We start from the raw sequence: 57,671 nt of genomic DNA on the forward strand, positions 1-57,671 counted from the left end.
AAAGCGAAGATCGTCAAGAACAAGGTCGCACCCCCTTTCCGCATCGCCGAATTCGACATGATGCACAACAACGGGATCAGTTTCGAGGGTGACCTGCTGGACTTGGGAACGACTCACAAGGTCGTCAATCGTGCGGGTGCATGGTTCAAGTACGGTGAAACGTACTTGGGGCAAGGCAAGGAAAAGGCACGTAACTTCCTGATCGAAAACGTCGATATCCGCGACGAGATCAAACACAAAGTTTTGGCCGCAGGCGGTTACGCCGAACCGTTGGAACATGACGCATCCGAAGCGGATGCCGATGCCGATGGAGAGAGCGAAGAAAATAGCGAAGCCGAATTGAGCAACAGCTAGTCGGCCAGCGGAAACAAACCGGTTCTTGGAAGGATCACGGATGTTCGAGGGGTGGGTGTTTGAAAAAACATCTGCCCCTTTTTTATGCGCTCGCGCCGCACCCGTAGCGAAACTCGCCAAGAGTTTCGGCCACCCCCCCCCACTGCACCAAGCGTCCTGGCGGCATTCGCCACCAGGAAAAACAGCTTTCTGTCAGGACGCTGGGCTAATTGGTTTTGCCCTTCGCTTCCATTTTGCCCCAGGTATCACGCAGGGTCACAATGCGATTGAAGACACGTTTTTCGGGGGTGCTGTCGATATCCACGATGAAATACCCCAAGCGTTCGAATTGCACCCGGTCGCCGATCTCGGCATTGGCGAGTTCGGGTTCGACGTATCCGGTGATGACTTTCAGCGAGTCCGGATTCAGGTGGTCAACGAACGTTTGTCCCTCGGCGCACACGCTGGGGTCTTCGACGGCAAACAGGCGGTCGTAAAGTCGCACTTCGACTTCCTTGGCGTGATCGGCACTAACCCAGTGGATGGTGCCTTTGACCTTTCGCCCGGATGTGTCTTCGCCACTTTTGGTTTCCGGATCGTAGGTGCAAAGAACTTCGATCACGTTGCCATCGTCGTCTTTGACCACGTCGTGGCAGTCGATGATGTAGCCCGCCCGCAGTCGGACCGAACCACCTTTTTTAAGCCGAAAGAACTTGCGTGGGGCTTCTTCGCGGAAATCGTCCTGTTCGATCCATAGCGAACCCGAGAACGCCATTTCGCGGCTGCCGGATTCGGGATCACCGGGGTTGTTGACCGCTTCGGTCGTCTCGACATGGCCGGCGGGCCAGTTCGTGATCGTCAGTTTCAGCGGATCCAGGACCGCCATTCGACGCGGCGCGAGTCGATTGAGGTGTTCGCGGATCGAGTTTTCCAAACGAACGATATCGATCGTGCCAGGGAACTTGGCAACACCGATCTCGCTGCAGAAATTGCGGATGGATTCGGGCGTGTAGCCACGTCGGCGGTAGCCGCGGATCGTGGGCATGCGAGGATCGTCCCAACCGTCGACGAGTCCCTCTTTGACCATCCGCAGCATGTGCCGTTTTCCGATCAGCAATGTGCTGAGTTTCAGTTTGGCAAATTCGATTTGGCGAGGATGGTGGATGCCTAGCTTTTCGCAGTACCAATCGTAAAGCGGTCGATGGTTTTCGAATTCCAAGGTGCAATTCGAAAACGTGATGCCTTCGATGGAATCGCTTTGCCCGTGCGTCCAGTCGTACATCGGATAGATGCACCACTTGTCACCGGTACGGTGATGATGGGCACGCATGATTCGGTACATCACCGGGTCACGCAGATTGATATTCGGCGACGCCATGTCGATCTTGGCGCGAAGCGTTTTCGCACCATCGGGGAATTCACCGTCACGCATGGCGTGGAACAGTTTCAGGTTTTCCTCGGGCGACCGATCACGATGGGGGCTGTTGCGTCCCGGTTCGGTCAGTGTGCCACGATACTGGCGAGTTTCGTCGGCGTTTAGATCACAGACATAGGCGTGGCCTTCGCGAATCAGCTTTTCGGCCCATTGAAACAATTGGTCGAAATAGTCGCTGGCGTAATGCAGGTTGTCCCATTGGAACCCCAGCCAACGGATGTCGTCCATGATCGAATCGACGTACTCAACATCCTCTTTCGCCGGATTGGTATCGTCGAACCGCAGGTTGCAGGTGCCGCCATATTTCTTGGCCAAGCCAAAGTTCAGGCAGATGCTTTTCGCGTGCCCGATGTGGAGGTATCCATTGGGTTCCGGTGGGAACCGAGTGAAGACACCATCGAAACGGCCAGACGCCAGATCGGATTCGATGGCTTGTTCAATGAAGTTCTTGGACTCGCGTGGTTCTTGCGACTCGGTCATCTATTTCGCATTCCTATGCAAACGTGGATCCGCGATTCCGCTCGCGGAAGGTGAACCGCGGTGCGGTTCGGTGTTGTGATTGGGGGTGTCCCAAGCCGCTACATGGCGGCCGATTCGGGCGTTTGCAACGAACGGATGAAGTTGATGATGTTCCAAACATCGTCAGCTTCGAACTCACCATCGACGAAGGTTGCTGCGGGCATCGGGGTGCCGTCGATTCCTTGAGTGATTCGGCGGTACAGATCTTCGGAAGACGAACCGCCCCGGAAGATTCCTTCGGCAAAGTTTCGTGGCAGAGCGTTGCGGGGTTCAAAGGCGCCGCGTGCCATCATCGGGACCAACGAATCGCGATCTTCCGGTTTCAGGCCGACCCGTGACGTCCAGTCCTTGGTCCAGTCGTCGAAGTCGGTCGTCTGACCGTTGCCCAATCCTTTTTCGCCGTGGCATTTGCTGCAGGATGCGACCTTGCCGACGAACAATTCTTGGCCACGCTTTACCGACGCTGCGAAGGCATCGGCTTGATCACTTTGTTGAAACTTTGTGACGTCAGCGAAATTTTCGGCCAGTGGAAAATCGGATGGTGGTTCAGGAACTTCCAACACATCTTCGTCGGCTTCCAACCACGACTCGCCGATTTCGGCGGCGTAGTCTTCGGCATATTCCCAGTCTTCCTGGTAACGTTCGAAGAGTTCCAGTTTGGTTTTCATTTCTTCGCTTAGCGATTCTTCATCCGCGTCGGCGGCAGCTTCGAGCGCTTCGAGAGCCGCAGGGTCGGATCGCATCTGTTCGGCGAACTGAGTGTTGATGATTCGTTCACCGTCTTCGATGATTCCATCGAACATCGCGCCATCGACGGCTTGCCGTTCTAGTTCGCCACGCCATGAAAGGTAGATCACATAGTCCACCAACGCGTTTACGTCGTCATCGGTCAGGTCGGGAATCTTGACCATAGCGGTGCCGCCGATGCCATTATGGATCAGCTTGGCGATGTCATCCTTGGTCGGTTTGACGCCGCGCGGTGTCGACTTGAACTTGAAAATGCCCAAGCGGTAGTCACGGGGGTACGGCATTTGGATCGCGGCCGTCGGGCCACGCCCATCGCCGGATACCCCGTGGCACACGACACAGTGTTTCTGGAACAGGCCTCGCCCTTCGGCATCGGCCGGCCCGGAAGCCCGTGTTAGGTTTTCCATCGAAACGATCGACGCCAAATCTTCGTCTTCGGTCACGACAGCGGGAAGCTTCGGTTCCAGCGGAGTTCCGAACATGGTTTCAGCCAACCAGAACGAATCTTTGGACGCTTGGTCCATCGAAACGTCTTTTTGGATCTGGTACTTCATCGTGTGCACCAAGTTCGGTTCGAACGCCAGCGGTTGCGGGCTGCGATCGCGACAGCCTGCCAATCCCAGGGCGATGACGGCGGTCGTGGCGAACGTGATGAGTCGGTGATCAGAAGAAATGTTCATGTTTCTGTCGTGGCATTCAGTAGTTTGGATACGTCGATCCTTGATTTTATACTTTTTGGGGGTACTAAGTCGCGGCACAGATTGTCGCGGCTTCGGTCAAAGCTCGGTCAATCCGCTCGACAACCTTGGTCGATCCCAAGATGGCCAGCGTTTCGAACATCCCAAAACCGGCCGGTGTTCCGGTCGCGGCGACCCGCAAAGCGTGAATGATATCTTTCAGTTCGACGCCCGCTGATTCGCAGAACGCCAGGATCGATTTCTCGGCTTCTTCGGCCGACGCCCAGTCCGCACCGTCGGCGATCGCGGTGCGAAGTTTGCCGAGCAGTTCGCGAGCGTTCTCGGGCTTGCAGATTCGCTTGTTGAATGCTTTTTCGTCGTACGAGAAATCGTCTTGAAAGCAATAGTCGAAATTCAGGATGTCGCCCGCCATGCGAAGCCGGTCACCGGCACCATCGACAATCAGACGCAGTTTTTCGTCCGCGTTTTCGCCACCAAGCAAGCCAGCGGCCTCGGCGAACGGGCGGACTCGGGCCAGACGTGTTTCCAGCGGCAGAGCGGCAAAGTATTCGGCTTGGAACGAAGTCAGTTTTCGCGGGTCGAAGGACGCAGGCGCCTTGTTGACTCGATCAAGCGTGAAATGTTGGATCATTTCCTTGACGGTGAACTTTTCGGTCTCGCCATCGAGCGACCAGCCCAGCAGCAGCAGGTAGTTCAAAATGGCTTCGGCATCAAAGCCGATTTCGCGATAGAAGTCGACAATCACTGGGTTGAATGTGTCGGCATCGGTGGCGATTTTGCAGCGGCTGGCGATTTCCTGGCCGTGTTTCAGCAGTTGGGCAAAGTCCTTGTTCTTTTCGTACTTGGCCAGTTTCCGCTTGCTCAATTTCGCGGAACCACCCGGTTCGGCCACGTAGGGCAGGTGAGCGTATTGGGGGCGTTGGTAGCCGAGCGATTCGAGGATGAAGATCTGGCGGGGCGTATTGGGCAGGTGTTCTTCGGCGCGAACGACGTGAGTGATGCCGAATTCGTGATCGTCCACGGCGGTTGCCAGGTGATACAGACAGCTTCCATCGGCGCGCTGGATCACGTGATCTTGTTCGGTCGCCCATTGGACGACGACTTCGCCGCGGACCAAGTCTTCGATCACGCACTGGCCTTCGCGCGGCATCTTCAATCGGACGGTCGCGGTTCGCCCTTCGGCTTCGAAGGCTTCGGCGGCGGCATCGTCTTCGGCCATCCAACGTCGGTCATAGAAAAAACGGCTGCCCTTCTTTTCCGCTTCTTCCCGCAAAGCCTGAAGTTCTTCGGGCCGCGAATAGTCGCGGTAGGCGTGTCCGGAGGCGAGCAATTTTTGGGCGGCTGCCTGATGCCGGTCGCTGCGTTGGGATTGGTAATACGGTTCGTTGGGACCGCCGACTTCCGGGCCTTCGTCCCAGTCCATTCCCAGCCACTTGAACCCGTCCAGGATCGGTTGCAATGCCTCTTGAACGTTCCGGCCGGCGTCCGTGTCGTCAATTCGCAAAATGAATTGTCCGCCGGATTGTCGGGCCAACAGCCAGTTGAACAGGGCGCTGCGGACGCCCCCGATGTGCAGGTATCCGGTTGGGCTGGGGGCAAAGCGAGTGCGAATCATGGAATGTCGGGTTTGCTAACAGGGCGTTAAAGAATCGGGCGACGGGAATCGATCCGGAATTTAGGCGGATCCCACGACGGACAACCGCCACGTTGTACTCCTGACGCCTGTCGGCTGAAACCAGTTGCCCATGGGGGACGCTCGGTGGCGGGGCCTATTGCAGTTGTTCTCGCAGCGTTTTCATGCCGCGGTGCATCAGTCCGGCGATCGCACCAGTCGTTTTGCCCATCTGCTGTGCGACCTCCGCCAGCTTCATGCCTTCGAGGTAATGCAAGCGGATTGCTTCGGCCTGGGCCTCTGGCAATCGTTCCACCGCGTCGGATAGTTGCAGCACGTATTCGCCAATCATGACGTTTTGGCTTGGTGTGGGTGAATCACCAGCCAGCAGTCCTTCGAGCCGAAGCGAGCTTTGGGCCAGTTTCTGCTCCATCGACTGTTCCCGACGCACATCGCGTTTGTCGCGGTGCATATCGCGATCGAGATGGCAGAGGTGGTGGGCCAGGATTTGGCGCAGCCAGCCACGGAACTCGGCTTCCGTCCCGCCGCGAAACCCGTCCAATCCCTGGACCGCCTGCATCATCACCTGTTGGACCATGTCGGACGCACCAATTTTCGCCTGATACGCCCTCCGCGCTTGCGTGCGGGCCAGCATCCGTAGGTACGGTTCGTACTTGGCAATGATCGCCGGATCACTGAATTCGATTGGCTCGGGTCCGTTCATGAGATTTGTATTCCGTCTGAACTTAACGCTGGGGCAAAAGGCGTAGCGGAAGTCGTCAAGACTTTCGTGAATCACTAGCGGCTTGGTGAACTGCATTGGAGTGCTTCCGGCGCAGTCTTGGTCACCGGCAGTGAACAGCGGATGGAATCGATGATCGCATCGGCCAGGATGTCCAGTTCATCGTCGGTCGCGACCAGCGGAGGCATGGCGACGATGACATCGGAAAGTGGCCGGATCCAAACGCCACGCTGGACCGCCGCTTGGCAGATTTTGCGGCCAACTTGATCGGCGGAATCGAAAGTCGCTTTGGTCGTTTTGTCGGCAACAATCTCGATTCCCACCATCAGCCCACGTCCGCGGATATCGCCGACGTTGGGGTGGACACCCAGCACGCTTAGACGGTCTCGCAAATGTTTGGCTTTCCGGTCGACGGTCGATATCAAATCGGTTTCCTCGATCAGGTCGATCGAAGCAATCGCGGCAGCGGCCGCCAACGGATTTCCACCGAAAGTGTGCCCGTGATAAAACTGACGTGACTCGGTGGCCGGTGCCAGGAAGGCGTCAAAGACGTGGGGGCGAGCGATCGTGGCTGCCATCGGCAGGTAGCCGCCCGTCAGCCCCTTGCCGACGCACAGGATGTCTGGAGTCACGTTTTCATGTTCGCATGCAAACAGTTTGCCGGTGCGTCCAAAACCGGTCGCGACCTCGTCGACGATCATCAACACGTTGTATTGGTCGCACAGTCGGCGGATGTTGGCCAACAGCCCGACTGGATGGGTGATCATGCCGGCGGCACCCTGCACCAGCGGTTCCATCACAACGGCCGCGATCGTCGAGTGGTGCTGGCGAAGGATTGCATCGAATTGCTGAGTGTAAAAATCGCAGGCCGATTCGCTGCTGACTTCGGCGGGCAATCGGTACGTGCACGGCACCGGGCCACGCAGGGGGGAAAACAGGATGGGTGCGAACAGTTGGTGAAAGTACTTGATCCCGCCTAGCGAAACCGCGCCGGTCGTATCGCCGTGATAGGCCGACCCCAACGCCAGATACTGTGTTTTTTCGGGCTGTGGTTCCGAACACTGACGCCAATATTGGAACGCCATCTTCAGCGCCGCTTCGACCGCCGATGACCCGTCGGAACTGAAGAAAGTGTGGGCCAAGTCGCCGGGGGTGATCTGAGCCAGTCGCTGGGCCAAGATTTCAGTGGTTTCGCCTGACATCCCCAGCGTTGTCACGTGGGCAACACGACCAAGCTGTTCGATCACTGCAGCATCGATTTTGGGATGGCGGTGGCCGTGGACGTTGCACCACAGGCTGGATATGCCGTCCAGCAATCGATGTCCGTCCGTCGTGGTCAGCCAGCATCCCTGGCCTTCGCGGACGACCAGTTCGTCGAAGTCCGCCATCGGGGTAAAGCCGCGCCAATGGGGGGCCGAGTGGGAAGCACTGGGGAAATTCATAGCGATTGAGGTTCGCGAAAGCAGGAGGAACAGGTAAATTTTAAATGTCTGCGACTCCGATCGCAGCTTTCGAACTGCGGTACAGTTCGCCTATCTTGTCTTGATATGGAACTGCTGGGCAGTTCGATTTCCGCGAACGGAGTCGCGGACCCACGTTTAGGGAGTGACCATGGCACGCGAAGCAGTTTACCAACAATCGGATCCCGAGACTTCGGCAGCCGAAGAGGTTCCGCACGAACCCGATACCTCCCTTCGCCCGCGACGCATGGACGAAATGGTTGGCCAGCGGGACGTGATGGAACGACTGAAAATCGCCATCGATGCCGCTCAAAGCCGCGGCGAACCACTCGGGCACATCCTGTTTGACGGTCCACCCGGGCTGGGCAAGACAACCTTTGCGACCGTGATCCCAGCGGAAATGGGGACCGTTGTCCAAATGGCCAACGGCGCGGGGCTGAAGGCGCCCAAGGATCTGTTGCCGTACCTGACGAATCTGTCCGAAGGCAGCGTGCTGTTCATCGACGAAATCCACCGCGTGCCCAGAGCCGTCGAAGAATACCTGTACACCGCGATGGAAGATTTTCGCATCGATATCGTGTTGGGCGAAGGCGTCAGTGCCCGAACGCTGAACTACGAACTGCGCCCGTTTACCTTGATCGGTGCGACGACCCGGGCCGGCATGCTGAGCGCACCGCTGCGTGACCGGTTTCAGATTCGCGAACACCTCGGTTGGTATGCGGATTCGGAATTGTGCGAAATCGTTCGCCGTAACTCGATCAAGTTAAAACTGCCGGTTGATGATGAATCGGCGGCGGTCATCGCGGCGCGAAGCCGGCGGACACCCCGGTTGGCCAACAACCGTCTGCTGTGGGTGCGTGATTACGCGCAAAGCAAGGCCAATGGCCAGGTTAGCGGCAAGATCGCGACCGCCGCGCTGGACATGATCGGCATCGACAAAATGGGCCTCGATAAACAGGATCGCGGATACCTGGAAACGTTGATGCGGGTCTTCGGCGGTGGACCGGCGGGCCTGGAGGCGATCGCCCATACGATGAACGTCAGCAGCGATACGCTGGAAGACGAAGTTGAACCGTTCCTGTTGCGCAGCGAACTGATCGTCCGCAGTCGTCGCGGTCGGATGATGACCGCGCTAGGCTACCAGCACATGAAGCAGCTGCCGCCCGGCAAGCTCTAGTATTCCATGTCAGCTAGACGTTCGCCGCAAACGTCGTAGCGGAAGTCGTCAAGACTTTCGTAACTGATGGCGAGGCCGAAACTCTTGACGAGTTCCGCTACCCGAAAACCAAGGTGCAGCGAAGTACTAGGCCAGTGCTGGACGTTCTTCGTAACCGGACGCTGTACTTAGCTGGTTTTTCGTTCGTAGTACCGCCTTTCGGCGGCATTTTCGCCGCAAACGTCGTAGCGGAAGTCGTCAAGACTTTCGTAACTGATGGTGAGGCCGAAACTCTTGACGAGTTCCGCTACCCGAAAACCAGGGTGCAGCGAAATGCTAGGCCGGTGCTGGACGTTCTTCGTAACCGGGCGTTGTACTTGGCTGGTTTTTCGTTCGTAGTTCCGCCTTTAGGCGGCCTTTTCGCCGCAAACGTCGTAGCGGAAGTCGTCAAGACTTTCGTAACTGATGGCGAGGCCGAAACTCTTGACGAGTTCCGCTACCCGAAAACCAAGGTGCAGCGAAATGCTAGGCCGGTGCTGGACGTTCTTCGTAACCGGACGCTGTACTTGGCTGGTTTTTCGTTCGTAGTACCGCCATGAGGCGGCATTTTCGCCGCGAATCCTGCGGACTTGTCCAGGGGAATCCGGCTGAAGCCGGTACTACGAACGGAAACGAGGGCTTGGGTTTTAGGCGCCTGGATCTTTGCCGTCGATCCACGGTCCGGCCAGCTTCATGTAGTCGGGTTCTTCCAGCGTGCTGCCGGTGTCGCCCGCTTTCCAGCCGGCGATGTGTTTGGCCGGTTTTCGTTGTTTCGAATGGGCTTCCCAGCGATCTGCCCAGGACGAATCCGCTTCGGCGACCGACAGGTCCGCAGGATCGATCATGTACGCTTTGCCTTCGCGATAGCTTTGGGCACCCAAGATCACCGTGGCGATCGCAGCGGCACCCAGTTCAGGGTCGTTGTTGCACATGCTGGGGTCATCGGCGACCATCGCATCGATCCAGTTGCCGAAGTGCGCGTACGTGGTGTCGCCTACTTTTTCGACTTCGATGTGTTCGCGTTGCAGCTTGCTGTTTCGGGTGACCTGCGACCGTTCAGGAATGAACTCGAACCCGTCAAACTGTTCGCCATTGCCGAATTCGAACGATCCAAAGTGGCCGCGGATCATCTGTTTGATGGGAGTTTCCTCGCACGCCATCGTGGCCGTGACTAGCCCCTGCACGCCTTCGGGGAAATCGGCGACCACCGTGGCGACGTCCGGAACTTGGCGTCCGTCGTATTCCAAATAGATGCCGCCGGCGCCAACCACTCGGCCGGGAAAACGCAAACCAGTGGCTTTCAGCATCGTGGTCGTGCGGTGCACGAACAGGTCGGTGAACATGCCCGAACCGAAGGGCCAGAACCGACGCCATTGTCGATACACTTCACGGTCAAAGGGTTGGTCGGCGGCGAGCCCTTCGTCCACGCCCAACCACATATTCCAGTTGATGTTGGTGGGGGTCATGCCGGGTTCTAGTTTGTAATAACGCCACTGCCCCTGAGCCGAGTTGCGGAAGTATTCGGTTTGGTACATCAGCACTTTGCCAAGTTTTCCACCGGTCAGCAAATCGTTCACTTGGTTCCAAACTGGCAGGCTGGTCGACTGCACGCCGACTTGCATCACCTTGCCAGATTTCTTCCAGGTATTCATGACATCGATCGCTTCGGCGACCGTCTTGGTCATCGGTTTTTCGCAGTAGACGTGAAGGCCGGCGTCCAACGAATCCTTGGCTTGTTTGGCATGCCAGTGGTCGGGGGTGCCGATACAGACCGCGTCCAAGTCTTCCTTGGCGATCATGTCGCGGTAGTCTTCGTACTTGGCCGGCGCCGTGCCGGTGGTCTTTTCAATGTGCTTGGCTGCCCGGTCCCGGTGTTCGTTGTAGACGTCGCAAACGGCGACCAGTTCGATCGGCCGGCCCTCGACCTGGTGTTTGCAAAGTTTCTTGACGTGCGCCCCGAAACCTCGACCGCCGGGGCCGATGAATCCGATCCGGATCTTGCTGCTGGCGTCGGACGCCTGTGCCGACGATTGCTGCGAGGGCATGATCGCACCGGCTGCCGCAGCGGCGGCAGTGGACTGAATGAAATGGCGGCGTGACGGACGCGTGTCATGCGGTTGCGGCATCGGTTGGAACCCATCGGGTGCGCGGAACTGGAAAGCAGACAAGGGAGACTGGAAGGTATCTTAAACCAACACCAAGTCCATTTCACAGTGTGATTGGATTACATTATCCGTCGTCGGCATGCTTGTCCTGGCTGCCGCATTTCACTTCCCACCGAACGGTTTTTCACCATGAAACGTTTCTTGCCGCTGCTTGCGTTGTGGCTGTTCAGCTCGGTCGCCGTTGCCGACCAACGTCCCAACATTCTGTGGTTGACCAGTGAAGACAACGGTCAAGAAATCGGCTGCTATGGCGACGAATACGCCGACACCCCCAACATTGACGCGTTGGCGGCCAAGTCGCTTCGGTACCACACCTGTTGGTCCAACGCACCGGTTTGCGCCCCGGCCAGGACGACGATCATCAGCGGGATGTACGCCACGTCGCTGGGCGGACAGCACATGCGAAGCGGCGTCAAATTGCCGGCCGGTATGAAACTGTATCCCCAGGTTCTGCACGAATCGGGTTACTACTGCACCAATCACACCAAGACCGACTACAACTTCGACGGTGCGGATGCCGGGTGGGACGACAGTGGCAAAAAGGCTCACTGGCGCGGTCGACCCAGCGAAGATACGCCGTTCTTTTCGATCTTTAATTTCACGGTCAGCCACGAAAGCAAAATTCGCGTTCGACCACATGAATTGAAACATGATCCGGCCAAGGCACAGCTGCCCTCGTATCACCCCGATACGCCGGAAGTTCGCCACGATTGGGCTCAGTATTACGACAAAATCACGGAGATGGACGATGACTTTGGACGCGTTCTGAATCAGCTAAAACAGGACGGTTTGGATGATTCGACCATCGTCTTTTACTATGGCGACCACGGCAGCGGCATGCCGCGCAGCAAGCGTTGGCCCTTCGATTCAGGGTTGCGAGTGCCATTGGTGGTCCATGTTCCGGAAAAGTTCCGCCATCTAGCGCCTCAGGATTACATGCCCGGTGGGGTGTCCCAGCGGTTGGTGTCGTTTGTCGATTTGGCGCCCACGGTGATCGGATTGGCCGGCGCCGATGTCCCCGCCAACATGCAGGGGGTCGCGTTCATGGGCCCCGCCGAAGGCCCGGCCAAAGAGTACTTGTTTGGCTATCGCGGCCGGATGGACGAACGGATCGACATGGTCCGGTCGTGCACCGACGGGCGCTACGTCTACATGCGACATTTCTATCCGGAACGTCCTTACCTGAAACACGTTTCCTACATGTTCGAAACGCCGACCACTCAGGTTTGGAAACGCATGTTTGACGCCGGGGAATTGACCGAGGCGCAGGCAAAGTTCTGGCAATCCAAGCCGGTCGAAGAACTGTTTGATCTGCAGTCCGATCCCGATGAAACCGTCAATGTCGCTGGGTTGCCCGAAAATGCACAGCGACTAGCCAAGATGCGTACCGCGATCAAGCAATGGATGGTGTCGACGGCCGATTTGGGGCTGTTGCCCGAAGCCGAAATGCATCGCTTGGCGGGCGATCAGGCGCCGCGGACTTGGGCCTTGGAACACGTCAACTTCCAAAAACTGACGCGATTGGCGTTTGCCGCCTTGGACACCAACAGCGGGGTCAGCAACGAACGTTTGGCGGCTCTGTCCAACGACCCCGATTCGTTGGTGCGTTGGTGGGCGGTGCGTGGTTTGGCGATTCGGCCTAGCGATGCCGGACGTGACCAAGCCCTGGTGGCTCGGTTGCAGGATGAATCCCCCAGCGTGGCGATCGTGGCTGCGGACGGTTTGCTAAATTCGTCGGACGACCTTCGCGAACAGGCGACCGAGCGTCTGATTGAATTGGCCGACGTCAACCGAGTTGGGCACTTCGCTGCCGTAGCGGCCCTGAATGTGTTGGACATGAACGCCAATCTGGATGCCGGCGGCAAAAGACGCGTCGCGAAACTGCCTCGTCAGGTCAAAAATCCGCCCACTCGCGTCGGTGGCTATGTCGGGCGTTTGCTAGACGGCTTGCAGTAACCGTCGGTGACTTCATAGTGGGATAGGCTTGCGGCGCGTCACCATCGACAATGGTGCCGATTCCTAGCCTGTCCCCCTTCCCGTTTTGTCCGGATCATTGACCGATGGAAATTCTTGGCGGCCCCTTTTTCTCTGTCGCTGGTGCCGGGGAATCGCATGGACCGGCGGTGACCACCATCGTGATGGGGTGTCCGGCCGGGCAATACATCCGCCGCGCGGACGTGCAAGCGTTTTTGGATCGTCGGCGACCGGGCGGCAACAAACACGGCACGCCTCGCAACGAAAAAGACAAAGTCGTTTTCCTATCGGGGCTGTATCAAGACGACCACACCCGATTGCTAGGTGGGTCGGATCTTTCTGTCACCGTCGATGGAGCCGAATTTCAGACCGAGGGGTACGAAGAGGGGTACACCACCGGCGAACCGATCGCGGCCATCGTGTTGTCGACCAGCAAAAAGTCGGGCGACTACACCCAGTTCAGCGGGCCGATGGGCGAGGTTCGCCCGGGGCATACCGATTTGGTCAAATTCCATCAGTCCGGTGGTCACGTCGATGTGCGTGGTGGCGGCCGGTCCAGCTATCGAGTGACGATTTCCGACGTGATCGGCGGTTCGATCGCGCGGATTCTGTTGGAGGAAAAGTTTGGCACGGTGATCCTTTCCTCGATTTCTCAGGTGGGGCCGCTGAAGGCACAGCACAGCCTGGCCGACCGGTTTGGCGGCGACGGGAAACCTCGCGTTGCACGTGAAGTGATCGATGCGGTCGTCGCGCAGATCGCTGGGAACGAGATCGCGTCGATCGATGCAGACTTCGCCACCGAGGCCGCTGAACTGATCAAACAGACTCGCAAGCGTGGCGATTCGATCGGTGCCGCCGTCGATGTGGTGGCCGTCAACGTTCCGCCACTGCTAGGCGACCCGCTGTATCAGAGCCTAAAACTTCGCTTGATGGGTGCCTTGGGAGGACTGAACGCGGCCGAATCCGTCGAGGTCGGCGCGGGGGCCAGCGTGATCGAGCGGCTGGGCAGCGAAAACAATGATCCGATCCGATCCACCGGGTATGCCGCCAATTCCCACGGCGGGCTGCTGGGCGGGATCACCACGGGAATGCCGTTGGTGTTGCGCGTCGGTTTCAAGCCAACGTCGACGATCAATCTGCCGCAGCAGTCGGTTCGAAAGAACCTCGAAGAGATCCCGTTCGAGCTGGAAAAAGGACGTCACGACCCGTGCGTCGGGGTGCGAGCCGGCGTGACGTTGGAATCCCGCGTCGCGATCGAACTGCTGAACGCCGCGATGAGCCACGCATCTAAAAAGATCGATGCGAACCTGTCGAAACTGTTCTAGGATTTTGCTGCGACTTGGTTTTCAGGTGGCGGAATCCGATGGCGGTTTGTCGATTCAGTGAGCCGTTTGGGCGCTAGCGGCCTGCGGATTAAGTCGTTTTCCTGAACTGAACGTGCAAATCATAACCCGAAGCGTGAGCGAGGGATCACGTCGAATCCCTCGCTCACGCAGCGGGTTACTAAATCAAGAGCCCGCTAGCGGCCGGCTGGTTTCGTAACGCGACGCGTAAACGAGCGATCCGACTTCCGTGAATCGCTCACGCAGCGGGTTTTGATTCCAACGCTACTTTCTCGACAACGACTAAATCAGCAGGCCGGTAGCCCCGGTTCTTGGGTGACGCAACCGAGGCTATCGCCCAACGGATCATGGAATCGACCGACCGGCGACGACTGCTGTTACGCCATTGGCCCGGTCGCCTGAGTTGCGACGCGATACCGGTGCCAGCGGCGTGTTCTGGTCAGGTGGCGGATCCTACAGCGATTTCAGGCCCAAGCGTTCGATTTCTAGCACTTTGTCCAATCGACGTTGGTGCCGTTCTTGGGGCTCGTACCTGGCCCCCAAGAAGCTGTCGATGATGGCGAATGCCAGTTCCGATCCGATGATCCGGCCGCCGATGCACAACACATTCATGTCGTCGTGTTCAACGCCCTGGTGTGCCGAATAGGTGTCGTGGCAGATAGCTGCTCGGATGCCCGGGATCTTGTTCGCTGCCACGCTGACGCCGACGCCGCTGCCGCAGATCACGATGCCGCGATCCGCTCGTCCCTGGATGATTTCGCGAGCAACCGCGATGGCAAAATCAGGGTAATCGCAGGACTGGTCGCTGTTGGTGCCGCAGTCCAGGACCTCGGTCACGAGCGCCTGCATGTCGGGGGATCCCAATCGCTGGGCCACGACTTGTTTGAGCGGAAAACCGGCATGGTCGCCGCCCAAGGCGACGCGGAGCGGGGAAGATGGGGGCATCGAAGATCTTTATCCAATGGAGCCACGGAATGTTCGCGGCCGCCATCTTTTCACACCCGAGTCGGTCGGTCTACGGGCCGCCCGCCGACAACCGGAAGCCCCATGCTTGCCGACTCGCGGTTATTTCAGGGGGAACCCAAGCGTGCGTTGCCAGGATCGCATCACCGATGTCTCCGCCGAGCGAGGCAGGCGGATTCGCCGATTGCGTGTGTTGCTTTGTCGCGGGTGCCTTGGACTGGATTGGGCAGAGGGTTGGCGTCGCTACAGAGTTTGGCTTCGTTGGATGCGGGGTTTGCGGAGTCGCGGATCTGTCCGATTTGCCGAGAACCGCAGTGGCAATGTCTGAATGGACGCCCTCAGCCAACAAATGCGGTGAAACTGATAGGTTAGCTGTTGTGACGCTTTTTCGGCTTTGATAACTTACCCGGCTAGGCGCCGGCGCTAGTGCCGGACGACGACCCGTTTTGTTTCGCTCTCTAACCCCCCCCTTTGAGCCTTTTTGGCGGCTGTTGGTCGTCCGCCCATACCAAATCAGCTCAAACGCACTGGAACACGAACAGAATATGGTCAACCGCAACCTCATCCGAAACCTTGACGACGACGACATCACCAACGAGTTGGCGATCCTCGCACCAGAAGAAGAGGCCGAGGATTGGCTGCTGGAATATCTCCAGCAAGACCAACAAGACTACGCTCAAGGCGAAATCGTTGACGGAAAAATCGTCGAGATCAACGATGAATGGGTTCTGATCGATGTCGGCTTCAAGAGCGAAGGCACCGTAGGCCTCAGCGAATGGGGGCCTGAAGAAGAGGCTCCGAAGGTCGGCGACACGGTCAAAGTCCTGATCGAAGAGATGGAGGACGAGCTCGGTGCGGCCGACGACCCCTATGGCATGATCTCGCTCAGCAAGAATAAAGCTGAGAAGATCATCGAGTGGGAAAAGATCATCGGCGAGATCAGCGAAGGCCAGGTCGTTACCGGTACGGTCATTCGCAAAATCAAGGGCGGATTGCTGGTCGATATCGGCGTCAACGTCTTCTTGCCCGGTTCGCAGGTCGACATCCGTCGTCCCGGCGATATCGGCGATTTCATCGGCCGCGTGATCCAAGCCGAAGTGCTGAAGATCGACGATACCCGACGAAACATCGTCATCAGCCGACGTTCGCTGATCGAACGTCAGCGCGAAGAAGATCGCGCTTACCTGATGAAAGAATTGGAAGTCGGCCAGATCCGCAAGGGGATCGTCAAGAACATCGCCGACTTCGGTGCGTTCGTCGACCTGGGCGGCATCGATGGTCTGCTGCACATCACCGACATGGCTTGGGAACGTATCGGTCACCCGACCGAAATGGTCTCGATCGATCAAGAGATCGAAGTCAAGGTGCTGCATATCGACCGCGAAAAGCAAAAAATTGCTTTGGGGCTGAAGCAAAAAGACCGCAACCCTTGGGAAAACATCGAAACCAAGTACCCGGTCAATGCCGACTTCAAGGGCGAAGTTGTCAACGTCATGTCCTACGGTGCCTTCGTCAAACTGGAACCGGGCATCGAAGGTCTGGTTCACATCAGCGAGATGTCGTGGACCAAACGGGTCAATCACCCCAGCGAATTGGTCAACATCGGCGACAAGATCGAAGTCCGAATCCTGGGTGTCGATCCGGAAGGCCAGCAACTGTCGCTGGGCATGAAGCAAACCCAAAAGAACCCGTGGGACGAAGTCATCTCGCGCTACCCCGAAGGCCAAGATGTCGTCGGCAAGGTGCGCAACCTGACCAACTACGGAGCCTTCATCGAACTCGAAGAAGGCATCGATGGACTGCTTCACGTCTCGGACATGTCCTGGACCCGCAAGATCGGTCACCCCAGCGAAATGCTGGAAAAAGGCCAGGAAATCAACTGCCGCGTGCTCAGCGTCGACGAACAACGTCGCCGTATCGCTCTGGGGCTGAAGCAGCTTGATAACGATCCTTGGGATGGCGACATTCCAGACAACTACCAGCCCGGCCAATTGGTGAAGGGTACCGTCACCAAGATCACCAACTTTGGTGTCTTCATCGGCCTCGAAGACGGCTTGGAAGGCTTGCTGCACATCAGCGAGCTGGCCGAGCACAAGGTCGAAGACCCCGAAGAAGTGGTCAAGGTTGGCGATTCGATCGAAGTCAAGGTGTTGCGAGTGGACACCGATGAACGCAAGATCGGCCTGTCTCTGAAACGCGTCGAATGGGGCGAAGAACAAGAGAAGGCAGCAGCCGAAGCGGAAGCCGCTGGCTTGCCAAGCATCGAATCAGGTGACCTGAAGGGTGGTCTGGGTAGCGGCGAAGGCCCACTGATCCCAACCAGCGAATGATCCATTCGGTGATTTCAGTCTGATAAATAACGAGGCCGTCCATGATTTCCATGGGCGGCCTTTTTTTGTGGGATGTTGGCGAACCGCCCTCCCCTATCCGTTATCCGTCTAGACGCTCGATTCGGTTCGGTCACCCGGCAGCCAGGGCCTGCCGCCCAAGCGTTTCGGTCGACCTGCGTCGGTCGGTCGTTTCGTGTCCGTGTCGTGATCGGGGGCGTGCATGCCGGATCCGCGTCGCTGCGCTCCTTGGTCCGGCCTACTTCACTGCTTCACTTGGAGGGTGGCCCGCGGGGGCTGCTCGCCAACGAAAAAAGCCGTCCGTGATGATCACGGACGGCTCTTTCGAGATGCTTTTCTTCGCTGTTGGGCCTAATCGCTGGCGTGCCAGTGGTCGATAGGGCCGCTTCAAACGCTCTAGACCAGGTTCTTGCGAACTGCCCAGACGGCGGCTTGCGTACGGTCGCTGACGCCGATTTTACGCAAGATGTGCTGAACGTGTTCTTTCACGGTTTCGTAGCTGATGCCCAGCATCTTGGCGATTTCTTTGTTCGTCAGGCCAAGAGCCATTTGACGAAGCACTTCGCTCTCGCGCTGTGTCAACGGAACTTCAATGTCTTGGCTCAATCGTGGCGTCGCCAAGGCACCTGTCACGCGTCGCAGTTCTTCGCGAGTCCAAGCCGATTCGCCCGCAACAGCGGTGTTCAGGGCGTCGATCAGGCGTTCGCGAGCGGCCGACTTCAACACATAGCCCGAGGCGCCTAGAGCGACTGCACGAGCGATGTAGGTTGGGTTGTCGTATGCCGAAAACAACACGATTGGCAGATCGGGATGATCCAATTTCAGACGTCCCAGGGCGTTCAGCCCGTCGCCGCCTTCCATTCGGATGTCCATCAGGACAGCGTCTGGGGTCGAGTTTTCGACGGCAGCCAGGGCTTCCGCCGCAGTAGTCGCTTCACCGACGATCTCCAGATCGGTTCCCTCTAGCATCAACCGAAGGCCGAGTCGGATGATTTCGTGGTCGTCCACGATCAATAGTTTCTTGCTCATAAGTTCTCCAATCGAATGAAAAGCATCTCTCTGCGCATCGCGTGTGCACTGAGGTCGACAGAGTCGTCGGTGCGCGAATTGCTGCGTCAGCTGTAGGCGTTTTTGAAAATGTACTTCGATTTACTGCTAGGTTGCTACCAATGTGGTGGCTTTCTTGCAGGAATCGTGCAAATGGTTGGTGGTTTCGCACCACCTGGGTTGAAATGGAGTTTCACTGCGGTGAGACGCCAGTTCGTACTCGTTAAGTTCTAAATTTTACGAGCAATTTCTGAAAATGCGCGACGGGTGTCTGAATTCCGCCAAGACTTACCATCGTCATAGTCGTTGGCGATAGTCCTGCGGAGGGTTTTGTTTTTGGCCCGCAAGGTGGTCCCCAATGTGGTTTTTTCCGTTTCGGCGAATCGCCGGGCCGGGCCGAGCACGCTATGTCTCTATTGTAGTGCGGTGGTGGTCTTGTCACCCCCATTTAGTGTCCGAAAGCGGCAAGTCGCATAAAAGGTGACGGGATCTCGCACCGAACTTCGGAATGACGTAACCTTTTTCGCGGTTTTTACTAGCCGAGGCCATGCTGGGGATGGTTTTTGCAAGCCCCCCGAACGATCCGGTGTGGTATTGCTTTGGTGGTGGTGTCGCGCCGCCAATGACGGTACCGGTGCGACATTATGCCGCCGCTAAATCGGATGGGTTCCTGGTCGCAAAACATCCGATTTGCGATCCTTTGTCCAGCGATTTCTGCATTCTGACGATCCAGACGAGACCTGGGTGAACCCCAGGTGTTGATCGCGTCCAAGCATGATGAAGTATTGACGGTCCGCGGTTGCCCGCAGGAAGTTTAGGTTGCCGCGGTGTTGGAGTTTGCCATCCGCTTTGCCGCGACCATATCGCGAAACTGGACCCGCAGATTCTTCAGCCAGAAGATCAGGTACACATTCGCCACGAACGACATCAGCAATAGGCCGTTGAACAATGGTTGTTGAGTGCCGACTTCGCGACCGGAGTCGAGTGAGTTTCGGTTGGTTTCAGGGGTACTTGGCGATGAGCTTGGTGGAGCCGCCGAACCGGGCTGTTCGCGGCCTGATTGGAAATCGGAAGCGCGGTCGCGCATGCTAGGGGGTTCACGGGCTGCATCATTCGTCGCGGTGCTCCAGCGAGGGTCCAGAGTGCTGTTGGCACCCGCGGCTGCGGCCAGTCTGGGGTCTTCGGCAAACCGACCACTGTTTGTCAATGACGGTGCACCCGCACCTGCGAGGCTCGTTCGGGACGAGTCGCGATCGAGACCGCTTCCAAAGCGGGGATCTTGCGTCGATGGGTATCGAGGTTCCTGAGCGGATGCGTAGCGGGGATCCTGAGCGGATGCGTAGCGGGGGTCCTGAGCGGATGCGTAGCGGGGGTCCTGCGCGGACGGGTAGCGAGGATCCTGCGCGGATGCGTAGCGAGGATCCTGCGCGGACGGATAGCGAGGATCCTGAGTGGGGGCGGAACGTGGATCCTGCGTGGATGCATATCGGGGATCTTGCAAGCCGTCGTTCGTCTGGGATCCCAGCCCTGTGTTTCGGATGGTGTTTGACTGCGCTGCCGAGTAGTCCGGTACGCTGGCCCCACCACGCACCAATCGTGGGTCCGTTGGCGGATAGCGATCGGAAGTGTTCCCGCCTGCATATTGCGAGTTGCTGGGGTTGGAATCGTTCGGTGGTGGGACCAATGATTCGGTTAACATGATTTTGCCGTTCTGGTCCCAAATCCGGTTGCTTTGGTCCACGGACCAGGCACCAGCTTGCAGCTGTCGTTGGGAAAGGCGGCTGTCGGGCCTGGTGGTTGTGGCTTCGAGGAATGACCCCGCACCCGACGTGGTCGCGGTCTGGGTTTGCTGATCGCGGATCTGTTGAGCTCGCCTTTGTGCGTCAAGCTGCGATTGTTCGTACTGCGTCATCGCCGATGACGCCGAATTGGTGCTGGTGGGCGAGGTGGCACCAAAACTGGTCGGTGTTGCCAGGCCGGCCGGCGGTCGTCCAAAGGCGTCCGTCGTGCGAAGTCCGGTCGCAGGCCTGGGGTCGTTGGCTGCGTTTCCAGCCGTCGAAGCTGATCGGGGATCGCCGAACCCCGTCGAACTTGATGGCGCGGTCGACGGGCCTGTTCCGGCAGCCGTACTGCCTGCGAAATCTCGCCATGAATTGTCGCGATCGCTAGGATTCGTGGACGGATCAGATCCCCAGTTGGACCCGGAAGCCGGTGGCCCCGTAAAGGGCGGCGGAGCGAATCCGCCGTTTCCAGCAGAGTTCGTTGCGGTTTGGTTCGGTTGGGTGCGAGTCGACGGAGGTGGGACCAGCCCGGTGCCACTAGGGGCGGACGCTGCACCTGGGTTTTGCGTAGCGGCGCCAAACGTATTGCGTACCTGCTCGGTTCGGTTGTTGATCTCCCGACCCGCTTGATCGATCGTGCTTTGAAGGTTCGCAGCGGCGTTCTGCAAAGATGGCGGGATCGGCGAGGTGGGGAAATTGTATCCGGTTCCACTGTTCTGCCCGGCTTGCGGATCAGGCTTCATCAGCTTGACTTGCCCGTCGTCGGCAGATGCCAAATCACGTTTCCCAGCCGGTTTGCTGGCCACCGATAAATCGGCCGCCGTAGGAGCCGCAGCGCTGTGGGGGTCACCGATCTGGGGAATTGCAACAGGAGCTAGGTCCCGCTGATCGTTGGATATTTGGTCCGTGGATTTTTGGCCAGCGGAATTCTGGACATACAGATCCTGGATCGGCGGCAGTCCGGGCGGCATGCGTCGGGGCAAAGGGCCCGTTCCCACGCGAATCACCACTCGCGTGACATGACCGCGCACACGCGGGTCCACCGCGCTGCTGACCTCACCAATCCGTTGAAGCCGATCGATATCAGCGGGCGGAACCTGTACTAAGTACTCGATTCCGTCGTTATTCGCATCAGGTTGCCAACCGTACGTGATCCCCATGCCCATGGCGGCGATCATCAATAGCACCGGGACTCCGCCCATCGCTGTATCCTTCAGTGACGTCTAGGAACTCAGGGAAACTCGTTCTGCCATCCGCGCAGCGCTTTCCCGAGGCTTCGTCCGAATCCTAACCCCCACCGCCCAATCGGGTAAAGAGAGATTCTGTGGGTAATTGGCACCGTGGAACGGGCCTTTGGTGGACGAGGCAGTATGGGCGAACTGCGGGTTCCCTGATTGCCCCTTTGTCACTAGTGAACACGAACCCCCGGTCGTGAATCTTGGGCTGGGGATTTTAGGCTGGGGATTTTAGGGGCAAGAATTTCGTGATCAAAGAGACGGACGAACCCGAGACGGGTGAGCGCCCATTCGAGATGTTGAAACCGCGATTGCGGGGCGCCGTCATCGGGCCAGTCGAATCAACCGCTTAAACGCAGCCAACAGCACTTCGCCTGATCGCTGGATGTCCTGATCCGTATTGAATCGACCGATCCCAAAGCGAACGCTACGTCGGGCCGCTGATTCGTCCAGTCCCAATGCCATCAACACATGACTGGGGGCTGGGTCGACATTGCTGCATGCCGAACCAGTACTGAACGCGACGTCGGTGGCCGCTGCCATCAACGTCTCGCCTTCGACGCCCGGCAGGGTGACGTTCAAGTTTCCCAGCAACCGATGGGGGGATCGCAGCGGGGGGCCGTTGATCTGCAATCCGTCGATCCCGGACTCTAGGATCTGCCATAGTTGGTCGCGAAGTTTGCCGATCGTTTCACGCTCGGTCGCCCCGCCGTCTTGGCAAAGTTGCATCGCGGTATCGATGCCGACGATGTTGGCCGGGCTGAGTGTGCCGCTGCGAATGCCCCGCTGCTGGCCGCCACCGACGATCTGAGGCAACAGCCGAACGCGGCGGTTCCCGTTGCCGACAATTAGAAATCCCGCGCCTTTGGGCCCATAGAACTTATGGGCCGATGCGCTGATCAGGTCGACATCCGATGCCACCACATCCAGCGGCAACCGGCCAATCGCCTGAGTCGCATCGCTATGCAGCAAGGCACCGCGGGCGTGCGTCAATTCGGCGATCGGGGCCAGTGGCGTCAGGCTGCCAATTTCGTTGTTGGCGGCCATTACCGAAACGATCGCTGTATCGTCGGTGATCGCGTCGGCCAACTGGTCCAAGTCGACGCTTCCCGCCTGCTCGGTTCCATTGGGATGCACTGGCACGACGGTGACCGTGAACCCCTGACGCTTGATGTCGTGCGCGACATCCAGGACCGCCGGGTGCTCGGTCGCAACCGTGACGATGTGGCGACGTTTCTGGCGAGGGTGAAGACAGACACCCCGAATCGCCAAATTGTTGCTCTCGGTGGCTCCGCTGGTGTAAACCACATTCTCGGCTTTGACCCCCAGACGGCCAGCGATCCGATCGGTCGCCAAAGCGATCGCATCGGCGGCGACCACACCGCCGGCGTGGGAACTGTGCGGATTCCCGAAATGCTCGCTCAGCCAAGGCAGCATCGCCGCAACGACCCGCTGGTCGCACCGCGTCGTCGAATGGTTGTCCAGATAGATCATGCGAAGTGATCGGGGAGTGAGATCGAAAGAGGAAGAACGAACGGTTGGAGGATTCGTTTCGGTTTGCTCGTTGGGGGGAAGTTCGAGTTCGAGTTCAAGTTCAAGTCAGAATGGTGGATCAAGTACTTAAACTCGAACTTAAACTCGAACTCGAACTTTCCTATCGACCTAAACCCCTAACCCCCCTGCCCCTGCGCGGCACTCGATTCTGCGTCTTCGCGTCCCGGCAAGCCGGCCGACGAACTCGAACTTTCCTCCCACCTCTTCACCGAAGTCCTAAGAATAAAGCGCCGTGATCGCCAGTTGGGTCCATGTTTCCAACGTATCGGATTCGGTCTTCAGTTGTTCGACCGCGACGAACCCGCCGTCGGCCAAGTCCGCTTCGTTGCTGCTAACTTCGGGGCCCGCGAGCACGAACAGGTGCACGACGCCGACGTGGACTTTGCCGACATCGTTCGACGGATCGTAGATCAGGCCGACTTGGGATTCCTCGTATTGAGCCCCCAGTTGGATTTCCTCGGCCAATTCTCGTTGCATTCCCGTGCGGTACGGATCCGCGCCGCCGGCGGCATCTTCGCGGCTGATGTGACCGCCGATGCCGACGCTGCGTCGCGCGTGCAAACGTTTCTCGCCCGATCCGCCCCCACGCGTGTAGGTGAACAGTTTCACCACGCCGTCTTGGTCGGTCCATTGCAGCAGCACGTAGGGAATCAGCTGCTTGAACGAAGGGTCGGTTTCCATCGCCCCGCGTGGCTGAAACGACAATTGGTCGCTGGCCAGGATCGGTTTCAGAAAACGGTCCACATCGGGTTCGAATCCATCGATCGTCCCAATCTCCGCGATCACGGACTCGGGAATGACCAGAATGTGTTCTTCTTCGTCCGACATGAATTTGCTCCGAGAAAATCGAGTGTGTCTTTGGCGGCCTAGTTGAAGGCCATTCGGGGCGTTTCTCAAGGGCACCAAAATCGAAAAGCGGCCATGACAGAATCGGTCCCGTGTGCAAGCGAGATCAACCCCCGACGTTGCCGTCACCCATCCCGCGGACATGTCCGACTCGCTAGGCAGGTTGCTCGGGTTTGCCGATTGTGATCGATGCCGGCACCGTGAACGTATCGCGGTACCCCCGGTTTCCGATCATGCCGACGAATTCCATGCAGCGGTTGCGAGGGATCGCGTCCAGTTCGTCGTCGGATGGGGACGGCATCACCGGCGACGCGAAAGTGATCGTGCCATGGTCGAACGATTTCGAATCGATCGACACGGCGGGCCCTTCGATCGGGGCGACGCCTTGATGCAATTTGTCAGCGGCAGGCAGCGACCAACGTGCTTCCAGTTCGATCGGATCCTTCGCCGATCGTGGCATTCGCAGGCGAAGTTTCGATTCGTCCTGGATCGTCTCCGGCAAGATCAGTTGCCCGGCCCAGGGATGTTTCTTTCGCGTATAGCGGGCACAGAACCAAATCGCGGTGGCCGCCAAAATGGCCATCACCAGCGGAACAATGGCCTCCCATTGTCCGGCCATCATGCCCAGGATCGCGATCAGGCTAGCGGTCAGAAATGCGATGCAGTGCAGCCAGATCAACCACGCCGCGGACCGCCGCCAACCGGCATGGTCCGACACGATATGAATTTGGCCATCGATCTTCCGTGGCGGACGCGCAGCCGATAGGTATCCCAGCCCCGCCACACCCACGCTGCCGTGGGTGATCAGAAACAGCAGTGTCATCCCCATCAGTCCTGATCGAACCGTGCGATCCAAAACCGCCTGGGACGGATCTGTCGGATTGACGAAACAGGTCATGCGGCCGACATCGTTCAGAGCCGATAGTCGCCGATGCAGTGCACGGGGGTACGAGTCGCTATTGGTTCCGATTTCAAAAAAACTAACTCGTTCGCTGACGAACTGCTGAGCACCGAACCGGTATCGGTATCGACACTCCAAGCGGTACGAAGTTTCGTTGCCGCTGTGGTTGGAATCGACTCGCAAGACTTCCGCGGTGGCCGGGACCGACGGCCAATCGAGTGACCCGAACCACAGCCCCAAAGAACGGATCGACATGCCGCCAATCGCCAGGCCGGCGATCGCAAAGATCCCAAAGAAGAACAGTCCGCCGGTGCGCTGCATCTGAAAAGTCGATCGGGTTCGGGGGCAAAAGCAAAGTCAGGGCGAGGGCATCGCCGCGTCGGGGTGGACGATCCTACGTGGCCGTCATGTTATCGAACCGATCAGCAGCGAACATGGCAGACCTGCAAAAGTTCATCATCGAATTGCGAACCGACATCGCCTTCGTCGCTCGACAGCCCGACGACAGGAATTCTGGCGAATCCCACTACGGCAGTTGGCAAAACGGCGTGAAGGCATTCGCATCGCAACGACCTGATCGTCGCGTTAGGATTTGCGGGCCAGCTTTCGTGGGACCGCGCGGCCGTGGCCTAGTTTGCCGGTGAACTTTCCGTCGCGTACCGACACTTGTCCTCGGCAGGTCACCACCGACGGACGGCCAACAATTTCGAAGCCTTCGAATCCGTCGTAGTCGGTGTTCATGGTGTGCGTCTCGGCGCTGATGACGCCGCGATAGTTCGGGTCCCAGACGACAATGTCCGCGTCGCTGCCTAGACCGATCGTGCCTTTGGCCGGGAACATGCCGAACTGTTTGGCGGCGTTGGTCGACAACAGGCTGACGAATTGATGCAGGTCGATTTTTCCAGTGGCCACGCCGTGGGTGTACAACAGCGTGCAGCGGTGTTCGACCGACGGGATCCCATTGGGGATCTTGGTGAAGTCGGATTCAGGGGCGCGCCCCATCGCCTTTTGATCGGCGAAATCAAACGGTGCGTGGTCGGTGGCGACGGTCGCAATGGTGCCACATCCGATGGCGTTCCAAAGCTGCGTTTGATGGCGGATGTCCCGCAGTGGCGGGCTCATCACATACTTGGCTCCTTCGAAATTCGGTCGCTCGGCGTAGGTCTTGTCCAGCACCAAGTACGGGATCACGGTTTCGATCGTGACGTCGACGCCGCGGGCTTGGAATTGTCGCGCCGCTTCGATCGCCGGGCTGCACGAGGTGTGGACGATGTAACCCGATGCACCTGTCATTTCCAGGAACGTACAGAAATGGTGCACACCATCGGCTTCCACCGACACCGGTCGCGACGGTTCGTGGAACTCTGGACCGACTTTGCCCTGAGCCACCAATTGCGATTGCAGTTCGTCGATCAGGTCTGCGTTTTCGCAGTGTGCTGTGACGACGGCGCCCGTGTCAGCGGCCAGTTGGCAGGTGCGAAACAGTTCGGTGTCGGTGACCCCCAACGCGCCTTTGTAGGCCAAGAAGACTTTCAGCGACGTGATGCCGTCGTCGATGATTCGGCGCAGCTGTGTTTCACTGCCTGCGTCAAAACGAGTCACGCCCATGTGGAATGAAAAATCGCATGCCGACAATCCTTCGGCTTTGCCTTTCCACCGTTGATACGCTTCCCAAGGATCGTCGTCGCGACCGGGGCAGATCATTTCGATCAGCGTGGTGGTGCCGCCGATCAGGGCCGCCCGACTGGCCGAGTCATAGTCGTCCTTGGCGTGGGTGCCCATGAACGGCAGATGGATGTGGACGTGGGGGTCGATGAAACCCGGGAACACCAACTTGCCGCTGGCGTCGATGACTTCATCCACGCCGTCCTGTGGAATCGAAGTGGCAATTTCCACGATGCGTTCGCCGCGGACCAGGATGTCCGCCACGTAGTCTTGGTCTGCGGTGATGATCCGTCCGCCACGAATCAGCAAGGACTGTTGGGATTGATCGGCGCGGGCGAGTGAGTCAGTCGAAGGTGTCACGCGTTAGCCCACCAGTTCATCGGATTGTTTGACGAAGTCATCGCCGTCCCAGTTTTCATCTTGTGTGATCCCTTGATCGGCAGCTTCCGCCGCTTTGGCAGCCGCTCGAGCCGCTTCCTTTTCGGCCTTTACCTTGGCTTGTCGCTGAACCAAATCGCTATGCGTTGTGAAATACGGCAACGCTTTGCCCTTGAAATCATCGATCGTTTCAAAGCCATGTTTGTCCATGAACGCCAGCAGTTGGTCAGACATTTTCTTGACCAAATCGTATCCATGCAGCATCACACCGGTGCAGACCTGGACGGTGTCGGCACCCAACAGAATGAATTCGGCGGCGTCATTGCCGGTTTCGATCCCACCGATACCCGACAGGGTGCGGCCAGGAAACTCGTCGTGAATCAGCGTGGCGACTTCCATGTTCATCCGCAGCGATATCGGTTTGATCGCTTTGGACGAATACCCGCCGACGGTCGAATAGCCTTCGACGGTCGGCATCGGACGCAAAGTTTCCAGGTCGACACCGATCACGCTGCGGATCGTGTTGATGGCCGAGATGCCATCGATCCCGGCGGCCAATGCGGCTCGCGATGGATCTTCGATGTGCGTTACGTTGGGCGTCATCTTGGCCCACACCGGTTTCGTCGTGGCTTGGCGGACCCATCCGCAGACCTCGGTCAAGATCGCCGGATCTTCACCCATCGCGGCGCCCATCTTTCGTTCCGGCAATCCGTGCGGGCACGAAAAATTACACTCGAACATATCGACGCCCGCGGACTCGCAGCGCTCGATGATTTCGAACCAAGCATCCTTGTTGAATTCTTCCATGATCGAAGCGATCAGGACGCGGTCGGGATACTTGTCTTTGATCTCTTTGAATTCATCGAGCCATCGTTCCAAGGGCATCGTCGAAATCAGTTCGATGTTCTCCCAGCCATAGGGTTCGCCGTCGCCGCTTTTCAAGCGTCCATAACGGGGCGCCGTGTTGACGATTTTGGACGCGTCTAGGCTGACCGTTTTGGCGGATGCCCCGCCCCACCCTTCGGCAAACGATCGACAGATCACTCGCGCGTTCGTTCCCGGCGGACCGGAAGCGATGACAAACGGGTTGGGGAATTTGATTCCGTTGACGGTGGTTTCCAGCGTCGGCATACAGCGACTTTATCGGTGAAAGTGTGCTCGGGCGGCAGGGATGGCCTGGTAGCGATCGCGAACTGGATCGTGCACCGCGGCGACTACCATGCAGGGCAAATTACAGATCGGTCAGCGCGTCATAGGTTTCGGGCCGACGGTCGCGAAAGAATTGCCAGGTGTTGCGAACTTCCCGGATGATGTCCAAATCCATGTCGGCGATCACGATGTCCGTCTCGGTCCGTTTCTCGCTTTGCGCGATGAATTGACCGCGAGGATCGCAAAAATAACTCTGCCCATAGAACTCGCCAATGTTCCAGGGTGCTTCCATGCCGGGGCGGTTGATGGCGCCGACAAAGTACTGGTTGGCCACGGCGTGCGCGGGTTGTTCCAGTTTCCAAAGGTATTCGCTAAGCCCGGCGACGGTCGCGCTGGGGTTGAATACGATTTCGGCACCGGCCAATCCCAAGGCCCGTGCCCCCTCGGGAAAGTGTCGGTCATAGCATAGGTAGACGCCGACTTTTCCGACGGCGGTATCGAACACCGGATAACCAAGGTTGCCGGGGCGGAAGTAGAACTTTTCCCAAAAACCCGGCTGGCAATGCGGCAGGTGCATTTTGCGGAACTTGCCTAGGAAGGTTCCGTCGGCATCGATCACGGCCGCGGTGTTGTAATAGACCCCGGTCAGATCTTCCTCGCTGACGGGCACGACCATCACCATCTTGTGCTTTTTTGCCAGTTCCATCATCAGCCGTGTCGTCGGGCCATCGGGCACCCGTTCGGCCATCTCGTACCACTTCATCTCCTGTTCGGCGCAGAAGTAAGGGCCGTAGAACAGTTCTTGCAGACAGCAGACTTGGGCACCTTGGTCGGCGGCCTGGGCGATCAGATCGACGTGTTTGTCGATCATGGCCTGTTTGATCTTTGCCACCGGCGACGTGGACGGCTCGCAGAGTTTCGTCTGGATCAATGCACCTCGCACCAATCGTGGCATGGCAGGGGTCTCCGAAAGTTGGGGGGGCGGCGAAGCAGTCGTGGCGCCGGCGATTATCAGGACATTGGGAAACGGCAACCCGGAGCTTACCACGAGGACCCGCTAATCGTGAACGCCGGGGGCCCGCCAAAATCGCTGCAATGACTTCGCCGCACCTTGATTTCCAGGTAGTGGAGATTTCCAGGTAGTGGAACTCGTTCGCGGCCTTTTGATTCCGTTAGCCGTTTAGCCGCTAGCGGCCTGCTGATTAAGTCGTTTTCCTGAACTTAACGTGCAAACCATCACCCGAAGCGTGAGCGAGGGATCCCACCTGAATCCCTCGCTCACGCGCGGGTTACTAAATCAACAGCCCGCTAGCGCCCAAACGGCTAACATTTAAATTCGAAACTGGATTCAATCGACTGGCCGTCAAGAGTTTCGGCGTCGCTGTGATTCACGAAAGTCTTGACGACTTCCGCTACGACTTTTGCCCTAGCGCTAGGCTGAGACAGATTCCTAGTTTCGCTGCGGTGGCAACGCATATCCGATCATGTCGACCGCCTGAATCGGCCCGTAGTTTCGGCTGTCAACGGAAACCGGGACATTGTCGCCGAGCACGAAGTAGTCATCCGCCCCCAATTGCATCGGATAGACGCTGGTGTCGTCTCGGCGGCGAAGTCGGTAATCCAGATGCCGCCGCAGGGTCAGGCCGGTTAGCACCGCGGATCCTGTCACGATCCGTATTGCCACTGGATTCGCCGCCGAAACCGGATCACGCGACGAAACCGGATCACGCGACGAAACCGGCGATTCGGATGGTTCCCGTTCGGATTCCACGCGCAGTCTTGCTTGGTCGATATCGATCACACCACCGGTGACCAGTGCGATGGTCCCCCGGACGTTGCCCGTCGATGACCAAAATACCGCTTCCAATTCCGCGTCAGGCGACGCGTCGAACGTGGTCGCTTGAAAAATCAGCGATTCCACAGCTTCCATCGCTCGGGAAAGTCCGTGATTGATCGGGTAGTCGTCCCACACACCGCTGGGTCGGTTCTGGTCGTGGACGCTGCGGTGGTGGTAGACCAACCAGTCGTCGGACGGGGTGTCGGTCAGTGTCCAAACCCGAGTTTGGGGATCCTGTGCCGGATCGTCCAGCGGTGTTTCGTTGCTTTTTTGCCAGCGAGATTGGCGGCGATGGTCGTCGAAATCAATCGGGATCGTCTGGCCATCGATGGCCCACTGGAAATCGCCAATCGGCCGTCCATTGACGCTAAAACGCAGGCCGGATCGGTCCACCACATCGCCTGGAACGGCAACGATTCGTTTGATGTTGCCCTTCCCCTCATGTTCCAGGGCGATCACATCGCCTCGCTGCAGCGATCGGGAATCCGGGCGTTGGATGCTGACGACGTCACCGATGGTCGCCATCGTGGGGGCCGTCGACACCCTCGATCCGCAATGCCAACAGACCGTTTCCGCATCCGTTGTCGGCACAATCTGCCAACCCAAATCGCACGGTATGCAATGGACGTACATCGAATCGCCCAACATCGTTGGGGCCATCGACGGTCCAGCGACCCGATAGGCCACGGTTTCGAACGCTGGGGGGGATCCCGGATCCACCGGAAATGACGTGAAAACCGCGGCCGCCCCGATGATCAGGACGATGATGCCCAGCGCGATCAGAAGGGCTGGGATCGCTTTCCCGGGCGAGCCTGATCGTGGTCGAAAAGCCTGCTCTAACAAGGAAAAATCAATCCCGCTATACTCCCGGTTTGCGGCCGGCAACCGATGCCGACTGGATCGATCCGATTGTAACAGCGCCGAACAAGCATGACTGAATCTCCTGTCCCCGCCATGGCTAGCGAGCCTGAAGGTGAAACTTGTCCGTCTCCCATCACGACTCGCGGTCGAATGGGCAAAGTCGCGGGCGTTCGTGTGGCGGCCACTGGTTCCTATGTGCCCGATCAAATCGTCACCAACGAAGACTTGGCCGCACTGGGATGTGACAGCGAATGGATCGTCCGTCGCACCGGCATTCGCCAGCGACGTAGGGCCGCCGATGGCGAAGCCACCAGCGACATGTGTTACGAAGCCTCCGTGCGGTGCATGGAAAAGGCTGGCGTGACGGCTGACCAGATTGATCTGATCATCGTCGCCACCATGACACCCGATCATCCGACTCCGTCCACGGGGTGTCATCTGCAGCGACGATTAGGCGTCACGGCGCCGGCCATGGATGTGAACGCCGCATGCGCCGGATTCATGTACGGCATGATCACCGCGGCCCAGTTCATCGCGGCCGGCAACAGCAAGTGTGCGTTGGTGGTCGGTGCCGATTTGATGAGCCGTACGGTCGATCCCGAAGACAAAAAAACCTATCCCCTGTTCGGCGACGCCGCCGGTGCGATGCTGTTGGTCGCTGACGAAAACGCGACCGAAGGCATCCTGTCCTATCAAGTCGGCAGTGAAGGTTGCGGTGGCGAAATGCTGTGTGTCCCCGCCGGTGGTTCGCGAACGCCGCTGACGCCCGATACCTACGCGAAACGTTTGCAGTACCTGACGATGGATGGCCGCAATGTCTTCAAGTGGGCCGTTCGCCTGTTTGCTGAAAGTGCCAAAGACGTGCTGGCCGATGCAGGGGTCGATTCCAGCGAACTGGACATGGTGGTGCTACACCAAGCCAACCAACGCATCATCGATTCGGCGGTGTCGGATCTGAATGTTGCACCGGAGAAAGTCTTCGTCAACTTAGACCGCTACGGAAACACGTCGGGCGCCAGTATTCCATTGGCGATTGATGAAGCGGTTCGCGAAGGTCGCATGAAATCAGGCGACTTGGTGTTGATGTGCGGCTTTGGCGCCGGGCTAGCCTGGGGAACGGCGCTGATGCGCTGGTAGCGGTCGGTCGCCTCTGGCTGGGCACTCGACATTGGTTTCGGCCAATGCCAGTGACTTTGCCGCCATCAAGAGGCAATCGCCTCGATCAGCCGATCGGTTCTTCAAGTTCTCTTTTTCAAGCCACGCAGTGGCGATAGCCTGCTGCCGTGGACCTTGGTCCACGGTACCTGTACCAACGCTGACACTCCTTTTTCTGCCGCACCGATCGCCACGAAAGGTGGCGATCGGTGCGGCAGAAAAAGAGTTGGCTCCAATTAAGGGATACCGGTGGTCGAGACCACCGGCACGGTGCTGCCGTCCCGTCGGGACTTCAATCGAATCCGTGAAGGGGGCTACCCCGCCCCAAACGGATCGTTCATTCAACTCTGATTCTTAGCGCTGGCACAGCACTAGGCCAGCTTCACCGCAAACAAGCTTTTCAAGAAGACATCGGGACGGACTGTTCGGCCGGTGAAAGACGAGTCCATCGATTGCGCACTGGGCTGGATGATCGAGTTTGGCAATTCGGCGGGCCTCGTTTCCACGCACCGATCCAGCGGCAACGTCACGGTTGCGTCGCCACGAATGATGGCGTCCGGGTGATGAACGCCGGCGATCCCGGCGGGAACATACGCGTGAGCCAATTCCGGGCCGGGATCCACGCCGCCGATTTGCAGTTTCGCCGGTTGTGCCCCGGCAATCGCATTGCCAAGACGAATGTCGACGTTGGTCATGGTCGCGGTTAGCCGCTGGTTGGTATGCCAGCCAACGACCGATCGCAGTGTGGTTGCCGCATCCATGCCCACCAGGACGACGCGGCGACTACGGGATTCCTGTTTCTGATTTTGCTGGATCGTCCACTTCACGATCCATTCCGCAGTCGTCAATTCCTGGCCGGCGTCGAATGCATCCGGTGCCAGAATGATGGCCAGGTAGCCTGCCGACTGGATCGACTGGATCAAGTCCGCTTGGGATGCGTCCGGCGTGCTGCCGCTGCGGATCGCAAACGCGATGTCGGCGAACTGGTTGGCGCCCATCGATGCGTGCGATAGCCGAGCTGGGGTTGGGCCCGATCGATCAGTGGTCAAATCACCGCTACTAGGTGATCGCGACAGGCGTTGCCACAGTCTTGGCATTTGTCCGCTGACATCGCCAATCGTCCAAATCAGATCGGCGTGTTTTTTGACGTCGCCCAGCGTTGCCGAGACATTGCCATCGCGTGCCACTGCCGTGCGAAGTGCTGATTGCGATGGCGTTTCATCGACGAATAGTTCGATCCTGCTGTCGGCCACCATGGTTGCCAGGGTTCGCGACGTCGATAGCGGAGTCGATGCGGTTGCGATGCGGACTCGATCCTGCTTGGCAAACCAAGTGCTGGCCAGGCGATGGACGTCGTCTGGGCTTGCCGGATCGGACCCGATTCGCGGCGCTGGGGGGGCGGCCATCGCGAACGAAAAACCCTGCTCGGCAATCGGGCAGTCGCTATCGGTTTGCCCGTTTGCCGCAACGGTTAGGTCGTCACAGTTCAGCGGACAGAACGGGCATACGATCGGCGATCGGTTCACGACGATGACGGCTCGCGACGGGAGAGTTCTTTGACGGCTTCGACACACGCGATCGCATTTTCGACGGGCGTCTCTTTCATCACTCCGTGTCCCAGGTTGAAGATGTGTCCGGGACGTCCGCCAGCGGCTTCTAGCACTTCACCGACGCGGGACCGGATCACATCTGGATTGGCCAACAGCACGGTTGGGTCCATGTTGCCTTGAACGCTCTTGTCATGTCCGATCCGCTGCCAAGCGGTGTCCAAACCGATTCGCCAGTCAACACCGACCACGGTTCGGCGATCGCCTCGCAGCAGCGGCAACAATTCCGGATTGCCGGTTGCAAAGTTGATGACCGGGACGCCGGGGGCGATTCCAGCGATGATTTGTTTCATCCAAGGCAACACGAAACGCACATAGTCGGTCGGCGACAAACATCCGGCCCAACTGTCGAACAATTGCACGCACTGGGCACCAGCGGCGATTTGATGGTTCAGATAGGTCGTGATCGCAGCGGATAGCGTGTCCATCAGCCCCCCCCAAGCACCCGGGTCGGCTTGCATCAACCGTTTGGTGTGCGTGTAGGTGCGGCTGCCACCGCCTTCGATGGCATAGCTGGCCAGCGTAAAGGGCGATCCCGAGAACCCGATCAACGGAATCGATTCAGGCAAATCGGATCGTGTCTGTCGTACCGTTTCGTAGACAAAATCGAGTGCTTCGGGGCGATCCAGCGGTTTGACTCGCGATAGGTCGCCGGCTTCACGAACCGGATTGTGGATCACCGGACCATCGCCGGCGACAAATTCCAGGTCGAAACCCATCGGCACCAAGATCGGCAACAGGTCCGAAAAGATGATCGCCGCATCGACCTTCAACCGGTCAACGGCGGTGCACATGATCTCGCTGCACAGCGGTGGATTGGCACACAGGTCCAAAAACGATTGTTTGGCTCGGACTTCGCGGTATTCGGCCATGTATCGGCCAGCCTGACGCATCAGCCAGACGGGAGTCCGTTCGGTGGCCTCGCCTCGGCAGGCTCGCATGAACAGGCTGGAATCCGAGGGATGTTCGGCCGGTTTGCTGCGGTACTCGGGGGACGCCGCAAACAGTCGTTTCTTGGAATCGACCATCGACTGGCATCGCTGCGCCGACTCGGTCACCAGATGCCCCATTTTGGGATGGCTGGGTTCAAAGTCGATGTGGATATCGCATTCTTCTAGCATTTGCGACGTCGTGGGCCCGATCGATGCGATCACGGTTCGGTGCAGGCCGGCACGAAGTTCGTCGGTCAGTTCAAGCTGTTCCGCTAGGCGAAGCATGTTGACCACCTGATGGGCGCTGGTCAGCAGCAGCATGTCGCGTTGGCCGGCGGCGATCGCACGAAGGTTGGATTCCAGCGGCGCAAGGTCTTCGGGGAACTCCCATCCATAAACCCGCACCGGTTCCACCGTGGCGCCGCGGGCTTCCAGTCCCGCGATCAGCGATGCATTGGTGACGCCGTATTCCTGCAGCCCGACGACTTGGTTGGCGACCGGTACGTGGGCGTCGATCGTCTGCAGCAGTTCACGCCATGTGTTCGGTTCGGGGACACGGTGGGTCGCCGTGATCCCGAATTCCCGCAGCGCGGCGGCCGGTTTGGGGCCACGGCAAATGGTGGTGACATCCGACAACGATTCCAGGAACCGTTGTTGGTCCACATGACGTTCGATGGATTTCAGCAGGTACCGAAAGCCGACTCCCGTCATCAACACCACAATGTTGACTTCCCCTGTCATCACCCGGTACGCAAAGTCGATGGCACCCCGATTCGGTTCGATCGGGACCTCCCGCATTGACGGGCTGACGTGTGCGACTCCCCCGCTGCGGCCGATCATGCGAGCCATGTCGGTGGCGCGGCGGCTTTCGAGAGCTGCGATTTGGAGTCCGTTAAAATCGGCTTCGGCCTTGGGCATCGGTGCGGCAATTGACGGGGAAAGGGATGGGATGTTCAGTACGTCTGCGGCCCAGCATTGTAGGGAATTCTGGGAAAGATACGATTATGGCTCTGGAAAGTCTTCCCACGCCGTTCTCGATCGATCCAAAAGCTAATGCCGCGTCACCAAATCCGAAGCCCCAAATCGTCGGTGGATCTGTCCACGGTTCTGCGTGATGTGGATCAGTTGCCCGCCGATCTGGGCAGTCAGTCTATGTTTGGCAACGATTTACCGCTGGAAATCGAGGTGGGATCTGGAAAAGGGTTGTTCATTTCGACCGAATCGGTGGCACATCCCGAACATAACTTTTTGGGCGTGGAGATCGTCGGCAAGTACGCGTCGCATTCGGCCGGTCGGCTACTGAAAGCGGGTTCAACCAACGCGATCATGATCAGCGGCAACGCGGAACCCCTGTTCGAAAAGAACATTGCGGCCGGATCGTTGGAAGCCGTTCACGTCTATTTTCCCGATCCGTGGTGGAAAAAGAAGCATCGAAAACGCCGCGTCGTCAACGAAACCAGCGTTCGCAACTTTTCCCGCGCCCTCCGCGTGGGCGGACGGTTCCATTTCTGGACCGATGTCCTGGACTATTTCGAAAACACGATTGAAATGATCGCTGACATCGCACCCGAATTCGGCGTGCCGATTCCCGAAGAAGAAGTCGAAGCCCAGCATGACCTGGACTATCGCACTCACTTTGAACGACGCAGCATCCGCCACCAAATTCCCGTCTATCGCGTTCGTTACGAAAAACGGGTCGTTGGATAGTCACCGCGGCGATTTCGAACTCGAACTCGCCGCGGTTCGTAAGCAGGCGTGCCGCGGTGGATTCGCCGTCTTGACTATTCAATCGGAATCAGGGCGTCCGATGGGCTGGGGACTTCCTCCACAACCACCGGGTCGATCGTGACCGATTCGTCGTCGTAGGACATCGCTTCGATCATCGGCGAATCGATCACTTCATTGGCCAACGGTGCGGCGGTGAAACCGGTGTTCTGCGGTGCCGATGGGTCAAACGGTCCACTGGTCAGCGGTGCTGGAACACTGACAGCCGACGGATTGATTCGTGGTTCCAGGAACCGACCGGTCGTGTGAGCGTCGGCGGCGGCACCGGCGGCCCAAGGACCTTCGGCAAGTTGAACTTGGTTGTACGCCAACAGCGAACCTTTCTGGCGATGCAGATCGCGGATCGCGATGTTGTAACTGAACAATGAACGATAGAACGCCGCTTCGCTGATCACGACTTGCCGTTGGGCTTGCAGCAAAAAGTTGATGTTGTCGTTGCCGTCAAGATAACGACGTCGCAGCACATCGACTTGCAACAAGTCTGCCTGGTAACGGTTGTAGTTGGTTTCCACCAATTGGTAGGTCAGCGAAACTTGACGTGCAGCATCCGATAGGTCGTGGCTGATCCGCAACTCGGTCTCTTCCAACAGAGCGCGTTCGCGTTGCAGATTCAGACGCGATTGTTGCACGGCCAAACTGGCTTGTCGCATGCCGACCGGGAGCGAGAATTCGATGCCGGCCTGGCCTTCTTGGAAATCTCCACCGGTCATGTTGCCGTACATGCTGTTGAACTGGGCACCATCGTCGTCGCCGATCAGGTGGTCACCCAAGCCGCGCCAACGATACTGTGCCAAGAAATCCAAACGCGGTCGCAGGTCCATCCGTGCGGCAACGATTTCTAGTTCGCGTCGTTTCACGTTGTAACGTTGACGACGGATTTCGACGCGTCGCTGCAGGGCTTGCCCCAGGGCACTTTCCCAATCGAAGATGACTTTCGCATCGATCGGATCGGTAGCCGGACGCAGCAATCGCCCGTCGGACGCGGTCATGCCGATCAGGTAACGCAGTCTTTGTTCAAGTGCATACAGTCCATTGGGGCCGCCCAACGAGGATTCGACTTCGGCCTGGAACTGATAGAACTGGGATCTAGCTTGGGCTTCTTCGTCGGTACGCCCGGTACCCACTTCCAAACGCACTTTCTGATATTGAAAGGTCTGCTGGGCGGATTCCCGGCCTTTGATATTTGCATCCAAGATGCGGTAGGCCGTCGCCAGGTCCCAGTACGCTTGTTCAACGTCGGCGGTCAGCTGAATCACTGCGGCTTCGAAATCCGCCAATGTGACGTCTTCGTTGATGCGAGCGATCAAGACACCGTTGTACTGCCCTGGCAATGCATTGGGGCCAGCGATTCGGTTGTACGTGGTGCCGGCACCTTGCAACAACGGTTGTCGCCATTCGGCTTCGACAAACCCGGTGAAGGCGCTGGGGAATCGCAGCTGCGCGACCGACGGGTCTTGGGTACGCAGGTAGCTAACGTTGTGCCGCACAGCAAAGCGGGCACCGGTCGCCGTTTGCTTGGCAAGTTCGGACGTGAACGTGGCGTTCTGGCTTTGCGAGAACGGAGCGAAAATCAGCGGTGGACCGCCGCCAACACCCGGGATAGTAAACGACTGTCGGTTGGACGGTTGATCGACGTTGTTCCAAAACAACTGTTGGGTGTACTGGGCATCGAATGCGGACAGTGCTGCTTCGGCGCTTTGGGTCGGGCTGGCCGCCAAAGCCGCGGGGTCATAGACGGTCGCGGTGCCTTGCGGGGTCGTTACCACCGATCCGCCTAGGCTTCGAATCACCGGACTCTGTTGGACAGCCAACTGAATCGCTTCTTCGAGTGAAATCTCGAATGCCGGGATTTTGGACGGGTCCTCTAGCGACATCGGTTCGGTCGCCGCTTTGGCAGCCATCGATGGGGCCGATGCACATTCGGCGACTTGCGGATACTCGATCTGCATCCCGTAGTCATCGTGGATCGACGGTGTGTTGTCGTGCGGGCCAGGCGGAATGATGTCCAAGTGGCTGCATCCGTTGGCCGTGACCAAGAGGCCCGCCAGCAGCATTCTGGCTGCGCGGCGGTGTTTCTTTTTAGAGGACATGGCAGATCCCGTGGCAGCAGTCGGATATTGTTTCGACTGAAAGCGTTTTAGTCGCATGGTTCGCCGCAGACGTGTCAGATGGGTGCTTGGGTTCCCGTGGATCATCCGCCGTTACAAAACGATCGATCGCTGATGTAGGAAGCCTCGTTACGAGCGATATCGGACGCACCAGCGTTGTGACTGGAATAACTGGTCGTGAATTCTGGCCGTCAGTTTCGGATGAATCGGAACATCCCGCAGAGTCGTGTCAGGATTTCCGGTTTGTGACGGTACTGCCGTTTCGCGGCCGCGGATGTGTCGCAAATTCGGCAATCGCTGGCGGGGGACCGATGGGCCTCTGCGTAGCGGTGTTCGTCGGTGCAAGCCGCAGATTCGGAAAAGTCGCCGATCCGGTGGCCACTATTTCACCACTTGGCATGGAATCCGCCCGAGATCGGACTACTCTCGTCGGGGGGGGAAGCCGGATAGGCTGACGCGTTTTTCTTCGGTGGTGGCACCGCTAGGACCTCGATCCTGGGCGATTCCCCGCCAACGATGCTTCACTGGGCGTTCGATTCCCGCATGGATTCATGAATTTCACGGAACCAGCAATCTCTGATCGCGAAGATCGGCAGGATGTCCCGACGGTCGCGTCCGGATCGGGGCGCGTGCGCCGTCATGCAAATTCTGGCACCGCTGGGATTTGGACATGGCCGGATGTCATCCTGGTCGCATCGCTGGTCGTCATCGGTTTTGTGCTTCGGTCGATCGGAGTCGGCTGGGAAAGCATTTGGTATGACGAAGCTTGCAGCCTGAAGATGGCGTCGGCGTCGTTTCATGACCTGATCACCGGCGCGGCTTTGGACATCGGCAATCCATGCGGCTATTTCATTCTGTTGAAACTGTGGTGTTCGGTCTTCGGCTATACGATCGAAAGTGCTCGGATCTTTTCAGCGGTTGCTGATGTGATGTCGATCGTGATCACCTGGGTGTTCGCGATGACGATCTGTCGCGATCGACGCATTGCGGTCACTGCGGTCGTGATGGTCACCATCAATCCAGCAATGATTTTCCTGGCTCGCGAAGCACGCGTGTTTGGATTGCTGACGGCTTTGGTGACGACCGTGGCATGGTTGACTGAAAAGATTTTGCGTGATGGACGTCGCCGCTATTGGGTTGCATTGACCGCGTGCAGCATTGTGCTGCCCCACCTGCACTACTACACGCTGTTCGTGTTGACGGTGTTGTGGATTCCGCTGGTCTTCGGTCGCAAAGATGAACGGCTGTCGCGGTTCGTTCAATACGTTGGGATGGGCCTGATCAGTCTGCTGTGCTTCCTGCCCTGGTCCCCAAATTTCCTGCTGCAACTGACACTGTGGACGGCGCCCTTCAACCCGTGGATGAAACACGCCGCGTATTTCCCGGTGTACACCCTGGCTGGGCGAACGGGGATTTGGAAGCAAGACGGGTTGATGATGATGTTGTTGGCGCAAGTGGTCGTCCTGGGCGGCGTTTATCTGCCCGCGCTGTTGTCGATCAAGTCGGTCTTTCGAATCATTCGGGTCCCCGCATTGATTGCGATCGGCGTCATGTCGCTGGCGCTGTTCGTTTCCGTCGTCTATGACTCGCTGTTGAACTGTCGCTATCTCAGTCCCGTCATTCCCTGCATCATCATCGCATGGTCGGTTGCGATCTGGCATCTTCCCCAGCGTCTGAAGATGCTGCGTTGGTGTTCGATTGCTCTGGTGTGCTTGATCGCGATGGGGTCGCTGGGACGCATGTACGCTCGCAATCACAAACATGATTGGCGCGGTGTTGCCGCGATGATCAGTCACCGGGCTGCCGATTCGCCGGTCGTGTTTTACGAAGACATCGGCGAAGAATCGTTCCACTACTATCGTGCCGGGCACGCCACTCGTCGGGTTCCCGAGCGGTTTGGAAACGCGGGTGAAGGCTGGAACGAATCGGGGCTGGAATCCGAACTGCAGCAGATGGGCGATTTTTGGTTTTGTCTTTGGACGCTGGATGACTGGGAAGCGATCGAAACATGGATGGAAGATCGTTTTGACAGAATCGATGCTGCCGATTTCGGTGAAATTCAGGTGCGACGCTACCAGGTGAAACCCACCACGGTTCCCTGATGCCCAGACGGTGCCGGCTGAACGCTGGTGCGGTCTGTGGCATCCACGCCCGCTTGCCACACCGCGGCGGTTGGTTACGCTCGCCTGCAATTGAACGCAGTGAACCGGTTTTTAACCACATTTTCCTTAGGGGCACCGATGATGTTTGCGTCCGTTCGTGCGATCCGAATTGCCCATCACGTCGTTGCCGATCGCCCCACTCGAAATGGCCTGGCTGGAAACCGTCTCATTGGGGACCGCCATGCGGCACGCCGGAGGTTGGGTTGGGGCGTTTGCGTTTGCTTGATGGCGATGATCCTCGGTCCCGCCACTGCGGCACAGGCCGAATCGATTGCCGTTTGGGCCAATCAGGGCGAAGATAAAGTTGCCCAGGAAGAAACTCGCCTTCTGGATGCCAGCGAAGATGTTCGCAATTCGGTTTGGGATGGTGAAACCATCCGGGTCCGAGCGGCGGTGAACGAAACGGTCGCGTTCAATTTGATCATCGAAGCCGCGGCAGCAGGGCTACAGGAGGTCACCGTTGGACTCGGGCCGTTGACCGGCGACAGCGGTACCATCGATTCACGTCCGGCGGATTCGAAGACATCGCTGTTCGACTACCGAGGACGCAATGTCGAATGTTTCCTGGTTCGCTATCTGAAAATCCAAGGCTGTTCAAAACTGGCCTACGAACACTACGACGAACGCCACGTCCCGCATCGGTTGCGCCGCCCCCACGATGCCGATGGTTTCGCCCGCGGCGGATGGATGGATCGGCCCGACCATGACCGTTCCTACCCCGACATCGCAGTCCCGATGGAACTGCACCCTCGTTTTGACATTGCCGCGCATCAATCGCAATCCGTTTGGTTTGACGTTTACGTGTCACCCGACCATGCACCCGGTGTTTATCGTGGGAAGGTTCGGGTCACGGCGGCCGGTCAGTTGAATCGACAGGTCCCGGTTGAATTGGAAGTGATCGATATCCGATTGCCTGATCTGCCATCTGCCAAAACGATGCTGGTGATTTCCAACGAGGACATCAACCAACGATACGTTGGGCGACCGTATATCGATGATGCACCGGTCGACGTCATCCGTCGTTCCAAAGCGATCGTGGACCGCCATTTCCAAATGGCTCATCGGCACCGAATTTCGTTGGTCCATGAACACACGCCGATCGAAATGATGGACGCCGTTTGGAAATCCAGACTGGACGGATCGCTATTCACCGCCGCCCAAGGGTACGAAGGCCCCGGGCAGGCGGTGGGAAACAATATCTTCGCAATCGGCACCTACGGCGCATGGCCCTGGAAGAACGCGCCCGACCCGAAGTCGGCAATGTGGCGAAACACCGATGCATGGGCGCAGTACCTGCCCGATCGTTCGTTTGCGACACCGACCGAAACGTTCTTGTACCTCGCCGACGAATCGGACGACGATCCACAGGTCCAACAGTGGGCGGATTGGGTGAAAGAGAATCCAGGTCCGGGGGCGAATCTGCCAACGATGGCCACGATGCCGCTTCCTCGTGCGGTGTCACAGACACCTTCGCTGAGTCTGCCCTGCAGCACGTTGGCGGTGGGGATTACGGAACAGTGGCAGGCTGCGGCAGAACACATTCGCACCGCGCCCGGAAAACGATTTTGGATGTACAACGGGTTTCGTCCAGCCTCCGGAACGATGGCCACCGACGATGATGGGGTGGCGATGCGACAACTGGCTTGGTGCCAATTCAAATTTCAAGTCGACCGTTGGTTCCTTTGGTCCGGTACCTACTACAGAGATTTTCAAGGGTCAGGCCAGCACACGCGATTGTTCAGTAGCGCCAAGACCTTCGGCGGCGAAGCCACAATGGATCCCGTGTTGGGGCAGACCGGATGGAACTACAACAACGGTGACGGCGTGTTGTTTTATCCCGGAACGGACCAGGTGTACCCGGACGAAAGTTACGACATCGATGGGCCGATCGCTTCGCTGCGAATGAAACATTGGCGGCGTGGACTGCAGGACTATGAATATCTGCAGATGGCTGGGCAAGCCGACGCCGCAGCCACCATGCGGGTCGTCCAATCCATGATCCCGCGGGCGCTGTGGGAAGTGTCGATCGATGAACCGGCCGACCCGACCTATGCACGGACCGATATCAGTTGGTCGACTGATCCGGATGTTTGGGAATCGGCGCGAGATCAGTTGATTCGCATCATCTTGGATGGGCGAGATTAGGTTTCGCGATGACTTCGGCGCGTCAACGGTTCACGCATCCAACGTCAAAATTTCTGCGATCGCTGCCGAATTGGCGTCCTGGCCTATGGACGTCGCGGCCGCTGGGTTCATGATGGTTGCTTGCCTCACCCGAAATCCGGAAACCGTAAACCGTGTACCCCTTTGCTCGCGACAGTGCCGCCCAACCCTTCACGGATGATTCCTCCGTGGACGGGGCGTCGTCGGGTGAAACTGACTTTGATCAATCGGTTCAGGGGCGATCGTTGGTGTCGACGGACGAAACGATGCGGCTTCCGTTGCTGCTGCTGATCATCTTTCTCGCATCGGTGCTGATCCGCCCTTGGGATTTCATTCCCATTTTGGCGTCGATCAAACCTGTCACGTTGGCGATTCTGGGGATCACCTTCGCGATGATGATGGCCGGGATCAAATTCCAGTACTTTCGTTTGCCGCTGTCTAAGTCGCTGCTGACCCTATGGATCACCATGTTGGTGACTTCGGTGACGTCCTATTGGATCGCCTACAGTTTGGATTTCACGATCAAGTGGTTCCAGTTCCTGCTGTTATTTTCGTTCATCGGCACGCTGGTCGTCGCAACCGACGGTCTGTTTAACTTGACTCGCACGTTGGCGGTGGTTGGCGGGTTCCTAAGCGTGCTTGCGATTCATTCGAAGTTGACGATGGACTTTTCTGCCGAGGGAAGGATCGAAGGCGTGGGCAACGGGATTCTTTCGGATCCAAACGAATTGGCTCAGGCCTTGGTGGCCGTCTTGCCGTTTGCGTGGTGGATGCTGGTGCGTGGCCAGCGGGTATCCGATCGATTGATGGGCGCCGTGTGCGGCGGGCTGTTGTCGGTCGGCATCGTTGTGACCGAGTCGCGGGGCGGATTGTTGTCCATGATCGCGGCCGTGGGCGTCTTGTTTCTGATTTCAAGATCATCGGCGACCAAGAAGTTCGCCGTGGCTGCTGTCCTGATCGGGGTTGCGATCGTGGCAATGCCGGGAGCCGCGGTCGACAGGTATTCCACCATCACCACAGCCGCACAGGAAGACGAAAGCGCTCAGACTCGATTGGCCGTCTGGAAAGCCGGTGGTCGGATGTTCTCGGATCACTTCGTTCAAGGGACAGGCATCGGAACTTTTGAAACCGTCTACGGTTCCCGGTACATCGATCGGCGATACGCAGGTGACAAATGGTACTCGGCACACAATTCCGTCGTCGAAGCCGCTGCCGAACTGGGCATCGTTGGATTGCTGGCTTGGTTGTGGTTTGTGCTGATGCCGTTCTGGTTGCTTTGGCGATCGCGTTCGGCGTTGTTGGAAATCGACGAGGATGAATCGGTCACTCGAGAACAGTTGATCGTTTGGTTGGAATGCATGTTGGCTGCTTGGACCGGATTCTTCGTCGGTGCGATGTTCCTGTCCAAAGGGTTCGACATTCCTGTGGTAATCTTTGTGGCCTTGGCCGTTGCGGGTTCGCAAATCGCCAACCGCTGGGTCGCAACCTATGTCGAGGCGGCCGAGGCCGGAGCAACGACCGCGTCGGGATCAGCCGCGGTCGGAAACACCGGCGCGGTATAGCCGGCTTCGGCTTGGTGCACGAGCGCCGCCATTTCTCGCGCAGTCACATAGTAATATTCAAAGTTAGCGGTCGATCGTGCGTAGTCAGCCAAATCACGATGGAATTTGTCCATCGCGGGCCCTAGCAGGTGTTCCATGTTGGCTTCTTCGCATCCATGGGTATGCAGTTTGACAAACCGCCAATTCGGTTGGCCTTGGACGATCACGCCAGCATCGATCCAGCGTTTTAGTCGGGCTAGGGTCGCAGTCCGTCGGCCTTGCAAATTGCAGTAGTCGATCCGCGGCACGATGCCCTTGATGCGATCGGTCCAGTCCACCACCAACGGTCCTTGGACCATCAACAGGGTCTCGTCGGGCTGTCCTTGTCCAACGGTGGCTGGCGTGCCTCGGTCGTGCGACTTCGGACGCAGCGGATCATCTTTGGCGTAATAAATCGAATTGACCGTGACCGTTTGCGCGGGGCTGGGGGCAGCCGGAAGGGTAAAGTCGGCGTAGCAACCCGTTTCGCGAAGGATGTCCAGTTCGTCGTTGACACCACAGTACATCCCATCGGGATGCGAGTTGTCCAAGGTCCAATTGCCGTGGATGAATCCATACGAAAAGGTTCCATCGCCACGCGGTGTCAAAAAACCGTGATCGTCGTGCAATCGTTTGGTGAACCGCAGCAGGTTCGATCGCAGACTCTCCGAGGTGTCGTTGTCATGATGCAGGTGAACTTCGACATCGCCCAGACCTTGATCGCGTAGCGAACGCAACGCATCCAGGTACTGTGGGCGGTACTCTTCTTCGGGGTAAAAAAACGTGTGCTGTGGTTTTCGTCCAGCCGAATCACGAAACGGCGACATCAGGCTAGGCAGCGTATCGGACCAACGGTCCACACGCGATTTCTGTTGATCGGCCGGCGCATCGTTCCACATCGGTTCGTAGTGATCGCAGACCGCATAGAACACACGCAGCGGTTGATCAGGATCGATCGCCGGCGGGCGATCGAAAAGCAGATGACGGAGTGATTCGGGTTGAAGTCCGCGGATCAACATGAGCAAACGATCGGGCGTCAGGCGAATGGAAAACGAGAAGTCTGCCCATCTTAATCAATGACATCGATGCAGCTAGACAGCTCCGAAACCAGCCCGATGGTGTTCGGCAAACGGACGGGCAACGGGGCGCTACTGAACCGATTCGCTGGGGTGTTTCCCGGTGACCTTGGCAATCACCCTGCGAATCTGGGCGCGTTCACTAGAAGTTAAAATCGGTAACCACCATATCGCTAGCGGGACCGCCACAAGGATTCCCGACTGGATGGCACCGGCCCCAATCCATCCGATCGGGTCAAACGCTTTTCCAATTGCGAATGCGACTACGTAAAGGGTTGTAATGGCAACAACGCGGCGAAGATCAACGTTCACGCGAAACGCCATCTGGGATCCGGCAAAGATCAACACTAGCCGTAGCGACTGACAGGCAAAGGTGGCCCATGCCGCACCCTGGATGCCGTAGCGTGGGATCACGTAAAAGTTCAGTGCGATGTTCAGCACGGCGGAAACGGACATGATCGTGCTGATCACGTGCGGCAAGCTGCGTTTGTGCAGCCCGATATCCGAGATGTTTGCCAAGCCGCCCACGAATGCAGCCAATGTCAACGGCAGGATCGTCGCTAGTCCGGCATCAAACGACGACGCGATCGCCCAGTGCGTCAAGTCGTCGCCCAGCAGCATCAGTCCCAACAACATGTATCCCGAACCGAGTAGATACAGGTACATCCCGTATCCGATCAGGTCGCGTCCTTCGTCTTCGTGCATGTTGCGGAACGCAAATCGCTGCCAACCAACCATCATCGAGAAGTTTGCCATGTGCATGATGCCCGCGATCCGTTCGCCTACGGTGTACAGTCCGACCTGCGCAAACGGATCGTCGCATAACATCCGAATCAAAAACTTGTCGGTGATGGTCATCACATAGAACGACAACATCGCCGGTACCAGCATCACGCCATACCAAGACAGTTTTTTCGCTTGCTGTCGGTTGATTCGTAAACGGGCTCGCGGCATTGCCATCGCGACGATCATCACCGTTGCGGCAATTCGCCCAAGCGTCTCGCCCGTGATCCAGCCCCAGGCACCCGCCCCGGCCACGATCAGAGTCACGGCCAACGAACGAACCGCGATCGTCGCAAACACCGAATTGATCAGAAAACTCCACGCCCTGCCGGTCGCTTGCAGCAGATTGCAACCGATCGAATCGATGGTTTGCACAACGCTGAATGCCAGCAACAGATAGACCAGGGTGGGCGATTCAATGTCGAACAGCCAGCTGCTGATCGGGGTGGCAAACCACAGCGCAAACGGGATGACCGCCAACCAGTACAGGAGCGCCAAACTGATTGACGTGTTGGTAATCGTGTCGCGTTGGTCGTCCGAGGTCGCTTCGGTAAAGTAGCGGAAAAATGCCTGGTGGACCCCCAGCGAACACATGGTGAACATCACGTGCGACGTTGCGGTGAACAGGCTGATCAGTCCGTAATCCTCTGGCATCAGGATCGCAGTGACGATCGGTAGCAGCAGGAAACCGATCGCTGGGTCGATGATCTTGGCGATGCCATAGACCGCCGAATCACTCAGCAGGCTCCCAATCGAAACCTTGCCTGTGGATGACCCGTTTTCAGGATCAACATCCGGGGATCCGTCCTGTGATGCAGCGTCCAGATTGGGTTCCGGATCGGTATCTGCGTTCGGTGGTTGCGAATCTGTCATGGACCAGGGCTCGTGGCGGATGCCTCCGTCATCGCGGTCTGGTTTGCATCGCCGGTATAGGCCGACGAAGACCAAAGCCGGTCGGTCAGTCTCAACGACCAGCACCAAAATGCGACCCACGCGGCAGCGTTCAGCATCACAAACGATCCAACCGCTGACGCCAGTTTGCTGGTTCGAACAAGCGAATTGGCCAGGCCCAGGGCACCAACGATCAGGAACAAAACTTCCGCGGCCAAAATCGTATGGAACAACGGGCCCCCGGCAAGCAAGCATCCGATGGGGACAGCGATGATCGCCCATGGGCATGCTAGACGCAGCATTTTATGGGACATGAACATACCCCATGCCGGGTTCGCAAAGGGGACCAACAGCCGAGGGCAACGTGCGACCAGCTGAAAGTTGCCTGCCAACGTGCGTACCTTGCGACGGAACTCACCATGGACGTCACTGGGCAATCGATCAAAGGCCTGCGCGTCCTGACGATACACAACCCGTTTGCCCTGCAGGACAACCTGCATCGGCCAGTACACGTCGTCTAAAATAGTGCCATCAGGAATCGGGCGAAAGCATTCTCGCCGGACCGCTGCGATCGCGCCGGTGACTCCCATCTGTGAACCGAGTCGGCTTTCCGTTTTTCGGATCCACTTCTCGTATTTCCAGTACGCTCCGACGCCGGCTAGAACACCGGGGCTGGCTTCCAAAACAAGTTCCCCGCTGACCCCACCCACGGTTGGATCACGAAACGCTTCAAGGAACGCGTTCAGGGTTGGATCGCTCCATCGTTGACGAGCATCGGCGAAGGCGACAATGGGGCACTGCGTACTGGCCACGCCTGCGCTGATCGCCGCCGCCTTGCCGCGATTTTGGTTCCACTGGATCGTGCGGACACCTTTGGATTGGTAGCTGTTTGCGATCTTGGCGGTATCGTCGGTCGATCCATCTGAAACAACGATCACTTCGCAGCGGCCGCTTTGACGAGAGATTAAACGAGTCAGTTCATCCAACCGACGGCCAAGGTTGGCGGCTTCGTTGCGCGCCGATATGACGATCGCGATCGATTGGCCGGGCGGTTGGGTGAAATGAAGCGGGCGCGACCGCCACGCAACCTTGCATGCCAGCAGCAACGGGTAGCCGACATAGGTGTAGACCAAGATCGCGATACTGCCCACGGCCAGACTGGCGCCGACGAACTGATTCACGCCGTCGCCGCCTCTGTGCCCGAGTCGACCTTGGCATTGGATCGACGATCCTTTCGGCCCGATTCGTAAAACGCTTCGTACTGCCGCAGCATCTGGTCAATTCCGAATCGGGTACTGGCAACCCGGTAACCTTCGGTGATCAAATTGTCGCAAAGTCTTGAATCGTTCCAAAGTTCCATCATTGCATGGGCCATCGTTTGTGGATCCTTGGCGGGGACCAACAGTCCGTTGCTTCCGTTCTGGATCACTTCGGGCGTACCACCGACGTTGGTTGCAACGATAGGTACCCCGGCGAACATCGCTTCCAGTAACGTCAGCGAAACACCCTCGGAATTCGACGGCAACACGAACGCGCGGGCGCGGTGCAATAGTTCGGCAACTTGGGCGGTTTCACCAATCAGCCGAACCGTGTCGTTCAGGCCTAGCGAATCGATCTGTGATTGCAGTTCGCGGCGACATGGGCCTTCACCAGCGATGATGATCTGAACATCCGGGTGTTCAGCCACCATGATTTCGGCTGCCTGGATCAGCGTCGAGATGCCTTTTTCTGGACTCAGCCGCGCCACACAAACAACGTACGGGCGTTCGTCGTGCGATCGTCTGGGATGATCGGATTCGAAGGCATCTCCTCCGATTCCGTTTTGAATGACGGAAACCGTTTTGGGGTTCACACCCAGATCGATGGCCATATCGCTGATGTCGTGCGATACACCGACGAAATGGTGCACCATTCGAGACGCCTGACGAACCAACCACTGCTGACGCGGCGATGTTCCGAAGACGCGTCCGTGTTGGGTATGAACGATCGATCGGACTCGGGCCAACCGAGCCGCCGGTGCCGCATAAATGAGCGGCCTGGGGTCATGCGAATGAACTACGTCGGCTCGGATCTTGCGAAAGAACCGGTACAGCTGGCCGACCAAACTTGGGTGAAAACCTTCGGCGCGGTGCATGCAGACGACAGGGATGTCCATGCTGCGCAGCTGTTCGCCAATCGGGCCGATCTGACCTAGCGACGCGACCGTCAACTGGTAACGGTTCGGGTCGGCGTGCTTGGCAAACTGGACCAGCAACTTTTCTAGTCCGCCCACGTCCAGGCCAAACGTAATGTGAGCGACGCGAATTCGCGGATCGTCATTCATAGTGGCAACCGACAATTAGCCGACAGTTTCGAGCATGTGTGATTGGCGTCTTTTGGCTTCGCCTGTGGCATCGGCCAACCAGGGGGCGTTGGACGGTAGCTCGACCACCATCGGAACGACGGGAACACGACGCAATCGGAACAACGAAGTCGAGTACTGTTTCGGGATTCCACACATCTTCAACATGGTTGTGAAAATGATTCGCAGGTCCAGAAGCGGTGTCGCGCTGAAGATGTACTCGATGTCCAGTTCGAATTTTCGCTTGACGCTATGAATCGATTCATCCGGATCCAGATTGACCTGGGCCAATCCTGTGACGCCCGGCAAGACATCCAAGCGGTGTCGATAACCGGGAATCTGCAATTCCAGTCCGCGGATGATCTCCGGACGTTCTGGACGCGGGCCCACGAACGACATCTCACCGCGAACGATGTTCCATAACTGTGGCAATTCGTCCAGGTGAAGTGTGCGTAAGTAGTGCCCGATGGCGGTCACGCGTGGGTCATTCTTGGTTGCCCAAACGGCACCGGTTCCATCTTCGGCATCGCTGGACATCGATCGGAATTTCAGGATCTGGAACGGACGACCATCGATTCCCGATCGGGTCTGCCGATAGAAAATATCGCCACGGCTGGAAAGCCGAACGGCTAAGGCCAGCAGCGCAAGCAACGGGCTCAACGCGACGAGAAACACGATCGCGGCAACCTGTTCGCAGCGTTGCCGAAACCACGACGCACGCTGAATCGGCAATGACGATTGACCCACGTGCAGCAAGTCGGCACGGGGGGGATCGGCACAGATTTGGTCAACACGGTTTTGATCATCACAGGCGACTGCGACCGCGCTCGCTAGGCGAGACGCTTCGAAAGTACCTGCGTTGGGGGGCACGCGGGACTGAAAGTCCTCTGCTGTGCGGCGCATCCTTGCCGAATCGATTTGGTCGGGAGGGGGGCACCTCATATCGCCATACTCTGTCGCAATAGAAACGGGGGGGGAACGATAACCCATCGCTGCGGGATCGGTCGCGTGATGGGGGGCGGCACCATCGGTGGTGGTGCCACGGCTGATCCGACGACGCTGTTCTGTTTCGCGTCTGGCTGTTGGACAACAGCTTCTAACTGCCATCAAAGTCGACACAATCGCTAAACAACATGCAACCGGCATAATCGTTCGTTCGCCAAATCTGCACAGATGTTAACTAGTTGATGGTGGTGCCGCCATGACCGAATTCGATCTCCCGGGTGATTTGATTGCATTTCATCTGCCCCCATTGGAGTGCCGTATTGTTGGGGGAAAGGGCTATCCCGAGCGATAAACGGCTGTGGTTTTTCAGTTGGCGTAGGCGACAGCATAAGGGGGGACGGTAAACCGCTATTCTTTGGGGATTCCCCCCGGTTGGTGTGCGGTGGGGCGGCCGAGGATTTCGAAAAAGTGATAGTTTATCTAGCGGTCGTCCAGTCTGTCCCCCTGAAAGGGTGGTTTTCGTGTGGGGGGGATGCAACGGTTGGGATGATCTTGGCAATGAAATCAGTCGTGTCGCCCGTGCGAATTTCTTCGATCGTTACGGATGTAACTGGACGACGAACAGCGGTAGGACTGCCCCGTCGAATGTCGACCGTTCTGACCGATTTCTCTGAAAAGTCATCTCCGTCGCTATGTTTTGCCCACCACCTTCGTTGCTAACTCGGTTCGCTCTGACAGCGTTGGTTGCGGCAGCGGTGGGATCTTCGGGTGCGGCGGCGGACGGTTCGTCAGAGCAATACTGTGTCAGTCCAGCGAATACGTTCGATCACTTCATCGACGCGATCGAGACCGTCGACGAATCCTGGTACGGCGAAACGTGGTCGGGGAAACCGGAGTCCGAAGCGGTCATCGATGCCCCCGTTCCGGTCGAAATCCAACCCTCGCGTCCGCAATCGAACCCGTGGGTTTCCGAACCCGCAAACGCCGCGATTTCCACGCCAATGGAAAAGCCCGCGCCGACACGTTTGGGGATCGGGGATCGCTCCGGTGGATCGGCCCCGTCCGTATGGGATCGGCCCAGCAATCCGACTGTTCCAGTAGCGGTTCAGACACCAGTCCCCGTCCAGAAATCAATTCTGCTTCAGCAGCCTGCTACCGCGGGAAGTCAAACGGCGACGCCGGCCCCGGGACATTCAGCGGGTTCCGCAGAAGCTTTGCCCCAGGCGTCGCCGGATGACGATGTGGCGGGGGACAATGCCGTGAATGGATTGGACGATTTCGAGCTGTTTCACCAACAGATACTGCGTGCGCAGCCCGCGGAAGCTTGGAGTCTAACGTTGGCCGAAGCCGTCCGGTTGGGGCTGGCGAACAACAAGGAAGTATCGGTGCTGAGTCCTAAGCCGGGGGTTGCCGCGGCGATGGTTTCGATCGAACGAGGCGCCTTTGACCCAGTGACCGGGGTCTCTACTTTTGGCGGCAAAGACAACCGTCAGGTGCGAAGTGAAATCGCAACCTTCGGTGCACCGGTTTCCAGTCAAAAAATTGACTACTTTCGTCCTCAGAATGGCCGCAACCAGCTTTATCTTCGCCAGCAGTTGGCTACCGGCGGTCAGTACGAAGTTGGGGTGGGGACGAACTATCTGAACTATTTTCCTGACGCTCCGGAACTGATTGTTCCGTCGGGTTGGGAATCGGCTTTGAATTTCGAATTTCATCAGCCACTTTTTCGCGGCCGAGGCCGAGCGGCAGCACAGCGCAATCTGCGGGTCGCGGCGGCTCGGCAACGACAATCGGAATTCGATTTCCAGGTTCAACTTCGTGAAATCGTCCGCGACATTGATCTGGTTTACTGGGAATTGGCCGGGATCAGTCGACGGGCAAAAGTGGCCAAAGCTTTCGTCGAACTCGCCAATGAATATGCCAAGCAGGAAGACGCGAGAAAGGATTTAGGGCAAAGCGCCCGCCCCCAAGTGCTGCAGACGGCTTCGGTTCTGAACGAGTTTCGCGTTGATCTGGAAAAGACCCGGCGAGATCAAAGGGTTGCCGAGATGCGTCTAAGAACGGAACTTGGGTTGGCGATGATGATGCAGCAAAACATGGATGCATTGCTGGCCGATGACCAAATGTTTTTGCCGATCGACACGGCGACTTTGGAACTGGAATCGATTTCACCCGCCGATGTCACGTCCGACATTGCTCGCGCGATGACGCGTCCCGAGATTGCCGAGTCCGGCGCCCGCATCGAGGAAGCTCGCGCGAACCTGGCGGCGGCGAAAAACAAACTGCTGCCGGACGTCCAAGCCCATGCGTTGTATTCCAAGGTCGGATTGAACAAAGGATTGGACGATTCAGTTTCGACCGTGTTCGAAGACGGGTTTCATACCTGGGGGGCAGGCGTCAGCTATGAACGTCGTCTGCGTCAAAGGTCCGAGCATGCCGAGGTGCGTCAGTTCCATTTTCAATTGGCACACGAACAGGCTCGCCAAAACGAAATCGCCCACGACATCGTCGGCAAGCTCCGTGAACTGAGTTTGCAAATCGAAGGTTCGTTTCGGATTCTGGCAGAGGCCAAGGACTATGTCCGCGTTCTGACCGAGCAGCAGATCGTGCTGGGTGAGCTGTATAAGGACGGCAAGGTCGGTCTTTTTCAGCGACTTGAAAACGTTCGCGCGTTGCAGGCAGCGGAACTCGATATGCACGACAAATGGATCGATCTAGCCAAGGCGATCGCTCTGTATCGTTACGAGCGTGGCGACAATGTCGCTAATTACGACATTCAAATCGATGTCGTCGATCCTGTTTTGGGCGACTCCGATGGCTCGGTGTCCGACGAATCTTTTTAGGGTGCGATGTGGCTTGCGGGCTGCCGGATTCGAGCGGCGGCCGAACGTATCACCGCGATTTAGGTGACCGCCGCCTGCCCTGCAGCCCGTTTCGGGATGCTTTGACCGCAAACTGGACGGTCTATACGGGTGTCTATTGACGGTAGGGGCCTTCCGAGTAGCCTACCAATGCAGAGTTCGGAGCTGCGCGGTTGCAATTTTTGCAGCTGAATTTCTGGTCCGCAGATGGGGACCGGCGGTGTTCGATGCCGCCAAGCATCCATCCGTCATCGGTCGATTAAGCGATCGGTAGGGCTGATCCGACTGAGATTTCGGTGGCAGGTTTTCGAACGACACCGTACCAGCCAAAATCCGAATTGATTGTCCAAGGCGGCCCCGTTCCTTCACCCGTATGGCTTGAAATGCATTCGGCGGAACGATCCGGCTAGCCTTTTCCCGTTGACCTCGAAGGCGTATCGAATCGCCGGAGTTGCATTTCGTGCAAGTTGCATCCCGTCGTCCGAAGCTGCAAATTCGGTCACCCCTTGAATTGGCCATTCGTGGGGTCTTGGCTCGTCCCGTGTATGTCGTTTGCAGTCTGATCATTGCGTTGCTGGTTGCGGCGGGCTTGGCGACTCAAATGCGAAGCGAACGCTATCGGTACGTCGGCAAGATGCTGTATTCACCCAACCGAGTGACCGAACCCTATTACGTTTCACCCGATCTGCGGAACCTGACCGGCGCCGTCATCAGTCCCTCGCTGATGACTGATCTGTACGATCGATGGGATGTGCCGATCGACTTCGAAGTTTTTACCGATCGGTTGCGGTTTGACGTTTCCAGCGACGCGGCTTTAGAAACCGCCTACATGTCGAAAGACGAACAGCAGGCACGTGAACTGTTGCAAGACGCGATGGAAGAGTTCATTCGCAAGGCACGCACCTTTCGCGCCAATTCAATCCGCCAACATGTGGATGATTTCCAACGTGAAATCGAGGTCGCGGCCGAAGCCAAACTGGCCGCGGACATTCGGCTGCGCGACAAACTGCGACTGGGCCAAGTGCGCACGATCGAATCCTTGACGGCCGAAATGGTCAAAATACGTCAATCGATTTCGGATGCTGAAAATCGCATCGCTGCGGCGCTGGATCGACAACAGCTTAGCCGAGCACAGTTCGAGAGCATGTTGGCGCTGCAGAATGTGGAACGCAAAGTGCCGCGTCCGAGCGATCAAGATCGTGGTGATAGCGACGACGCGAAGACGATGGTCAGCACGGATGAGGATGGTGATTCCGATGAAGCGTCAGACGAGCAGAAAGATATCGATAGCGACGCCGCGTCCCGTGATCTAGCGGCATCTACCTACGAAAACGAACGAGAGGCGATCGAAGCGAGCTACGATCTGCAAAAACAGAAACTGTTGGAAGACCGTATCCGCCGAGAAAAAGAACTGGCAAGTTTCAAGGTTCGAATCGACGTCGCACGAAAGGAATTTGATCGGGCCAAGCTGTTGCACGAGCGTGATTTGATCAGCGATGCAAACTTTGAACGAGCCAAGGGGGATCTGGAAGTGTTGATGGCGAATCAGAATGAACAGGTTCGCCAGCTAGAAGAAAAACTGCTTCAGATCAATGGACGCATCAGCGGGCGTACCGACAGCATGCCCTTGCTTGGCGCCGTTGCCATCCCAGGGATGCCGCTGGCCGCAGCCGGTCAGTCGAACGAACATCAAACGATTGCTCTGTTGCGTGGCAGCGAGGTCGCGGCGGATGCCAATCTGCAGTACCTGGAATCGGAAATTCAAGGACACAAAACGCGGCTGCAGGAACTGGTGTCGCTGCAAAATGAAATCAAGCCCTTGCAGGACGACGTCGAATTGGCCGACCTGACACTGGGCCGTTTGAAGACGCGTCGCGAAACGTTCCAGCAGGCTAGTCGATCGGGAACCGACGAGTTGCGGATCGTGCAAGACGCCACTCCGATGATCAACGGTGTATCCAGCAACGCAACGAAGTGGTTCGCCGCGGGGTTTGTCGCCGCTTTTGGTTGCCTGATCACGCCCCTGTTTTTGGTGTCGCTTAAGTCCGCCCTTGATCGCCGACCAGAAACCGGATCGTCGTTCGGGCTTGCCGTTCTGGGCCGGGCCCCGAGTCGAAAACAGTTCGAAAAGAATGCTGTGACGGCCAACTCGGAAATGGCGCGGATCGCACTTCGCATTTGCCACCGGTTGGGGACATCCCAAGGGGTCGTCACACTGGCTAGCGATGATCGTGAACATGCCGAAACTCTGGCGCATCATGTCACCCAGGTTCTGCACGGGGAAGGTCGGACGGCGACCACGATCGATTCGTCAAAACTGGTCCGCAGTTGGCCTGTCAACGAAGTCGCTGATGTCCATCATGATCCAGAGGCCGGTCACGGCGTCTGTTTGCGGGAACTGCAGCAACAGTCCGACTTCGTGCTGGTCTTCAGCCCTCTGTTCGCAGATGCATTGCAATTGGAACAATCCGCTAGCCGAAGTTCGGGCATGGTCTTGTCGGTCCCACCGACGGACCTGCATTCGGCGCGGATGCAGCGGACGATCGCGGACTTGGCCACGCTGGAAACACCCGTGCTGGGTGTGGTCGTCCAACAGTAGCTGATCTCTGCGTCCCTGAATCTCGCGATCACCTTTCATTTCGCCTCGCTAAATGCTTTTCAACAGCTATCTCTTCTGGGTGTTTTTCATGTTGGTGCTGGCCGTCTATCGGCTGTTGCCCCATCGTGCCCAGAACGTTTGGCTGTTGGTTGCCAGCTACGTCTTTTATGGATCCTGGGATTGGCGATTCTTGTCGCTGATCTGGATCTCTACCCTGGTCGACTTTATCGTCGCGCAGCGAGTTCATGACGTCACCAGCGAAACCGCTCGGCGGCGTTGGCTGTGGTTGTCCATGGCGACCAATCTGGGGCTGCTGGGAGTTTTTAAGTATTGCGATTTCTTCCTCAGCGAATTGGTCCAGCTAGGGGACATGGTGGGGATTTCGATGCCGGTGCGTCTGTTGTCGGTCGCGCTTCCAGTCGGGATTTCGTTCTACACATTTCAAACGATGTCATACACGATCGACGTCTATCGTCGTCGGATCACACCTAGTCGTGACTTGCCGAACTTCGCGCTTTACGTCTGCTATTTTCCTCAGTTAGTCGCTGGTCCGATCGAACGGTACGAGCGGTTGATGCCACAGATCGAACAGCCACGTAAATTCAGCACGGGTTGCTTTCAGGAAGGGCTGTATCACGTCCTGATCGGTCTGATGAAAAAGATCGTCATCGCCGACAACATGGCGCCCATTGTCAACGCGGTCTTCGATATGCCCGCCGACGAAATCACGGGCCCCGAATGCTTGGTGGCAGTGTACGCGTTCGCGTTCCAGATCTACGGTGACTTTTCCGGCTACTCGTCGATTGCGCAAGGCGTGTCGAAGTGGCTTGGGATCGATCTGATGTTCAATTTTCGTATGCCCTATTTCGCCACCAGCCCCTCGGATTTTTGGCGCCGCTGGCACATCAGTCTGTCACAGTGGTTGCGAGACTATTTGTACATTCCATTGGGCGGGAACCGGGGCGGCGAATTTGCGACCTATCGCAACCTGATGTTGACGATGCTGTTGGGGGGACTGTGGCACGGTGCCGCCATGACGTTCGTTGCCTGGGGACTGTTCCACGGATTGATCCTGTGCCTGTATCGTCCGGTGGAACGTGGCTTGCAGGTGATGGTCGATCGCAATGGGTTGGTGCGGTTCGTTGCGACCGTCATCATGTTTCATTTGGTCTGCTTCAGTTGGCTGTTGTTTCGCGCACAAAACATGTCGCAAGCAATCGAGATGAGCCGGATGATGCTGTTGGATTTTGATGGTTGGGCGGCGGTCATGTCGGGGCCGGCGACCGCACCGTTGTTTTGGTCTGCGTTTGCAATGATCTTGTTCTTCGCATTGCCCGTCACGGCGTACGAATGGTGGGTAGAACGCCGTGGGAAGATGCTAAGTTTGCTGAGTGTCCGTTGGCCCGTCCGGGCCGCCTTCTATACCTACCTGGTTTTCATGATGTGGATCTTTCCGCCACCGACCGCCAGCGTTTTTATCTATTTTCAGTTTTGATGTATGTCTGACACCACCGGAAATCCCGTGACGACGCTGCACGAATGGGCGGAGCCTCCGAAACCTCGACAAGAATGGAAGGTCGTGGTCGCGGTTCTGTTTGCATTGATTGTGTTTGAAGGCACGATTCGGAAGCTGCAAAGCAAGCTGTCGAAAGATCTGGTCCACCAGTTTGGAATTCAGCAGATCATCGACGAAGTGGCGTCGGCGGATCAACCAAGTGGTCTGTTCCTGGGGAACTCGTTGATTCGTGAAGGTATCGACTCGGATACGTTCGCAACGATGTTTCCCGACTTGCATCTTGCGAAGATTCATCCCGACGATACCAGTGTCGTCGAGTGGCGATACTTGTTTGATCGTGTCGCAGCATCCGATTTGAACGCCGGTGATTGGGTCGTGA

The 57,671-nt window shown here is 57.8% G+C and carries 39 protein-coding genes (2 of these 39 only partly in view); 15 read left to right on the forward strand and 24 right to left on the reverse strand.

What is annotated here, in order from left to right; all coding sequences use genetic code 11:
• Window positions 1-354, forward strand: the final stretch of a protein-coding gene (recA, locus tag K227x_RS08235) for a recombinase RecA (RefSeq protein ID WP_145169071.1). Its footprint begins 780 nt before the window's first position; the window shows 354 of its 1,134 coding nt (coding positions 781-1,134); the start codon falls outside the window, past its left edge; it ends in the stop codon at window positions 352-354.
• Window positions 355-559: 205 nt separating this feature from the next.
• Here the strand turns inward: recA and K227x_RS08240 are convergent, their stop codons facing one another.
• From K227x_RS08240 to bioA, 5 genes are all read right to left on the reverse strand, one after another.
• Entirely contained in the window at window positions 560-2,248 is a 1,689-nt protein-coding gene (locus K227x_RS08240; protein WP_145169072.1) for a glutamine--tRNA ligase/YqeY domain fusion protein, read from the reverse strand.
• 98 nt (window positions 2,249-2,346) lie between these two features.
• A complete protein-coding gene (locus K227x_RS08245) occupies window positions 2,347-3,714 on the reverse strand; it encodes a cytochrome c (protein ID WP_145169073.1) in 1,368 nt (455 codons plus the stop codon).
• Between the two features lie 64 nt (window positions 3,715-3,778).
• Window positions 3,779-5,347 (reverse strand): glutamate--tRNA ligase, encoded by a 1,569-nt coding sequence (gene gltX / locus K227x_RS08250; protein ID WP_145169074.1) that lies wholly within the window; start codon window positions 5,345-5,347, stop codon window positions 3,779-3,781.
• Between the two features lie 154 nt (window positions 5,348-5,501).
• The gene (locus K227x_RS08255) at window positions 5,502-6,068 is read right to left on the reverse strand and encodes a sigma-70 family RNA polymerase sigma factor (protein ID WP_145169075.1); all 567 of its coding nucleotides are present in this window, start codon (window positions 6,066-6,068) and stop codon (window positions 5,502-5,504) included.
• A gap of 74 nt (window positions 6,069-6,142) precedes the next feature.
• Window positions 6,143-7,528, reverse strand: coding sequence for an adenosylmethionine--8-amino-7-oxononanoate transaminase (gene bioA / locus K227x_RS08260; RefSeq protein WP_145169076.1), 1,386 nt, complete (start codon window positions 7,526-7,528; stop codon window positions 6,143-6,145).
• A 169-nt stretch (window positions 7,529-7,697) separates the two neighbouring features.
• Here bioA and ruvB point away from each other — a divergent pair, with 169 nt between their 5' ends.
• Window positions 7,698-8,723, forward strand: a complete 1,026-nt coding sequence (ruvB, locus tag K227x_RS08265) for a Holliday junction branch migration DNA helicase RuvB (protein WP_145169077.1) — start codon at window positions 7,698-7,700, stop codon at window positions 8,721-8,723.
• A 134-nt stretch (window positions 8,724-8,857) separates the two neighbouring features.
• Window positions 8,858-9,301 carry a hypothetical protein gene (locus K227x_RS08270; protein WP_145169078.1) on the forward strand — a complete coding sequence of 148 codons (444 nt, stop codon included), beginning with the start codon at window positions 8,858-8,860 and terminating at the stop codon, window positions 9,299-9,301.
• 87 nt (window positions 9,302-9,388) lie between these two features.
• Here K227x_RS08270 and K227x_RS08275 read toward each other — a convergent pair whose 3' ends face one another.
• Window positions 9,389-10,867: a Gfo/Idh/MocA family protein gene (locus K227x_RS08275; protein WP_145169079.1), complete on the reverse strand. Its 1,479-nt coding sequence runs from the start codon at window positions 10,865-10,867 to the stop codon at window positions 9,389-9,391.
• A 168-nt stretch (window positions 10,868-11,035) separates the two neighbouring features.
• Here K227x_RS08275 and K227x_RS08280 point away from each other — a divergent pair, with 168 nt between their 5' ends.
• Window positions 11,036-12,862 carry a sulfatase-like hydrolase/transferase gene (locus tag K227x_RS08280; RefSeq protein WP_145169080.1) on the forward strand — a complete coding sequence of 609 codons (1,827 nt, stop codon included), beginning with the start codon at window positions 11,036-11,038 and terminating at the stop codon, window positions 12,860-12,862.
• A 104-nt stretch (window positions 12,863-12,966) separates the two neighbouring features.
• The gene (gene aroC, locus K227x_RS08285) at window positions 12,967-14,205 is read left to right on the forward strand and encodes a chorismate synthase (RefSeq protein ID WP_145169081.1); all 1,239 of its coding nucleotides are present in this window, start codon (window positions 12,967-12,969) and stop codon (window positions 14,203-14,205) included.
• A gap of 471 nt (window positions 14,206-14,676) precedes the next feature.
• Here the strand turns inward: aroC and rpiB are convergent, their stop codons facing one another.
• A complete protein-coding gene (gene rpiB / locus K227x_RS08290; RefSeq protein WP_145169082.1) occupies window positions 14,677-15,168 on the reverse strand; it encodes a ribose 5-phosphate isomerase B in 492 nt (163 codons plus the stop codon).
• A gap of 563 nt (window positions 15,169-15,731) precedes the next feature.
• Between rpiB and K227x_RS08295 the strand changes: the two genes are divergently transcribed.
• Window positions 15,732-17,516 carry a 30S ribosomal protein S1 gene (locus tag K227x_RS08295; protein WP_145169083.1) on the forward strand — a complete coding sequence of 595 codons (1,785 nt, stop codon included), beginning with the start codon at window positions 15,732-15,734 and terminating at the stop codon, window positions 17,514-17,516.
• A gap of 414 nt (window positions 17,517-17,930) precedes the next feature.
• Here K227x_RS08295 and K227x_RS08300 read toward each other — a convergent pair whose 3' ends face one another.
• The 9 genes from K227x_RS08300 to K227x_RS08340 all read right to left on the reverse strand — a co-directional run bounded on the left by K227x_RS08300 (window position 17,931) and on the right by K227x_RS08340 (window position 30,647).
• Complete coding sequence (locus K227x_RS08300) at window positions 17,931-18,563, reverse strand: response regulator (RefSeq protein WP_145169084.1); 633 nt, start codon at window positions 18,561-18,563, stop codon at window positions 17,931-17,933.
• 832 nt (window positions 18,564-19,395) lie between these two features.
• Complete coding sequence (locus K227x_RS08305; protein ID WP_145169085.1) at window positions 19,396-21,564, reverse strand: hypothetical protein; 2,169 nt, start codon at window positions 21,562-21,564, stop codon at window positions 19,396-19,398.
• Window positions 21,565-21,921: 357 nt separating this feature from the next.
• Window positions 21,922-23,091 (reverse strand): cysteine desulfurase family protein, encoded by a 1,170-nt coding sequence (locus K227x_RS08310; protein WP_145169086.1) that lies wholly within the window; start codon window positions 23,089-23,091, stop codon window positions 21,922-21,924.
• Window positions 23,092-23,367: 276 nt separating this feature from the next.
• Window positions 23,368-23,979 carry a phosphoesterase gene (locus K227x_RS08315; protein WP_145169087.1) on the reverse strand — a complete coding sequence of 204 codons (612 nt, stop codon included), beginning with the start codon at window positions 23,977-23,979 and terminating at the stop codon, window positions 23,368-23,370.
• Window positions 23,980-24,151: 172 nt separating this feature from the next.
• Window positions 24,152-25,219 (reverse strand): DUF3592 domain-containing protein, encoded by a 1,068-nt coding sequence (locus K227x_RS08320; protein ID WP_145169088.1) that lies wholly within the window; start codon window positions 25,217-25,219, stop codon window positions 24,152-24,154.
• 264 nt (window positions 25,220-25,483) lie between these two features.
• On the reverse strand, window positions 25,484-26,923 hold the full coding sequence (gene hydA / locus K227x_RS08325; RefSeq protein ID WP_218933860.1) for a dihydropyrimidinase: 1,440 nt from the start codon (window positions 26,921-26,923) through the stop codon (window positions 25,484-25,486).
• Between the two features lie 3 nt (window positions 26,924-26,926).
• The gene (gene preA, locus K227x_RS08330; protein WP_145169089.1) at window positions 26,927-28,072 is read right to left on the reverse strand and encodes an NAD-dependent dihydropyrimidine dehydrogenase subunit PreA; all 1,146 of its coding nucleotides are present in this window, start codon (window positions 28,070-28,072) and stop codon (window positions 26,927-26,929) included.
• 100 nt (window positions 28,073-28,172) lie between these two features.
• Entirely contained in the window at window positions 28,173-29,045 is an 873-nt protein-coding gene (locus K227x_RS08335; RefSeq protein WP_145169090.1) for a nitrilase-related carbon-nitrogen hydrolase, read from the reverse strand.
• Window positions 29,046-29,540: 495 nt separating this feature from the next.
• Window positions 29,541-30,647 (reverse strand): S26 family signal peptidase, encoded by a 1,107-nt coding sequence (locus K227x_RS08340; protein WP_261343426.1) that lies wholly within the window; start codon window positions 30,645-30,647, stop codon window positions 29,541-29,543.
• 210 nt (window positions 30,648-30,857) lie between these two features.
• Here K227x_RS08340 and K227x_RS08345 point away from each other — a divergent pair, with 210 nt between their 5' ends.
• Window positions 30,858-31,925, forward strand: coding sequence for a beta-ketoacyl-ACP synthase III (locus K227x_RS08345; RefSeq protein ID WP_246146673.1), 1,068 nt, complete (start codon window positions 30,858-30,860; stop codon window positions 31,923-31,925).
• 389 nt (window positions 31,926-32,314) lie between these two features.
• On the opposite strand, the gene K227x_RS08350 is transcribed toward K227x_RS08345, so the two are convergent.
• Both K227x_RS08350 and hemE read right to left on the reverse strand, forming a co-directional pair.
• Entirely contained in the window at window positions 32,315-33,469 is a 1,155-nt protein-coding gene (locus K227x_RS08350; RefSeq protein WP_145169092.1) for a molybdopterin-binding domain-containing protein, read from the reverse strand.
• Window positions 33,466-35,400, reverse strand: a complete 1,935-nt coding sequence (hemE, locus tag K227x_RS08355) for a uroporphyrinogen decarboxylase (protein WP_145169093.1) — start codon at window positions 35,398-35,400, stop codon at window positions 33,466-33,468. The genes K227x_RS08350 and hemE overlap by 4 nt, the downstream gene beginning before the upstream one ends.
• A gap of 135 nt (window positions 35,401-35,535) precedes the next feature.
• Here hemE and trmB point away from each other — a divergent pair, with 135 nt between their 5' ends.
• The gene (gene trmB, locus K227x_RS08360; RefSeq protein WP_145169094.1) at window positions 35,536-36,189 is read left to right on the forward strand and encodes a tRNA (guanosine(46)-N7)-methyltransferase TrmB; all 654 of its coding nucleotides are present in this window, start codon (window positions 35,536-35,538) and stop codon (window positions 36,187-36,189) included.
• Window positions 36,190-36,263: 74 nt separating this feature from the next.
• Here the strand turns inward: trmB and K227x_RS08365 are convergent, their stop codons facing one another.
• Window positions 36,264-38,357, reverse strand: coding sequence for a TolC family protein (locus K227x_RS08365; RefSeq protein ID WP_145169095.1), 2,094 nt, complete (start codon window positions 38,355-38,357; stop codon window positions 36,264-36,266).
• A 569-nt stretch (window positions 38,358-38,926) separates the two neighbouring features.
• Between K227x_RS08365 and K227x_RS08370 the strand changes: the two genes are divergently transcribed.
• From K227x_RS08370 to K227x_RS08380, 3 genes are all read left to right on the forward strand, one after another.
• Window positions 38,927-40,477: a glycosyltransferase family 39 protein gene (locus tag K227x_RS08370; protein WP_145169096.1), complete on the forward strand. Its 1,551-nt coding sequence runs from the start codon at window positions 38,927-38,929 to the stop codon at window positions 40,475-40,477.
• 285 nt (window positions 40,478-40,762) lie between these two features.
• The gene (locus K227x_RS08375; RefSeq protein ID WP_218933862.1) at window positions 40,763-42,682 is read left to right on the forward strand and encodes a DUF4091 domain-containing protein; all 1,920 of its coding nucleotides are present in this window, start codon (window positions 40,763-40,765) and stop codon (window positions 42,680-42,682) included.
• A gap of 152 nt (window positions 42,683-42,834) precedes the next feature.
• Complete coding sequence (locus K227x_RS08380) at window positions 42,835-44,262, forward strand: O-antigen ligase family protein (RefSeq protein ID WP_145169098.1); 1,428 nt, start codon at window positions 42,835-42,837, stop codon at window positions 44,260-44,262.
• On the opposite strand, the gene K227x_RS08385 is transcribed toward K227x_RS08380, so the two are convergent.
• The 5 genes from K227x_RS08385 to K227x_RS08405 form a co-directional block, all read right to left on the reverse strand.
• The gene (locus K227x_RS08385) at window positions 44,187-45,299 is read right to left on the reverse strand and encodes a hypothetical protein (RefSeq protein ID WP_145169099.1); all 1,113 of its coding nucleotides are present in this window, start codon (window positions 45,297-45,299) and stop codon (window positions 44,187-44,189) included. The two genes, K227x_RS08380 and K227x_RS08385, sit on opposite strands and share 76 nt — an antisense overlap.
• Before the next feature lie 129 nt (window positions 45,300-45,428).
• Entirely contained in the window at window positions 45,429-47,012 is a 1,584-nt protein-coding gene (locus tag K227x_RS08390; RefSeq protein ID WP_218933863.1) for a lipopolysaccharide biosynthesis protein, read from the reverse strand.
• Entirely contained in the window at window positions 47,009-48,211 is a 1,203-nt protein-coding gene (locus K227x_RS08395) for a glycosyltransferase family 2 protein (RefSeq protein ID WP_218933864.1), read from the reverse strand. Before K227x_RS08395 ends, K227x_RS08390 begins: the two co-directional genes overlap by 4 nt.
• Entirely contained in the window at window positions 48,208-49,353 is a 1,146-nt protein-coding gene (locus K227x_RS08400; protein ID WP_145169101.1) for a glycosyltransferase, read from the reverse strand. The genes K227x_RS08395 and K227x_RS08400 overlap by 4 nt, the downstream gene beginning before the upstream one ends.
• A gap of 15 nt (window positions 49,354-49,368) precedes the next feature.
• Complete coding sequence (locus K227x_RS08405; protein WP_218933865.1) at window positions 49,369-50,274, reverse strand: sugar transferase; 906 nt, start codon at window positions 50,272-50,274, stop codon at window positions 49,369-49,371.
• 734 nt (window positions 50,275-51,008) lie between these two features.
• On the opposite strand from K227x_RS08405, the gene K227x_RS08410 reads away from it, so the two are divergent.
• The 4 genes from K227x_RS08410 to K227x_RS08425 form a co-directional block, all read left to right on the forward strand.
• Complete coding sequence (locus K227x_RS08410; protein ID WP_145169103.1) at window positions 51,009-53,159, forward strand: TolC family protein; 2,151 nt, start codon at window positions 51,009-51,011, stop codon at window positions 53,157-53,159.
• A gap of 478 nt (window positions 53,160-53,637) precedes the next feature.
• Complete coding sequence (locus K227x_RS08415; RefSeq protein ID WP_145169104.1) at window positions 53,638-55,776, forward strand: coiled-coil domain-containing protein; 2,139 nt, start codon at window positions 53,638-53,640, stop codon at window positions 55,774-55,776.
• Window positions 55,777-55,828: 52 nt separating this feature from the next.
• Window positions 55,829-57,271, forward strand: a complete 1,443-nt coding sequence (locus K227x_RS08420) for an MBOAT family O-acyltransferase (RefSeq protein ID WP_145169105.1) — start codon at window positions 55,829-55,831, stop codon at window positions 57,269-57,271.
• Window positions 57,272-57,274: 3 nt separating this feature from the next.
• On the forward strand, window positions 57,275-57,671 hold the beginning of the coding sequence (locus K227x_RS08425; protein ID WP_145169106.1) for a hypothetical protein. The gene runs 566 nt beyond the window's last position; 397 of the gene's 963 nt are visible here — the first part of the coding sequence; the start codon lies at window positions 57,275-57,277; the stop codon falls past the right edge of the window.

The organism is Rubripirellula lacrimiformis (assembly GCF_007741535.1).
In the GTDB taxonomy this organism is placed as follows: Bacteria; Planctomycetota; Planctomycetia; order Pirellulales; family Pirellulaceae; genus Rubripirellula; species Rubripirellula lacrimiformis.

Excerpts from the sequence above, each read along its gene's own strand:
- K227x_RS08240 (WP_145169072.1), bottom strand. The coding sequence starts at position 2,248 with ATGACCGAGTCGCAAGAACCACGCGAGTCCAAGAACTTCATTGAACAA.
- K227x_RS08245 (WP_145169073.1), bottom strand. The coding sequence starts at position 3,714 with ATGAACATTTCTTCTGATCACCGACTCATCACGTTCGCCACGACCGCC.
- gltX (WP_145169074.1), bottom strand. The coding sequence starts at position 5,347 with ATGATTCGCACTCGCTTTGCCCCCAGCCCAACCGGATACCTGCACATC.
- K227x_RS08255 (WP_145169075.1), bottom strand. The coding sequence starts at position 6,068 with ATGAACGGACCCGAGCCAATCGAATTCAGTGATCCGGCGATCATTGCC.
- bioA (WP_145169076.1), bottom strand. The coding sequence starts at position 7,528 with ATGAATTTCCCCAGTGCTTCCCACTCGGCCCCCCATTGGCGCGGCTTT.
- ruvB (WP_145169077.1), top strand. The coding sequence starts at position 7,698 with ATGGCACGCGAAGCAGTTTACCAACAATCGGATCCCGAGACTTCGGCA.
- K227x_RS08275 (WP_145169079.1), bottom strand. The coding sequence starts at position 10,867 with ATGCCGCAACCGCATGACACGCGTCCGTCACGCCGCCATTTCATTCAG.
- K227x_RS08280 (WP_145169080.1), top strand. The coding sequence starts at position 11,036 with ATGAAACGTTTCTTGCCGCTGCTTGCGTTGTGGCTGTTCAGCTCGGTC.
- aroC (WP_145169081.1), top strand. The coding sequence starts at position 12,967 with ATGGAAATTCTTGGCGGCCCCTTTTTCTCTGTCGCTGGTGCCGGGGAA.
- rpiB (WP_145169082.1), bottom strand. The coding sequence starts at position 15,168 with ATGCCCCCATCTTCCCCGCTCCGCGTCGCCTTGGGCGGCGACCATGCC.
- K227x_RS08295 (WP_145169083.1), top strand. The coding sequence starts at position 15,732 with ATGGTCAACCGCAACCTCATCCGAAACCTTGACGACGACGACATCACC.
- K227x_RS08300 (WP_145169084.1), bottom strand. The coding sequence starts at position 18,563 with ATGAGCAAGAAACTATTGATCGTGGACGACCACGAAATCATCCGACTC.
- K227x_RS08305 (WP_145169085.1), bottom strand. The coding sequence starts at position 21,564 with ATGGGCGGAGTCCCGGTGCTATTGATGATCGCCGCCATGGGCATGGGG.
- K227x_RS08310 (WP_145169086.1), bottom strand. The coding sequence starts at position 23,091 with ATGATCTATCTGGACAACCATTCGACGACGCGGTGCGACCAGCGGGTC.
- K227x_RS08315 (WP_145169087.1), bottom strand. The coding sequence starts at position 23,979 with ATGTCGGACGAAGAAGAACACATTCTGGTCATTCCCGAGTCCGTGATC.
- K227x_RS08320 (WP_145169088.1), bottom strand. The coding sequence starts at position 25,219 with ATGCAGCGCACCGGCGGACTGTTCTTCTTTGGGATCTTTGCGATCGCC.
- preA (WP_145169089.1), bottom strand. The coding sequence starts at position 28,072 with ATGCCGACGCTGGAAACCACCGTCAACGGAATCAAATTCCCCAACCCG.
- K227x_RS08335 (WP_145169090.1), bottom strand. The coding sequence starts at position 29,045 with ATGCCACGATTGGTGCGAGGTGCATTGATCCAGACGAAACTCTGCGAG.
- K227x_RS08345 (WP_246146673.1), top strand. The coding sequence starts at position 30,858 with ATGACTGAATCTCCTGTCCCCGCCATGGCTAGCGAGCCTGAAGGTGAA.
- hemE (WP_145169093.1), bottom strand. The coding sequence starts at position 35,400 with ATGCCCAAGGCCGAAGCCGATTTTAACGGACTCCAAATCGCAGCTCTC.
- trmB (WP_145169094.1), top strand. The coding sequence starts at position 35,536 with ATGCCGCGTCACCAAATCCGAAGCCCCAAATCGTCGGTGGATCTGTCC.
- K227x_RS08365 (WP_145169095.1), bottom strand. The coding sequence starts at position 38,357 with ATGTCCTCTAAAAAGAAACACCGCCGCGCAGCCAGAATGCTGCTGGCG.
- K227x_RS08370 (WP_145169096.1), top strand. The coding sequence starts at position 38,927 with ATGAATTTCACGGAACCAGCAATCTCTGATCGCGAAGATCGGCAGGAT.
- K227x_RS08375 (WP_218933862.1), top strand. The coding sequence starts at position 40,763 with ATGGCGATGATCCTCGGTCCCGCCACTGCGGCACAGGCCGAATCGATT.
- K227x_RS08385 (WP_145169099.1), bottom strand. The coding sequence starts at position 45,299 with ATGTTGATCCGCGGACTTCAACCCGAATCACTCCGTCATCTGCTTTTC.
- K227x_RS08390 (WP_218933863.1), bottom strand. The coding sequence starts at position 47,012 with ATGACAGATTCGCAACCACCGAACGCAGATACCGATCCGGAACCCAAT.
- K227x_RS08400 (WP_145169101.1), bottom strand. The coding sequence starts at position 49,353 with ATGAATGACGATCCGCGAATTCGCGTCGCTCACATTACGTTTGGCCTG.
- K227x_RS08405 (WP_218933865.1), bottom strand. The coding sequence starts at position 50,274 with ATGCGCCGCACAGCAGAGGACTTTCAGTCCCGCGTGCCCCCCAACGCA.
- K227x_RS08410 (WP_145169103.1), top strand. The coding sequence starts at position 51,009 with ATGTTTTGCCCACCACCTTCGTTGCTAACTCGGTTCGCTCTGACAGCG.
- K227x_RS08420 (WP_145169105.1), top strand. The coding sequence starts at position 55,829 with ATGCTTTTCAACAGCTATCTCTTCTGGGTGTTTTTCATGTTGGTGCTG.